Below are 50,161 nucleotides of genomic sequence, written 5' to 3'. Positions count from 1 at the left end.
GTCCTGCGTTGGATTCGAACCAACGGCCCCCTCATTAAAAGTGAGATGCTCTACCGACTGAGCTAGCAAGACATTTGTTTAAAAAAGAATTGAGATTATACAAAAAACATTATTACATGTCAAGAAAAGGATGTTTAAAATTTGTTTTTAGCTAACATAGTTGCATGGTTAGGTTGGTTTGGCATCAATAAGTTTTCAAAATAAAATATATTATAAAGCCCACTTGCAAGATATGCAGACACCAAATAGGTGAATATTGGATTTATTTAATAAAATTTATTTATATTTAAGTATCTTGTCTTTTAGTATTATGTGGACAGCTATTGCTATACGATGGATGATGCGTGATTTGTGGTAAAAATTGTGAATAATATGGATCAACGACATTGATTGCACATATCGCTAAATAAGTTATTTTTGAACTAAAGAGTTGTTTAAAGACAGTATATATTTGAGATGTCTACTTGAATAAATTCTATTTACCTCGTGCAAGTTAAATCAAAATTATAGATAGTACTTGAAAAATATTTTAAACTGTGTTCAATAAATAAAAATCTGTAAGAATATAAATCTAGGATATTTAAGATTAGGATAAACCCCGTTAATAGGGGCTTAATAAGTTAATTAATTATAGTCCATCAAAAGGATTTGAAACTACATCTTTGCGATCTACTATGTAAGGTATAATAGCTGCATGACGAGCTCTTTTGATCGCTTTTTCTACCATTTCTTGATGTCTTTTTGATGTGCCAGTTAAACGCCTTGGCATTATTTTAAATCTCTCTGATAAACAATACTTTAAAAGAGAAGTATCTTTATAATCTATAAAATCAATTTTTGCTTCTGTAAATTTGCAATATTTACGTGAATATTTTCTTTTTTCTGCCATTTTCTATCCTTTAAATTAAAACGGTATTTCGTTGTCGCCATCAAAATTATCGGCGTCAATGTTTATATCAGGGATTTTTTCCTCATAGTACTCTTCTTGTACTTTTTTATTTTGTGGTTGCATTTGCTGTCTTTGTGGTGCTGAATTTTGATATCCACCATTGCCATAGCTATTAGTTGAACCATTATTTCGTTGTTGTGAGTACGAACTATTTTGATTAAATCCACCTTGACTTTGTCCATTAGCTCCGCTATTTCCGCCAAGCATCTCCATATTTTCAACTACGATTGAGTGCTTTGAACGGTTTTGTCCATTGTTGTCGGTCCATTGATCAAATTTTAATCTTCCTTCAATCAGAAGCTTAGAGCCTTTGCTTAAATATTGATTTGCTATCTCAGCTGATTTGCCAAAGAATGATATGTCAATAAAGCATGTCTCTTCACGTTTTTCGCCGTTAGCATTAAATTTTCTAGTAACAGCAATACCGGAATTTCCTATAGCAGATCCACTAGTAGTGTATCTTAGCTCGATATCTCTTGTTAAATTCCCAACTAGTACTACTTTATTGAACATTTTTTATCCTTGATTATTCTTCTGTAAAAGTTTGCTCGTCTACTTTTTCAACTCTTGGCTCACGCGGTGCTCTTGGCTCACGAGGCTCTTTTTTTATAGTTTGTTTGATACCTTTGCAAAGTCTTTCCCAAGCTGCGATTTCGCGTTTATTTTCATATTTAACGCTTAAAAATCTTATTATATCTTCAGTGATCCTTACATTTCTTGTAAGTTCTGCAAGAAGCGCTGGTGGTGCTTTGTAATAGATAACAAAGTATGTTCCACGCTCGTATTTTTTGATGGTATAAGCTAGTTTTCTAGTACCCATCTCAACGACAGTAGCGATCTCGCCACCATTTTTTGTTATAACTTCTTTTACGAAGTCAACTTTAGCTTTAACTTCCTCTTCCGTTAATGTCGGCTTAAGAATAAATAAAAGCTCGTAATGTTTCATTTCTTCTCCTTATGGATATTTAGCTCACTTTGTGAGCAAGGATTTTGCTTTAAGCAAGCGTGGATTTTAGCTTAAAGTTACTTAATATTTGCTGTTGATATGAGGTGTTGCAGATTTAAAATGGTCGATAAGACGAAAATTTCTTTATCCATTTTTGTATTTGTTTTTAGCTCTAGCTCGGCTAAATTTAGCGTTTTAAATATCTCCAAATAGGCATTTAAACTTAGCTTTAAGCTATTTGCTTTTAGTAAATTTGCCACATTTACAGGCGGCTGATAGCCGATCGCTTCGTCTAAATTTAAGCGGCCATTTATCTTGATGTAAGAGTAAATTTTAAATAGCCTAAAAAATGCTTTGTAAAGTGAGTTTAGAAGTAAAATTTCATTAAAATTTGGATCTTCTAAGTAGGTAAAAAAGTCATTTTTTATATCCTTTAGAGCCATAAATTTGTTAAAAAAATCATCAAAATTTATCCCGCCAAGTCCAAAAACCAGCCTTTTGACATCGTCTTGTTCGATGTGAGCGTTTAGGCTCTTTAGCTTTGTTAGCTCGCTTGCTGCAAGGTATAAATTTTCATTATGTGTAAAATAAAGCTCATAAAGTGCATTTTTGGTTATGTTTAGGCCTATTTTAGCTGAGCTTTTAGCTAGTAAATTTATCGCTTCATCTGGAGTTGATGGCTTAAAAAATCTCGCAAAATTTGTCCCAAAAGTCTTTTGTATATCAAAAACTAGTTTCATATCGGATTCATAAAGTTCAAATAAAAAGTAATTATCTTGGCTTTTTGAGCAAAGCGAGATGAGCTCTTTTAGCTCTTTTGCTGGGATTTTTTTGTCGCTTTTTACATAAAGGATATTTTTACCGCCAAAAAGTGACTGCTCGCTTAGATGAGAGCTTGCTTGCGCGTAGTTATACTCATCAAAATAAAGGCTTAATAAATTCGCATCTTCGCTTGAGTAAAAGCTCAAAATTTCTTTGCCAAAGAGCTCGATCTGAAACTCGTCCGCCCCAAAAAGTAAGAAGTAGTTGCTTAAATTTGCATTTGCTAAATTTAGCTCCAAATCTTTTCTATACATCGATCTTTCTTACCACTTTTGCAAAAATTTTAGTGCTTGCAATATCAGCCTCTGTGATCTTTACAACGAGCTTTTGAAGTAAATTTGCGCTGTATCCTGCTATAAAAATCCTAGCTCCAACAAAATGATCATCAAGCTTGGCAACCAAGACATTTTGGTTTTCGCTCACGTAGCAACGCACCTCTTTGCCGATGTTTGCTGCTGCCCAGCGTGCAAATTTTCTATCCATAAAGTCGTAGGCTACTTTGTCGGCTTCTCTTTCAAGCTCGCTTAAATTTGCGCAGGTGCTTTGGATGTTTAAAAGCAAGAAGTTGTAAAGTTTCTCATCTTTTGAAATTTTAGCCTTTAAAAGCCTGTGTAAAATAAGGTCAGAATAGCGTCTAATAGGACTTGTAAAGTGTGTATATCTATCAAATCCAAGCCCAAAGTGGCCTAAATTTTCACTTGAGTATTCAGCCTTTTTTTGAGACTTGATGATGAGCTTATCTATCTCTTCACGGTTGCCCAGTTCATCGGCTTTTAGCTGTATCTTTCTTATTAAATTTGCAAGATCGTTTTCATAAGTAAAGTCAAGCCCCAGAAGCTGCAGGTCCTCAAGCAAGGTATCTATCTTTTTAAAATCAGGCGATGCGTGGTTTCTAAAAACACCTTTTGTAATGAGCTTTGCGGCGGCTTTGTTTGCTAAAAGCATGCAGTCCTCAACAAGTCTATGGGAGTCGGAGTCACTTTCAAATCTAGTTTGTAAAATTTGACCCTCATCGTCAAGGCTCATTCTAAGCTCTTTTGTCCTGAAGTCAAATGCGTGCAAAAGCCTTTTTTTGCGAAGCTTTGTGGTGAGTTTAAAAAGTGGCTTGACCCATGAAATTTCACACTCTCTTTTGCCTTCTAAAATTTCATCGATCTCATCGTAGTTAAAGCGCCTTTTTGAAAGGATAATCGCTTCAAAAAGCTCCTCTTTTTTTACCTCGTTGTTTGCATCAAGTGAAATTTTAAAACAAAATGCAAGGCGTGGCACGTCTGGCTTTAGCGAGCATATATTTTCACTTAGCGCGCGCGGCAACATCGGTACTGAAATGTGCGGAAAGTAGATAGAAAAGCCTCTTTTTTTAGCCTCACTATCAATGGCGCTATATGCAGTCACGTACTCGCTTACATCAGCGATCGCTACGTAAATTTCGCGCTTTTTCTCATCAAAATATATGGCATCGTCAAAGTCTTTGGCATCGACTGGGTCGATCGTGCAAAACTCTAAATTTCTTAGATCAACCCTGTTTGGATACATGCTAGCATCAACTTCATCGCCAAATGCCTTTGCCTCAAGCTCACAAGCCTCGCTAAATTTATCATTTTTATTATAAATGGCAAGCGAAATTTTCTCATCGCTTAGCGGATCTTCTAAATTTCCTAAAACCTCGACTATCTCGTTGTTTAGGTTATTTATCTTTAATAGCGTCCCAAGTGGGAGCATCTTTAGACTTTTTTGTGTCGCCTTTAGGGTTGTGCTTAGTCCGGTTTTTAAATTTACACCTAAGATAGCTACTCCAAAGCGTTTTGTGTAGACCACGCTTGTCTCATTGGCAAGCTTTAGGCTCATTACTATTTTAGCGCTTTGGCGCTTTTTTTTAAGCGGCAAAAGCTTTGCTAACACTATATCGCCAAGGTGTGAATTGTTTAAATTTTTATTTTCAACAATGATGTCTTGCTTGAAGCGTTTATCAAACGGCAAGATAAAGCCAGTTGCGTTTTGGCTGATGTCTAGCTTGCCACAGACGTAGCCATTGTTTAGATAAAATTTATCTTTATGAGAGCTTACGGCACCAAGATTTAAGAGATTTCGTAAAATCTCTTTATCTTCGTTTGAAACTTCTTTTTCCTTGATGCCAACTAGTAGTGAGGTTAGAAATTCTTTCACAAATTATCTTTGACTTTAGCAACAGCCATTAAAAACGTATCATGTCCAAAGCCGTATTCGTCAAGAAGAGGTAGGGTATTTTGTATGCTTATATCATCAAGTTGATTAAAGATATTTACAGCCGTTTTTATCACTTTTAGGGCTTTTGCGTAATCTTTTATATGATCTGGTGCCTCTTCTGGATTGTTTGAATAGAGTATTGAGCTGCTAAGCTCTGTCTCAAGGTTCCATTGTTCAAAAATTTTAGCTGTAACTTCTTCATTTGACATATCTAAAATTTCTGTTTCAAATAGGGCAAGATCGATTGGACTAGATATATTTTTAAGTTTTTCCCTAAATTCGACGTCTTGCTTATTTTCGGCTAATTCATGAGCAAGAACTATCTTGCCAATCTCAAGCATAAATGAAGCTGGAGAGAGAATTTCTAGGCTTTTAGGATTAACTTTAGAATGCCAATTGTACATCAGTGCATTTTGTATTATCGAGATATTTAAAAAATCTTGTGTAGTAATGCCATAAGGCTCTAAATTTATAGAAAAGCTCTTTTTAATCGTACTTGAAAGCGCAAAACCTCGAATAGTAGCCATACCAAAAAGAGAAATAGCTCTTGCGATGGTTGTGATCTCTTGAGAAAACCCATAAAGTGGAGAGTTTGCTGAACGCAAGATATTTGCTGTTAGCATCGGATCCTTTTCGACCACTTTTGTAAGATCACTTATTGAGCTATTTTCGTCCGCATGTAAGCGTTGAATTTGTATAACTGTGTCATCTAATGGTGGAAGTGCTTTGATTTTTTTAAAAACTGATTCATTCATTGAGTTATCTCTTTTTTTGAAATTTCAGCGTATTTTATCAAAATAAATTATCATAAAACTTAAAAAGAGTTTCTGCATATTTCAGCCGAATTTTTGCTGGCTAAAGTTATAATTTTGCCAAATTTTAATAATAGGAGTAACAATGGCTATAAATGTTTATTATGATAAAGACTGCGATTTAAGCCTTATTCAAAGTAAAAAAGTAGCAATCATCGGCTTTGGTTCACAAGGTCATGCACATGCTGAAAATTTAAGAGATAACGGTGTAAGCGTTGTGATTGGCCTTTCAAAAGGTGGCAAAAGCTGGGCAAAGGCTGAAGCAAAAGGCTTTGAGGTAAAAACTGTAAGCGAAGCTACAAAGGGCGCTGATGTGGTTATGATTTTAACTCCAGATGAGCTTCAAGCAGAAATTTATAAAAATGAGATCGAACCAAATTTAAAAGATCACGCTGCTATCGCATTTGGACATGGTTTTAATGTTCATTTTGGACAGATCAAAGCTCCTGCAAACATAGACGTCATCATGATCGCTCCAAAAGCCCCAGGACATACAGTTAGAAGCGAATTCGTAAGAGGTGGTGGCATACCTGATCTTATCGCTGTTGAGCAAAATGCAAGCGGAAAGGCAAAAGAGATCGCTCTAAGCTATGCTTGCGGTATAGGTGGCGGTAGAACCGGCATTATTGAGACAACATTTAAAGATGAAACTGAAACAGATTTGTTTGGTGAGCAAGCTGTACTTTGCGGCGGTCTTTGCGCACTAGTAAATGCTGGCTTTGATACTCTTGTAGAGGCTGGATATGAGCCTGAGATGGCGTATTTTGAATGCTTGCATGAGCTAAAACTAATCGTTGATTTGATGTATCAAGGTGGCATGGCTGATATGCGTTATTCTATCTCAAATACAGCTGAATACGGTGATTACGTAAGCGGTGTAAGAGTGGTTGGCGAAGAGAGCAGAAAAGCCATGAAAGAAGTTTTAAAAGAGATTCAAAATGGTAAATTTGCAAAAGACTTCATCCTAGAGAGAAAAGCAGGATATGTTAGAATGAACGCTGAACGCGGTATAGCTGAGAGAAGTTTGCTAAATCAAACTGGCAAAAAACTTCGTGCGATGATGCCTTGGATAACTAATGGCAAACTTATAGATCAAAATAAAAACTAAGCCTTGAGCGAAAAAAAGACTACAAAGAAGCGACCTACAAAAAAGAGTGTAGGTCGCTCTCACAATAAAACCTATCTTGGTATCGGCATTATCGCGGCTATTTTGATAATAGCACTTAGCGTAGCTCTTAGTATAAAAAATAATGGTGCAGAACAGATAAGTAAAGCAAATGAGCCAAAGATAGAGAAGCAAATTTCTAAAAAAGCTGAGCCAAAGGTTGCCAGTAAAGAGAAAAAACAAGAGTACGAAAAGAGAAAATACCCTCTAAAATTTGATGAAGATGAAAATTTAAGTAAAATTTTTACCGATCCTAAGCATAAAAGTGAGCTTGCTTTAAATTCAAAAGTTGAGCCAAAAGAGCAAAAAAAGATAGCTGAAGTAAAGAGTGAAGCCAAAAAAGAAGAGATAAAAAAAGAGCAAAACGATACTAAAAATTTGCTTGCAAGTTATAAAAATACAGAGCCTAGCGTAATAGAAAATGAACAAAAGATAGAGCCATTTTATAGCTCAAAAATCGAACAAAAAACTGAGTTAAAACCTCAAAATTTTGAAGCAAAAGTCGATCAAAATAAAAGCGCTGAAATAGAAAAAAAAGAGAAATTTAAAAGCGAGAACACAAAAGTCGAGCCAGCTAAAAAAGCTGAAAATTTAACTACCAAAAAGATAGAAAAAACAAAATACGAAGAAAAAAATATAAAAAAAGATAGCTTTGAAGCGGTACCTTTTACGCCAAATACCAGCATACAAGGACGTGCAAAGCTCGTCATCATAATAGACGATGTGGCGACATTTGAACATGCAAGTATGATAAAGTCACTTGGCCTAAAAATCACACCGTCTATTTTTCCAGCGACAAAGACTCATCCAGATACGCCAAATATCGCAAGAACATTTGAGTTTTATATGATACATCTTCCGATGCAAGCAAAGCACTTTGATAGCCCAGAGATAGGCACTCTCACGATCAACGAGAGTTTTGAGAGCATGCACGAAAAGATAAAAAAGATACGCAAAGACTTCCCGCGTGCAAAATATACAAACAACCACACAGGATCACGCTTTACAAGCGATTTTGATGCTATGGATAAGGCATATAGGGCGCTGATACAGCAGGGCTTTGTCTTTGTTGATAGCAAAACTATCGCTCAAACCGCTGTAGCAAGAGCTGCAAAAAAACATAATCAGCCATATATTTCAAGAGATATATTTTTAGACGACGATCCATCGGCTAGTGCTGTTAGGCGTGAGCTTGCGGCTGCTGTAAATTTGGCTAAAAAAAGAGGCTACGCGATCGCAATTGGACATCCAAAGAAAAATACGATTTCGGTTATAAAAGAGAGTAAAAATAATCTTTTAAAAGATGTTGATGTGGTTTATCTAAAAGATATTTTATGAGACTTGATTTTATCCCAGAGCCGTTAAAAAGACTAAAAAATCCACCAAAACAGCTAAATTTTATCGGAGATACTTCGATTTTATCCTTACCAAAGATCGCAGTTGTTGGCTCAAGAAAGGCAAGTGTTTATACAAAAGAGTGTGTTGCAGCACTTTGTACAGCACTAAAAAGTGCAAATATCTGCGTGGTAAGTGGTGGAGCAATCGGCGTTGATATTGCAGCTCATAAAGCTGCTATGCCACGAACGATTGGCATTTTTGCGAGCGGACTTGATACCATCTATCCAAGCCAAAATAAAGTGGCAATAAAAGAAATTTATGAAAAAGCCTTGGCTCTTAGTGAGTATGATGAAGGTGAGCCGCCACTTGCTTATAGATTTTTAGAGCGAAACCGCATAGTTGTGGGGCTTTGTGAAGCTCTAGTCGTCGCGCAAGCTGATCTTAAAAGTGGCTCTATGCAAAGTGCAAGGCTTGCAAACGAGCTTAAAATTCCAGTTTATGTACTGCCACAACGCATAGGTGAAAGCGATGGGACAAATTTTTTGCTTGCAAATAAAAAAGCCGAGCTTATCGATGGCTATCATAAATTTGCTTCACTTTTTGGCAAGATTAAAGAGCAAGAAAAAACTAGTGACGAGATTTTAGAATTTTGTAAAAATGGCGTAAGTCTTGATGAAGTTTTGGCAAAATTTGGCGATATCATCTATGAGTACGAGCTTGAAGGGCTAGTTGAAATTTCAAATCTAAGAGTAAAGAGCTTGCTATGAGAGAGAAATTTATGGCTATTGATGTTGGGTTAAAGCGAATAGGGCTTGCCTTTGGTTTTGGCGAGGTCGTGACGCCGCTTGAGCCAGTGCTTAGAAAAAATAGAAATCAAGCTGCAAGAGATGTGAGCCAAACGGTAAATGAATATGCCCCAGATACGCTGGTAGTGGGTGTGCCAATCGGCGGTAGTAGCGAAGATGAGATGAGAAGACGCATCGAGCATTTTGTCTCACTTCTTGATGTAAAGGCAAATATTGTCTATCAAGATGAGGCCTTTAGCAGCAGCGAAGCTAGTGAAATTTACACCAATACAAAGCGAGATGGTAGGCTAGATAGCATTTCAGCCACTATTATTTTAAAAAGATATCTTGGGATAAATTAAAAAGTAAAAATCGGTCTATTTTTCGAGCGAATTTTTAAAAGCTAGCTGAAAGCTATCTGTGCTAAAGGGTTGCTTTAATACTGTGACATGATTTGGCAGATCGTTAGCTGACTCATCGCTTTTACAAATGGCTACAATACGAAAATTTTTAATATTTTTAAACTCAAGTATATCTTCTAGCATCGCTTCATTTTTTAAAATTTTACTATCGATAAAAATAACAAATGGAGTAAAAATAGAATCTTTTATATGTCTCATTAGATTGCTAATGTCGTTTTTGCCGATAACTTTTAGACCTAAAAAATTTATCTGAGCACTAATGGTGTCAAACAAAGCATCGTCATCGCAAGCAACTAAGATATTTGTATTTGTTTGATTTTTGATATTTATTTGTCTTTGGATGGCTCTATCGCCTGTTAGTGCCGCGCTAAAAGATATTAAAAATTCTCCATCATTGTGAGAGATTATAGATTCGTTTGCTTTTTTTAGATAGTCATTTATCTTGCTGAGATAGTAGTGACTTGGCCTCATTACGCTATGGCTAGATTTTATCTTAATGTCAAAATGTACAGATTTGGGACTATAATTTTTAAGTTGAAAGAGAATGTAAATGTCTGCATATTCGGTAGAGTAAAGGAAAAATTTGCAAATATTTTCAAGTGTTTTTATGAGATTTGTGGCATCAAATTTTAAAAACCTTGGATAACTTGGATCGTAACTAAAAATGATGGAATTTTTAGTGTCTTGCGCATCTTGGTATATGGCGCTAAGAAAAATTTCCATTCTGTTTATGATATCGATAGGTTTATCTTTCATATTATCAACATCCCGTCGCCGTATGAGTAAAATCTATACTTTTCATCAACTGCCGTTTTATAAATCCTCATCGTCTCTTCAAGCCCTATAAAGCTGGTAACTAGCATTATTAGAGTTGATTTTGGTAGGTGAAAATTTGTAAGAAGGTAGTTTTGCCTGATAGGCTTATTATTTAGGTTTAAAAATAGCTTGCAAAAGCCGCTTGCTTGCTTGCTTCTTGCAAATTCTTCAACACATCTAGTAACCGTCGTGCCAACGCCAAGGATTGGTTTATTAGATTTTATAATCTCTTGAGCTTGCTCGCTTAGCTCGTAAAATTCTGAGTGCATTTTGTGGTCATTTATATTTTGGCACTCCACACCTTTAAATGTCCCAGCGCCAACGTGAAGCGTAATGTAGGCTACTTCATGCTTTGCTTTTATCTGCTCTAGCATCTGCTCGCTAAAGTGCAAGCTTGCAGTAGGGGCAGCTACTGCACCGCTATTTTTGGCAAATATGCTTTGATACCAGCTCTCGTCATCCTTTGTATCGGCTCTTTTAATGTATGGTGGAAGCGGGACGTGACCAATCTTTTCAAGCTCACTAAAAAGGTGAACATTATCAAGCAAAATGCCATTTTGCGTAAAATTTACCACTCTTGTGCCATCATCATTTAGCTCAAGCACATTTACTTTTAGATTATCAGGAAAATTTAAAACGCTACCAGCGCTTACTTTGCCTCTTATATAGACGCTAAATTTATTTTCGCCTATGGGCTGATTTAGCATCACTTCGCAAGCCCCACCGCTTTCTTTTTGTCCTAAAATGCGAGCTTTGATAACTTTTGTATTATTAAAAATAACTGCAGCATCATCTGGAATAAGGCTGGAGAGATCTTTAAATTTGTAGTGTTTTATCTCTTTTGTTTTTTTAAAATAGACAAGCAATCTTGCCTCTTCTTTTGGCAAAACTGGCTCTTTTGCGATGAGCTCTTCTGGCAAAAAATAATCATAACTTGAGACGTCGTTTATATTACTCATCGCTTGCTATGTCGCTGCCTTGTTCTTCTTTTTCGTCTTCATCGTCGCTCTTGTTAGCTCTTTTGGCGACGATTATTGAAATTCCATAAAGTCCAATGAGTGGTAGCGCCATTAAGACTTGACTTATCACATCAGGTGGTGTAACGATAGCTGCAAAGATAAAGATAATAACAACAGCGTATCTGAAGTAATCTTTTAGCATCTTGTCATCGACAAGTCCGATCTTTGCTAAGAAAAATGTAATGACTGGTAGCTCAAATGAAATTCCAAAGCCAATTAGTAGTTTTGCAAAAAAGCCAACATACTCGCCAATGCTTGGTAATGCCGTAAAGAGCTGGCCACCAAAATTTACCAAAAATGCAAAGCCAAGTGGGATGACCACGTAGTAACAAAATGCCGCCCCGCACGCAAACATAAATGAAGCTGAGATGACAAATGGGATCACATATTTTTTTTCATTGTCATAAAGTCCAGGGGCGACAAATAGCCAAAACTGCCAAAAAATGATAGGTAGCGCGATCACGACACCAGCAAAAAATGCAACTTTCATCGCAGTAAAAAATGGCTCTTGAATTTGAGTGAATATGATATTTGAGCCAGCTGGCAATACCTGTTTTAGCGGTTCGCTCATCCATGCAAGCAGTGGGTTCCAAAACGTAAAGCAGATGCCAAAACAGACAAAAACGCTTACTATGCTTATAAAAAGTCTCTTTCTAAGTTCGATTAAATGGGGTCTTAGCTCTTCAAACATTACGCCTCTTTTTTATCGTTTAAGATCGCATCTTTAACTAAATTTGTTGGATTTTGTATATTTTCTACCGTTTTTTTGGTGTCGCTTACGACATTTTGTATATCGTTCGTGATGTCATTTGCGCTTTTCTTGATCTCGTCAAGCTCTTCAAAAGTAAGCTTTTTGCGCACATTCTGCGTGCTTTTAGTTATGCTTTCTTTATATTTTTGAGCATCTTCTTTTAGCTCAGCTATCTTCATTTCTTGATCAAATGTTGATTTTGCGTCGTTTATGCCTTTTTTAAACATTTTTAGAAATTTTGCAATCTGAACCATCGCGCTTGGCAGCTTGTCAGGACCTAAAACTAACACTGCAATAATGGCGATAACTAAGATTTCAGAAAAACTCATTCCAAACATTTTTGCCTCTATTAAATTTTATTTAAGCTTTGTATTTTATCTTGACTTTGCTCAAAATTTTATAAATTTAGCCCTCGATAAAGAGTGCAATTTCGTCGCTTAATAAGAAATTTGGATTATAAAATTTACCGTTTTTAAGATCAAGTTTTTTATTTTCCACAAGCAAATTTGCTCTTTTTTTCTGAGCCTCACTTAAGCGTCCAGCCTCCACGCCAACTATGCTTCTAAGCCCTAGAAATATATGCTCTCTTACAAGCTCACTTTGGCTTAAAAATTCTTTTTCTCTGTAAGTTGGTTGCAAGATGTAGGCATCTATGCTATTTTTGGCGTAGTATCTAGTGTCATCCACTAAGCCCACGCTATAAGCGCCCACGCCAAGGTAGTTTTTGCCCTGCCAGTAGCCAAGATTGTGCTTGCAAATTTGCCCGAAATTTGAAATTTCATACTGCCCAAAGCCAGCAAGCCCAATTTGTTCTATCATAAATTTAGCCAAGCTATCGCTATCCTTTTTATAGCTTTTTTTGCCAGCAAATGGGGTGTTTTCTTCAAGTGTGAGCGAGTATGCGCTAAGGTGAGTGATATTAAGATCTTTTAAATTTGCCACTTCAGCTAAAAGGCGTTTTTTAGTATCAAATTTAGTGTCATAGATGAGGTCTAAATTTATGCTCTCAAAGCCAGCTGTCTGGGCATTTTCTACAGCTTTAAAAATTTGCTCCCTACTGTGAATGCGACCAAGAAATTTAAGCTTATCTTCAAAAAAACTTTGAGCACCAAAGCTTATGCGATTTGCCCCTAAATTTTTAACATGCTTTAGCCAGGCTAAATTTGCAGAATTTGGATTTGCTTCAAGTGTGATCTCAGTTGTTGGAGTGCAAAGAGGAGCTAAAATGCTAAAAATTTCATCATAAAGCTTAGCATTTACCGCGCTTGGTGTGCCGCCACCAAAAAAGATAGTAGAAATTTCTTTTACATTTTGGCTTTTTAGCTGAAAATTTAGATCAAGGCAAAGTGCCTTAAAATAGGCGCTAACCTTGTTAAATTCGTCGTCACTTGAGCCAAAAGCACAATAAGGACACTTGCTTTCACAAAATGGCACGTGGATATAAACTTGCAAATTTCTCTCTTTAAAATTTTGGCGATTATAAGAAATTTGGCATTTATAGCAGTTTAAAAGTAGCTTTTTGTCTTTAAGAGTTTGCTTGGCAAAAAGCCAAAATTTATCTTAAAAATTTTTGCAAAATGTGCAGTATTTGCATAACCTACGATATTTGCAGCTTCTTTTATGCTGATATCGTTTTGCTCTAAAAGAGTAAAAGCTAGCTTTAGGCGCTCTTTTGCTAAGAGCTGATAGATCGTATCTTTGAAAAATAGCTTAAAATTTTTCTTTAGCCAAAAGTCATTTGTGCCACAAAGATGAGCTAGCTCCTTGATACTTGGAGGATTTTGCATACGACTTAGCAAGATCATTTTAGCTTTTAAAAGAGTCTTTTCTTCATCTCTACTAAGTGAAATTTCGCTCTCTTTTTGTATTTTACTTTTATAAATAAGCTCTAAAATTTTTGACTCGGTAAAAATTTCCCTGATCGTGCCTTCATATAAATTTGTCGTCTCAAGTTCATTTAAAACGCAAATTTGAGCTAAATCTTTTTTGTATTTCAAAAGCTCAAATTTATCATCAAATCTAAGTCCAGCAAATATCTCAAGCTTATTTGCGTAGCTTTCGTCAAAAAGTAGTGTTTTTGTCTTATAAAATTTATTTTGATACTCAAAGACACCTTTAAAATCGTCATTAACAAGCCCAATGCAAAATTCATCTTTGTTTAAGATATACTCTTTTTTATCAAGCTTAAAGCAAAGATCGTTTTTATCCTCATTAAACATTAAAAATAGGTATTTTTTAGACTTATGACGATCTCTTTTTATCCTGCCATTACATAAAATTTCACTTTTTAGATAGCTGATACCACTGCTTTGCTTGAAAAACTCCACGCTTACTTGTTTTTCCTTTTGAGATATCTTTCTCGTTCCATATTTTTTGTCTAAATTTATCATTTTATCCCTCAAGCGTTAAATTTAATCCCTTTAGCGTTACGTATGATATTGATAACGATTATTTAATTTTAGTAAAATGTGCATTAAATTTTTATAAGGAGTTTTTGTGAAAAGTGCATTAAAATTTTCTATTTGCGCGGCAATTTTTATAAATTTACCGCTTTTTGCAAATGAAGATAAAGCTCTACCAGAAGTTAAAGTAGTGAGTGCGACAGGATTTGAACAAAATATCAAAGACGCACCAGCAACGCTTAGCGTTATAACTAAAGAGGCATTAGAAAAGAAAAATCACAAAGATATCGAGAGCATGACTAAAGATATCCCAAGTCTTTTTGGGACAAGTCCCGCAGCGGCAAATAGACGAGGAATTTCTATACGTGGATTCTCTCCAAGATTTACTAAAATTCTAGTAAATGGCATGCCAGTACCAGGCGATAACGCCTATAAAGGACTTAGAAGTGTTGGAGGCTCATATAGTTTCGTCCCACCAGCAAGTGCGATAAGCCGTATTGAAGTGATACGTGGACCTATGAGCTCGCTTTATGGAAGCGATGCACTAGGCGGAGTTATAAATATCATTACAGATGAGTTTAGTAATGAATTTGGTGCAAATCTTGGCTCAAGCTATAAATTTGCAAGAAATAAAAATATAAGTGGCGAGCTTTACAATAGCCTTTATTTGCACTCTGGACTAATTGATGATGTTTTAAGTGTTTCTGTTTATGGTAAAAATTTAAATAAATCAGAAGATAAAATTTCTTATGGAATCAGAGAGCAAAAGGATAGAAATTTTGGTGCAAAACTATTTTTTAAGCCAAATGAAAATAATGATCTTATACTTGAGCTTGCAAGAAGCGATGTGAAATATAAAAGAACTAAAGGCAAAACACTATCAACTGGTACTAACTCGGTTGCTAGCGAGAGAATAGAGGGAGATATGATAAATTTAAGCCACGAAGCAAGGCTTGATAATATCTTGCTTCAAAGCTATTTATCTTATGGCAAGCTAAAAGAGACAGCTCAACAAAATTTGACGTTAAAGACTCTAAATTTTGATACAAAAGGCTCATATTTTACCGATAATAATGCCTTTACATTAGGACTAAACGCTAAAAAAGAAAAGCTTGACGAAAAGGCTACCACAGCAGATGCGGCAAATGTAAAAAGGTATGATGTTTCGCTTTACGGCGAAGATGATTATCATCTTACAAAAGACTTTATCTTAAGTACTGGTATTCGTTATAACTACGATGAAAACTATGGATCGCACGTTTCACCAAGAATTTATGGCATCTATAGCTTAAACGACTTTTTCGCCTTAAAGGGTGGAGTTAGCACAGGTTATGCAACACCCGATATCAAGCAACGCACACAAGATCTTGCGTTGCCATTTGCTGGAGGACTTGGAGCACAGCTTGGTAGAAGCAGCCTTAAGCCAGAGACAAGCGTAAGTTATGAATTTGGTGGCGTTTATAATAATAATGAAGGTTTTGAAACGTCTTTAACTGGCTTTTACACAAGTTTTAAAGATATGTTAAGCTATAACCCTATCTGCTCAAGAGGCAGCGTTTGCAGACACAAAGGTAAAATTTATCCAAATGGTATTTGGGAGAGTATAAATATCGGCAAGGCTGAAATTTACGGAGTTGAGCTAACAAATGAGTGGCAGGTGACAAATGCTCTTAGACTAAATCAAAGCTATGTTTATACAAAATCAAAACAAAAAGATGGACCAGAAGCTGGTAAAACCTTAAACAACTATCCGCTTCATACATTTAAATTTGGAGCGAACTACGAGCTAAATAGATGGCTAAATTTCTGGTCACAGATAAATTACTATGGTAGAACTAAAAACTCTTTTAACTATGCTAATGATATGAGAGCTTACGTTATCGCAGATCTTGGCATAAACTACAATGTAACTAAAAATTTCAGCCTAAACCTAAGCGTTTATAATCTCTTTAACGAGTTTTTTACGACAAGATCAAACAGATATGATATCTTAATAGCCGATGGGCAAAAGATCGAACTTGGCTTTAATTTAAAGTTTTAAAATGTTTAAAATTTGGCGGAAATTTCACTTAATTTTAGCTCTTATCTTTGCTTTGCCACTTTTGATAATCTCAATTAGTGGAGCGATTATTTCGTATCACGATGAGATAATTGAAGCTTTTAGCAAAGATGAGATAGGCGCGGCAACTAATAAAAGTGCTTTAAAAATAGATGAAATTTTAAAGGTCTTTAGTAAGACTTGGCCAAATTTTAACCTTAGCTATATAAAGATAAAAGGCGAGGCAAATAGAGCTTATGTAGTAAGTGGCACAAGTGAGAATGGCGAGTTTAAGTCATTCTTCGTAGATCCCTATACGGGCGAGATAGTCTCTGAAAATAGTGTGGAAAAATTTATAGGGCTAGCCTTAAATTTACATAAAAATCTAGGACTAGCTCTATTTAAAAATGAAAATTTATCTAAATTCGTAAGTGAAATAGTGGCGATTTCAACGCTTGCACTACTTGTGATTTTAATAACCGGAGTGCTAATACATTTTTGGAGATTTAGAAGCAAATTTATTAGCGCTTTTAAGCTAAATCTAAAGGCAAAGAAATTTGCTTTTTTATATTCGTTGCATGGATTTTTAGGGCTTTATTTGGGATCCATTTTGCTTATTATCTGTGTTAGCGGTCTATACTTTTCTTATGAGAGCTTTGCTAAGGTTATAAATCAAATTTGTAGCGAAGAGAAGGTCTTTAAAAAGCCAAATTTTACTAGCAAAAATGGCTTTAGCCTAAATGATGAGCAAAAGGTAGAAAATCTTCAAAAAGCTTATGAAATTTTTACTTTAAAATTTGGAAATGAGTTTGACGCTTTAAATTTTATACTCAACAAGGACGGCGTAAAATTTATGATCTTTTACTTGCCAAAAGGTGCTAGTGAGAGCGATGGCGTTAGGCTTGCAGTCGATACGGCAAGTGGAGAAATTTTAAAAAACACCATGCCAAAATCTTTTGAAATTTATAAATTTATGCTTGATCTGCACGCTGGATATATATTTGGAGAGGCTGGAAAATTTATCTTTTTTATAGCTTCTTGCGGAGTTGGCATGCTACTTTTTAGCGGTTGTGTGATTTATTACAAACGGCGTAAAAAGTAGTTTTTATTTATCTATCTCTTAACTCTTTTTAGTTATTATCCCAAATAAAATTTTTGGAAAAATCATGCAAAAAAAATATAGACCAAACGTGGCAGCTGTTGTTTTGTCTAGCTTGTATCCATTTAAATGTGAAATTTTAGTCGCAAAAAGAGTGGATATGGACGATATCTGGCAGTTTCCTCAAGGTGGAATAGACGAAGGTGAGAGTCCAAAGCAGGCCTTAAAAAGGGAGCTTAAAGAAGAGATCGGAACTGATAGAATCGATATCTTAGAAGAGTATCCAGAGTGGCTAAGCTACGACTTTCCAGCAAATGCGGCAAAGAAATTTTATCCATTTGATGGACAGACACAAAAATATTTTTTGGTTAGACTTAAAAATGGTGCCAGCATAAATTTAAAGACAGAGCATCCAGAGTTTAGCGAGTATAAATTTGTAGATTTTGGTAGAAGTTTAGAGGGTATAAATCACTTTAAAAAGCCTATTTATGAAAAGGTTTTGAGTTATTTTAAAGAGAAAGGATATTTTTGATGTTGATCGTTCAAAAATTTGGCGGAACTAGCGTAGGAACACTTGAACGCATCGAAGCTGTGGCAAATAGAGTCATTGAGACAAAAAATAGCGGTGCAGACGTAGTTGTGGTAGTTTCTGCGATGAGCGGAGTTACAAATCAATTGGTTGAATATAGTGAGTATTTTTCAAAACATCCAGATGGCGTCGCCACTGATATGCTTTTAAGCTCTGGAGAGCAAGTAACGACCGCACTTTTAACGATCGCACTTAATGCAAAAGGCTATACATGTGTGGGTATGACAGGTGCGATGGCAGGCATAATTACTGATGATATTCATACAAAAGCAAGGATCGAAAGGATAGAGACTGCTAGGCTAAAAGCCGAGCTAAAAGCTGGCAAAATCGTAGTTGTGGCTGGCTTTCAAGGTATAGATGAAAAAGGTAATATCACAACCCTTGGTAGAGGCGGCAGTGATCTTAGCGCAGTTGCATTAGCAGGGGCGCTTGATGCTGATCTATGCGAAATTTTTACCGATGTTGATGGCGTTTATACGACTGATCCAAGGATAGAAAAAAAGGCAAAAAAACTTGAGAAAATAAGCTATGATGAGATGCTTGAGCTAGCTTCTGCTGGAGCAAAGGTACTACAAAATCGCTCAGTCGAGCTAGCAAAAAAACTAAATGTAAAACTCATTACAAGAAGTAGCTTTAATCACAACGAAGGTACATTAATAGCAAAGGAAGATGACAATATGGAAGCAGTTTTAGTAAGCGGAATAGCACTAGATAAAAATCAAGCAAGAGTAACATTAAGAGGCGTAGTTGATAAGCCTGGCATCGCAGCAGAAATTTTTACAGCTTTAGCTCATGAAAACATAAACGTAGATATGATAATCCAAAACGTAGGACATGACGGCACTACAAATTTAGGCTTTACAGTGCCACAAAATGAGCTTGAACTAGCAAAAGAGACTATGCAAAAGCTCTCAGCTGCAAAACATATAGAATTTGATGATGCGATTGTGAAAGTTTCAGTTATTGGCGTCGGCATGAAGAGCCATAGCGGCGTAGCATGTTTGGCATTTGAAACGCTTGCAAAAGAGGGCATAAATATCCAAATGATCTCAACAAGCGAGATAAAAATTTCAATGATCGTTGATCAAAAATATGGTGAGCTAGCAGTTCGCGTACTTCACGATGCTTATAAGCTAGATAAATAATGCAAGATTTTATTCAGTGGACGTTAAAGGCTATTAGGGACGAAGGCCCTTTGATGAGCTGGATGGAGGAAAGGCGTGTCGAATGGACGCCTTTGCTCGCATCTAGGCTTAAATTTTTACTTGAAGGAAGGGCTTTTATAACTATAAGTGATGAAGAGCGAAGATGGTTTGAAATTTATCTTTTAAAAAAGATGAATCATTCAAAAAGCATAAGGCCATTTTTGCCATTTTTTAGCCTAAGATCGCTTTATCCATCGCTTGATGAGATAGAGACAAATGAACAAAAGCAGCTTCTAAAAGATATGCTAAGTCTTGCTTTTCCAAATGGTTACTTGTTTTTTTATATCGGAAAGAGCCTTGATAGATATGCGAATTTAGCCAAAAGTGATGAGGATAGTTATATGTGGCTATTTGACGAGCAGGCACAAAATAGCTTTACTCTTAGCTCGATCGATGAAAATTTAGACGTTAAACTAATAAGCCTTTGCAAAATTTTTGATAAAAGCATCGATGCGGCGCTCTTTGCAAAGGTGATACTCTAAATGCTTAATAAAATCGTCATTACAAGCGATTTTGAAAGTTTAAAAGCCAAGCTTGAAAGCGAGTTTGGCATAAATAATTTAAGATTTTTTATAAGCGATGATTTTTTGCTAGAAAACGCAAAAGAGGTCATTGCAGAAGCTTACATTGCTGAAAAAGATGAAAAAATTTTAGTAATAAATGCTAATTCTTTTAGGACAGAGGCTCAAAATGCACTTTTAAAGATCATTGAAGAGCCTCCAAGAAATATCAAATTTATAATAGCAACGCAGAGTAAAAATTTACTTTTGCCAACGATTAGATCAAGAATGCTCATAGAAAATAATCTCACAAAAAAGCCAAAAATAACCCTTGATCTAAATTTAAAATCACTTAGCCTAAAAGAGCTAACAAGCTTTATCGATCAAAAGATCGTAGACGAACAAGCACAGAAATTTGGCAAAAACGAGCTAAAAGAGCTTGTTGGTATTATCGTGACAAAGGCGGTTGATAGTGGGTATAAATTTAGCGGCGATGAGATGGATTATTTTTTCTCGCTTATCAAGCTTGCGGATCTAAATGCCAAGTCTCATGCCGTGCTAACGCCGCTACTGCTTACTATATTTCAAAAAGGACGACGTTGAAATTTTATAAGATAAATAATAAAAGTGACTTTGATGAAATTTGTAAAGCCATCTCGCCAAGTCCTGCTGGTGCGAAGCTTATGCGTGAAAAGAGCGAGATAAATTTTATTTACATAGATGAGATAAAAACCCCAGCGGCAAATATATTAAAGCAAGATGCATTAAGTGTTGGGGCTGAGCTTGTGACGCATAAAGATACGATTTTGGGCCGTGAGAGTCTAAATAAAGCATTGCTAATGGCTACAAATGCACAGCTTAGGCAGCTAGCTAAAAAAGAGAAGTTGCAAGACTTTGGACTTAAAAATTTAGCAGTCTTTTTAGAGACAAAATTTATAAAGCCAACAAAGCCTCTTATAATGGGTGTTGCAAATATAAACACAGATAGCTTTAATGAGCAAAGTCGCATAAATACTCAAAATGGTATTGCTAAGATTGAGCAGATGATAGATTCAGGAGCTAGCTATATCGATCTTGGTGGCGTTAGCTCAAGGCCAGGGAGCCAGTACTGCGGCCGTGAAGAGGAATTTAGGCGCATAAAAGATATCGTGGAGGAAATTTACAAGCTAAATTTACATGAAAAGGCAAAATTTAGTCTTGATAGCTTTGATCCATATTGTCTTGAATTTGCTCTAAATCACGGCTTTAAAATGATAAATGACATCACGGCAAATGTCTCACTTGCCACGCTTGCGGCGCGATACGACGCTGAGTTTTGCATGATGCACATGCAAGGTGATCCTGCAACTATGCAGGTAGCACCAAAATATAATGACCTAATCGGCGAGATAGCAGACTTTTTTGAGCAAAAGATAGCCCTAGTAAAGGAGCTTGGCGCCAAAAAGCTAGTGCTTGACGTTGGCATCGGCTTTGGCAAGACGGCTGAACAAAATTTATTGCTTATTAAACATTTGGAGCATTTTTTAAAATTTGACTGCCCACTACTAGTTGGTGCTAGCCGCAAATCAGTCATAAATCACTACTACCCAAGCGAGGTCAAAGAGCGCTTACCAGGCTCGCTTTACCTACACTTAAAGGCCTTCGAAAACGGCGCGCAGATCATTAGGACGCACGATGTGGCCGAGCACAAGCAGCTTTTTGATATGCACGAGGCAATGAGTCAAGCCACGCTTTGGTAGGACGAGGCTAAATTTTGATAAAAGAGGCCGGATGAGAAATTTACTTCCGCCACCTTGGATCAAATTTCCAAGTATGGATCCATTTTCCATCGGCTGGAGGATGAGCGCTGGCGAGGATTATAAGTTTAAATTTAATAACTGGCTAAAAGCACTCAGCCAAGATGAGCGTAGCGAGTACAGGCGCCTTTTTGCTGAGCCCGCGATCTGGCGTGGGTACTGGGATGAGAGGCTTGGAAGCGACGAAAGTGCGCTTTTTATCAACGATGAATTTGTTATCGACCTTTGGGATCGCGAGCCAAGATATGATCTAGCGTGGCTAAAAAAGCGCTACAACGCTGGAAAATCGGATAAATTTCTTCTATTTTGGGGTCATCAAAAGAGTGCAGACATAAGTGCAAGCTGCCTTAGTCAGTGGTACGCCTCTAGCTTTTGGCAAGATGAAACTAGATACCTTTGCGCTGAGCAATATATGATGGCTAAAAAGGCTGAGTGTTTTCGCGATAAAGAGGCTTTGGAGCAAATTTTATCCGCCAAAGATCCAGTGCAAATGAAGGCGCTTGGCAGGCAGGTGCGTGGCTTTGACGCTAAGATCTGGGACGAGGTCAAATTTAACGTCGTGCTAAATGCGAGCTATTTAAAATTTAGCCAAAATGCCCCTTTGCGAGACTTTTTGCTATCAACTGGGAGTAGAGTTTTAGTTGAGGCAAGCCCAGTTGATAAAATTTGGGGCATAGGCTTTGGCGCAAGCGATGAAAATGCGCAAAATCCTATGAAGTGGTGTGGGCAAAATTTGCTTGGCTTTGCGCTGATGAGGGCTAGAGACGAGATAGCAAAGGTCTATAAAAACGTCCATTTGTGCGATAAAAATGAGCTAAATTTGGATCATTTATAAAGTATGTTTAAGATAAAATGCAGTGTAAATTTGGAGAAAAAATGACAAAACAAGAGTATGAAAAAGCGGTAGATACGCTAAATGCGTGGGCTAAGGCCTACTACGACGAGGACGAGCCACTTGCAAGCGACGAGGAGTATGATGCGCTATATCACGCGGTTTTGGCCTTCGAGCAGGCAAATCCTAGTGAAATTTCGCTATTTTCGCCGACTAAGCGAGTGGGCGGAGGCGTAAAAGAGGGCTTTAGCAAGGCAAGCCACATAAAGCGCATGTGGAGCATGGAGGATATCTTTAGTCTTGACGAGCTTGATGCGTGGCTAAAGCGTGGCGAGAAAGAGAATTTGATCTTTGTTGCTGAGCCAAAATTTGACGGAGCAAGCCTAAATTTACTCTATGAAAATGGTGTTTTAGTTAGGGCGATAACCAGAGGCGACGGCGTTACAGGCGAGGACGTGACGCAAAATGCAAGGACTATTAGCTCGGTGCCAAAGAGCATTAGCTACAAAGGGCTCATTGAAATCCGGGGCGAGGTCGTCATAAGAAAAGATGACTTTGAGCTACTAAATATAGAGCGCGCAAAAGAGGGCGAGGCGCTACTTTCAAACCCTAGAAATGCAGCTGCGGGAAGTCTTAGGCAGCTTGATAGCGCAGTGACCGCTAAAAGAAAGCTACTTTTCATACCTTGGGGCGTTGGCGAGCAGAGCCTTGGGCTAAAAGATCACAGCGAGGTGATGAAATTTGTGCGTGATCTTGGCTTTGAGAGAGATGATTTTTTCAAAATTTTAAAAAAAGATGAGCTTGAGACTGCCTATAACGAGCTACTAGCCAGCCGCGAGGCAAAGAGCGTGATGATGGATGGCATGGTGATACGTGTAAATGACCTTGCGCGCTGTGAGCAGCTAGGATATACGGTCAAATTTCCAAAATTTATGGTGGCGTTTAAATTTCCAGCCATTGAGAAGGTCACAAGGCTAAGAGATGTCGCACTTCAAGTTGGCAGAAGCGGCGTGGTGACGCCTGTTGGCGTGCTTGATGAGGTAAATATAGATGGTGCTAATGTAAAATCCGCCACCCTTCACAACTTTGATGAGATCGAGCGCCTTGGCGTCATGAAAAACGACTACATCGGTATCATCCGCTCAGGAGATGTGATACCAAAGATCACAAAGGTTTTTAAAGATAGACGAGATGGCAGCGAGCAAGCGATTGAGAGGCCTAAATTTTGCCCAGTTTGTGGCTCGCACCTGCTTGATGAAGGGGTCTTTGTAAAGTGCCAAAATTTAAGCTGCAGGGCAAGAGTGGTGGGCTCGATAATCCACTACGCATCAAAAAAATGCCTAAATATCGATGGCCTTGGCGATGCGATCGTAAATTTGCTATTTGACAAGGGGTTGATTGCTTGTATTAAGGACATTTACAGCCTTAAATTTGATGATCTCATGGCGCTTGAGGGCTTTAAAGAGAAAAAGGTAAATAACCTTTTAAATGCGATCGAAGCTAGCAAAGGTGCGGAGCTATCGCGCTTTATCACAGGCCTTGGCTGCGAGCACATCGGCGAAGTGGCGGCAAAGAAGCTTGCGAGTAGCTTTGGACTGGGCTGGCTTGATGCTAGCTTTGATGAGCTTGTCTCGCTTGAGGGCTTTGGCGCGGAGATGGCAAATAGTTTAACCGACTTTGCTGAGGTAAATAGGGACGAAATTTTAGCTCTTAGCCAGATCGTGCAGCCAAGCGTGACGCAGACGCAGAGCATCTCAAATGCGCTAAGTGGCAAGACGGTCGTTATAACTGGCACGCTAAGTCGCCCAAGAGATGAGATAAAGGCGGAGCTTGAGAGTTTTGGTGCAAAGGTTTCTGGCTCAGTTTCTAAAAAAACGGACTTCGTCTTAGCTGGCGAGGAGGCTGGCAGCAAGCTAGATAAAGCAAATGAGCTAGGTGTGCTGGTGATCGACGAGAGCGAATATGAGAGGCTAAAACTTGAGGCTTGATAACTACGTCGCAAGCGTTTTAAATATAAGTAGAAACAAGGCGAGCGAGCTGATAAAGGGCGGCAAGGTGCTAGCAAACGGCGAAATTTGCACCAAGGTTTCAAGCGAGGTTGGCGAGGCTAAAATTTCGCTGCTTGAAGAAATTTATGTTGGGCGAGGAGCTTTGAAGCTAAAGAGCTTTTTGGAGACGGTGAAATTTGATCTAACTGGCAAAAATGCGCTTGATATAGGCAGCTCAACTGGTGGCTTTATGCAAATTTTGCTTGAGCGTTGCGTAAAAAGCGTGACTGGTGTGGATGTGGGCACTGATCAGCTAGACGCTAGCCTAAGAAGCGATGAGCGAGTAAAAATTTATGAAAAAACTGACGTCAGGGAGTTTGCTAAAACGCACAAAAATGAATTTAACCTCATAACCTGCGACGTGAGCTTTATCTCTTTGGCTGAAATTTTACCAGCTATTTGCGAGCTTGCAAGCGAGAATTCGCTCATTATCACGCTTTTTAAGCCACAATTTGAAGTGGGTGTTGGCGTAAAACGAAATAAAAAAGGCGTCGTCACTGATATGAAAGCTATAAATTTAGCGATGAAGAGGTTTGAAGTGATGGCTAATGGCTTAGAATTTAAAATGATAGCTTGCAAAGAGTGCGAAGTAAAAGGGAAAGAGGGAAATGCCGAATTTTTCTACGCTTTTAACAAAAGATAATATCACTGCCGTTGCGATCGGGCATTTTGACGGCGTGCATAGAGGACACAAACAGCTTTTAAAGCAGCTAGGCGAGTTTGGCGGACTTGTCGTGATCGATAAGAATAAAGCCAACATCACACCAAAGCTAAAGCGAGCCGAGTACTCAAACTATCCTTGCTTTTTGTACGATTTTGAGAGTATAAAAGGGCTTAGTGGTGAGGAATTTATCGCGATGCTAAAACATGATTTTAAAAATTTAAAAAAGATCGTTGTTGGGTTTGATTTTAGATTTGGCAGAAATAGAGCGTGGGATAAGCACGATTTGAAAAGAATTTTTGATGGTGAGGTGGTCGTCGTTGATGAGGTTTGTTATGACGGCATGGGCGTGCATAGCTCATCCATTAGGGAGCTGATACGCCAAGGCAATATCGAAGAGGCAAACAGGCTAATAGGCAGGGAGTACTCGGTCGAGGGCAACGTGATAAAAGGGCAGGGCATCGGTGCAAAGGAGCTAGTTGCAACGCTAAATTTGGATGTAAAAAACTATTTATTGCCTAAAGACGGCGTGTACGCCACAAGAACGAGAATGGGCTCATATACCTATGGCTCGGTCACTTTTATAGGAAATAGACTTAGTACGGATGGAAATTTTAGCGTCGAGACACACATCTTAGACGAGGTCGCGCCAAAAGTAGCGAAGCATGTCGCAGTTTGTTTTATAAAACGCTTGCGAGATAATAAAAAATTTGACACACTTGAAGAGCTAAAAGAACAGATCAAATGCGATATAAACGCAGCTAGAGCTTGTGTTGGCGTGTGCGATCTTTTTGGCAACGAGACAATGAGATACTTTGACGGATACGGAGCTGGTATATGAGAGATGAAATTTTTAAAGAGCCTATAAGCAAGCAGTTTGAGTTTGATGACTTTGTGGCGAGCGTTTTTGATGATATGATCTCGCGCTCGGTGCCGTTTTACGATGTGAGCTCAAATCTAAACGCAAAGCTACTTGCTAAAATTTTGCCAAAAGATGCAAGTGTATGCGACCTTGGCTGCTCTACGGCAAATAGCCTGCTTTTGCTAAACAACCTTAGAAACGACCTCGTGCTAAGCGGCGTGGATAACTCTGAGGCGATGCTAACAAATGCCAAAAATAAGGCAAAAGCTTATGGAGCAAAGATAAAATTTTTGCTTGATGATATTTTAAAGTGTGAGTTAGTGGGCTTTGACGCAGTTTTAGCAAACTATACTTTGCAGTTTATCAGACCGCCAAAAAGGGCTGATCTAGTGCAAAAAATTTATAACGGACTAAATGAAAATGGAGTTTTTTTGTTTAGTGAAAAGATCATCTTTGAAGATAAAAAGCTTACTAAAAGTGTCATAGAAATTTACGAGGACTACAAGCAAGCACAAGGCTACTCACGCTACGAGATCGCTCAAAAAAGAGAGGCACTTGAAAATGTGCTGGTGCCATACACTGAAGAAGAAAATAGAAGCTTAGCCCTAAATGCTGGCTTTAAGCGAGTCGAGAGCATATTTAAGTGGGGAAATTTTATGAGTTTTTTGGCGTTTAAATAAATTTTTTATTTAAAAAGTGGCTATTTTTATTTTTATTATATAAGGAGTGCTTTATGAGTAAGCAGTTGGATAGCATTGAAGAAATCATAAAAGAAGCGAGTGAAAATTTTGGTAAAGAATTTTTAGAACACTATCTGTCTAGTAGCTTTGGCTCTATGAGTAAAAGTGAAATCGAAATTCTTATATTTCATCTGCTTTTTAGTGATTTTAAAGGGTTGTCAAATTATAAAATATCAAATTTATTAAAAATAAGTGAAACAAAGGTAAAGAGTTTAACCTTAAATGCACATTTAAGATACTCAAAACAAAGTGGTGATGAGATAGTTAGAGAAACGCTTGCGGATATTGCTAAAAAATTTAGCACAATCTACGATGAGCAAAATGGTGAAGTTAAAATTCATATACAAAGTAGTGTTCAAAAGCGTGAAATGATAAATGCAATAAATAATCTTGGCTCATTTGCTGATTATGGTTTAAATAATGAAATTCTAAAAATTAGGATAAATACTTTATTTTCTTTATTTGAAAAATTTTTAGATAAAGAGAAATTTAAAGAGACCGTTCAGACTTATCTAGAAGATAAAAAACTAAATGAAAAACAGTTTTTTGATGCACTTAATAATCGCCAGAAGCTTATAGAAGTAATTAAAAAATCCAATATAAAAATAAGTGATATTTTTGGGCTTATAGTATCGAAACTTTTATAAGTTATATAAAATTCAATTTAAAATAAATTTAGCGGGAGTTACCCGCTAAATTTACTCATTTATCGCTGCATTTCCGTGGTGGTGGAAGTCATCGTAGATGATCTTTGAAGTTTGGAATTTTATGCGTTTTAGCTCGCGAACTCGTAAAAATTCTTCTTCATCGATCTTTTTGATCTGAATAGCTGCTTTAAATGTCGGAGTCTTACTGATGTAGTCCCAACCGCTGCTTGTTAGCTCATTGCAAGAGCTCTCCCAGTAGTGGAAAGTCATCTGGATGATGCCATCAGGCACGATATCTGTTACTTCAGCTTTTACGACGATGTAGCCGTATCTACTCCATGCTTTGATGAAGTCGCCTTGTTTTAAGCCATATCTTGCTGCAAGTGCCGGATTCATCTCGGCGATAGGTCCGATGCTATCTCCGCCTTCTTCAATCGCTCGTGAGCGTCTTGTCATAGTGCCAACGGTGTATTGATAGACCTTTCTAGTGGTTAGAAGCTGTATCGGATACTCATCATCAGTCTTTTCATCGACTGAGCCAGCCATGATAGGATACTCAGGCGACATATTCATCTTCTTAGCAAACTCAAGTTTTGCACTCTCGATCTTATTGGCTTTATCCACAAAGAGGCATGGCACAAAACGACCTTTGCCATCAGGTGTAAAGAATTTCTTATCAAGATAGAGGCTCTGACCGCCCATATCATCTTCGTTTGGACATGGCCAGTGAAGTCCGTGATATTTTTTGATACGATAATAACTCATACCGCCATATCGTCTTGGGTCGCATTTTCTAACTTCTTCCCAAATTTCTTCTGGTGAGTTGAAGTTAAAGCCCTCAGTTGCTCCTAAACGGCGTGCGATCTCGCAAACGATCCACCAGTCTTGTCTAGCATCTCCTGGAGGTGTGATGACTGCTTCGTTGTGCTGTACGCGGCGCTCTGCGTTTGTATAAAGTCCTTCTTTCTCGCTACTTGCAACGCCTGGAAGTATGACGTCAGCTTTTAGTGAAGTCTCGGTTAAGAATAGATCTTGCACGACGTAGAAATCAACATGAGCGATACCTTTTAAGAAGTGGTTTGTATTTGGCTCAGAGATGACTGGATTTTCGCCGATAGTCCAGAAAAAATGCACTTTGCCATCAAGTATCGCATCAGGTACTTCGGTTTTGTGAACGCCTATTTTTGAGTTCAAAAATCCAGGTTCTAGGTGCCACATTTTTTCAAACCAAGCTCTTTGCTCTGGATCAGTTACTGAGCCAAGATTTGGGAAAATATTTGGTAAAACACCCATATCGCAGCATCCTTGAACATTCTCTTGGCCTCTTAGTGGTAAGTCTCCTGTGCCAAGCTCGCAGATGTTGCCAGTAATCAAGAATAAATTTGATACATCGCAAACTCCGCCAACGCCGTGGTTAAAGTGAGTTACGCCCATACCGTGAGTGATGACAGCTGGCTTTGTGGTAGCGTACATTCTAGCAGCTGCTCTAATATCCTCTGGATTTAGCCTTGTGTATTTAGCCACGACCTCTGGAGCATAGTCTTTTACGGCTTCTTTGACGTACTCGATGCCTATTGTGTGATCTCTTACAAATTCTTCATTTACAAGGCCTTCTTCGATGATAGTATAAAGAAGTGCGTTGATAACTGGGATATTGTGCTCTGGCTCAAGCTGTAAGTGAATGTCGGCTCTGCTTGCAAACTCAGTCTTGATAGGGTCAATGACGATTAATTTCGCACCACGGTTTAGCGCTCTTTGGATGTGCATAGCTGCGATTGGGTGACCATTTTCTGGGTTTGAGCCTATCATTAATATACAGTTACTATAAGTGCCAATCTCTGTAAAGCTATTTGTGGCAGCTCCGTTTCCGATTGTTTTAGCAAGTCCTGCTACTGTCGGAGCGTGTCAAATTCTAGCACAGTGATCGACGTTGTTTGTGCCAATTACTGCACGCATTAGTTTTTGAGCAACGTAGTTGTCCTCAAGTGTACAACGTGCTGAGAAATTTCCAGCTAATGCGTCTGGGCCATATTTTGCTTTGGTTTCTTTCATTTTCTCTACGACAAGATCAAGCGCCTCGTCCCAGCTGGCTTCCTCAAAATCACCATCCTTTGAAAATACGCCATTTTTCTTTCTAATTAGTGGTTTTGTGAGTCTATCTGGACTTGCAACGTAATCCCAGCCATAAAAGCCTTTTAAGCATAAATTTCCTTGATTGACTGGATTGTCTTCGACACCAGTGGCGGCACGAACGACATTGTTTTCCACATGCAAGGTTACTTGACAGCCTGTCCCGCAATAAGGACAGATGACTTTGCCTTCTTTCATCATTTTCTCCTTTACTATGCAATATTTGCATATTTCTATATGGGTAATATTACTAGCCAAATTCTTAATCTTTAATAAAAATTCTTTATCTATAAAAATAAATTTTTAACTTAAGTTAAAATTAATTTAATTCTATTAAAGTCAATTATTTAGGGATTTTAAAATTTATTTAAAATTGATAAATTTATTATAAAAGAAATAAAGATATAGAGATTTAGCTTTTTATATAAAATGAAGAAATTAATTTTAATTTTACCTTATTTAAAAAGATTAGTCGTATTGTGAGTAGATAAATTAATACTAAAGATGGAAAATTTTAAAATAGACTATAAATTTTGAACAAAAGAAATGCATAAATGAAATATTAGTAAGGAGAGCAGATCGCTCTCCGATGGATTATTTATCTCTTAAGCCAAGCTCAGAGATTAGTTTTGAATATGTAGTGTAGTCTTTGTTTTTAAGATACTTTAAAAGTCTTTTTCTTTGACCAACTAGTTTCAAAAGACCTAAGCGTGATGAAAAGTCTTTTTTGAAAATTTTAAGGTGTTCTGTAAGTTCAGTTATTCTAGCTGTTAAAAGAGCTATTTGAACCTCTGGAGAGCCTGTATCTCCCTCTTTTCTAGCGAATTTCGCAACTATTTGAGCTTTTTTAGCCGAATCCAAAGCCATAATGACCTCCTGATTGGTGAATTTTGGAAGAGCGATTATAGCATTTAAAACATAAAGTTAGATAAAACTACGCTTTTTAAAAATTAATGAAAAATGCAGTAAAAATTTAATAAAATTAGGGCTATTTAAAGACTTAAGGAAGATAAATGCTTTTTACAAAGGCAAGCGAATACGCTCTACTTTCACTTATTTTAATATCTCAAAAATCATCTCCAGTTGATGTTGATACGATCTCAAATGAACTTAAAATTTCAAAAAGCTTTTTAGCTAAAATTTTACAAAATCTTGCAAAAGATGGAATTTTAAAGTCGTTTAAAGGGGCAAATGGCGGTTTCGCGCTAAATAACGAACCTGAAAATTTAAGCATAAAAAAGATAATAGAGTGCGCTGAAAAACGTGAACTTAACGTCTTTGAGTGCTCATCTTCTGCGGATGGCTGCCCGTCAAATAAAGCCTCAAGCTGTCAAATTTGGTCGATGTTTAGCGGCCTTCAAAGCAAGATCGACGAGATGCTTGATGCGATAAAACTAAGTGATATCGTTAAGAAGTAAAGTTGGCAAAGCAAAAAAATAATATCTTAACTCTTGTTGCGCCGTTTCTTGCGCCAATTGTTAAGTTTAAAAGTCTTAGCATCGTTGGTATCATTGTTGCCATCCTTGCTATCATTATCGTACCGCTTCCGAGCGCGGTACTTGACTTTTTTCTGGCACTTTCTATTTCTATTTCTGTGCTTATAATCTTAATTTCGATTTATGTGCCAAAACCAACCGATCTTAGTACATTTCCGACACTGATCCTTATCGTTACGCTTTTTCGCCTCTCGCTAAATATCGCAACCACGCGTATGATCTTAAGCGAAGGTCACAATGGCCCAGAAGCGGTCAGTGAGATCATCTCAAGCTTTGGAAATTTCGTCGTTGGTGGCAACTTTGTCATCGGCACCATCGTCTTTTGTATCTTGGTTCTCATAAATTTTATGGTCGTAACAAAGGGCTCAACCCGTGTGAGTGAGGTGCAAGCACGTTTTACACTTGATGCGATGCCAGGTAAGCAAATGGCGATAGATGCGGACTTAAACGCAGGTTTGATTGATGAAAAGACAGCGCGCGAAAGACGTCAAGCCATCATCGGTGAGGCAAATTTCTACGGCGCGATGGATGGTTCGTCTAAATTTATAAAAGGTGACGCCGTCGCTGGCATCATCATAACTATCATCAACATTATCGGCGGCTTTGCTATCGGCTCGTTTCAGCACGGCCTTGATATGGCGACATCGGCTCAGTACTATACGATCCTAACTATCGGTGATGGCCTTGTGAGCCAGATCCCAGGACTTATCACTTCAACAGCAACTGCCATCATCATCACAAGGGCTAGCAAGGATGATGAGGACTTTGCAGAAGGTACGTTAAATCAGCTATTAGGGGATTATAAAACCTTACTGATAGTGGGCTTCATACTATTTATGTTTGCCCTTGTTCCTGGCCTACCAACTCTATCTCTTGGCTTTATTGCAGTGCTATTTTTGGGACTTGGCTACATCATCAAACAGACCAAAGATGGCGGTCTAAATTTAAGCCTTGCGTCAAAAGACAAAACAGCTTCTAAAAAAGCTGGAGCCGCTACGCAAGGTGGAGCAGGGGCAGCTGCTAGTGGTGCCACTACTAAGGTGCCAAAGAAGAGCGACGAAGAGATCGCAAGAGAAGAAGAGACTAAGATAAACGACATCTTAAAGCTTGAAATTTTAGAGCTCGACCTAGGATATGGTCTGCTAAAGCTAGCTGATGTGGATCTCATTGAGAGGATTCGTGCTATGAGGCGAAATATTGCTTCAAGTCTTGGCTTTTTGATGCCAAAGATAAGGATCCGCGACAACCTTCAATTACCGCCAAACGAATACCGCTTTAAGCTAAAAGGCATCGTGATCGGTCAGGGTGAAATTTATGCTGATAAATTTCTAGCGATGGATAGTGGCTTAGTGAGCGAGGATATTGAAGGAATTCCGACAAAAGAGCCAGCTTTTGGGCTAGACGCACTCTGGATCGATGCAAGCGTCAAAGAGGACGCCATACTTAGCGGCTACACGATAGTTGATCCTGCAAGCGTCATCTCAACGCACATGAGTGAGCTTATCAAGCAAAACGCAGCCGAGCTTCTAACTCGCCAAGAGACGCAAAATTTATTAGACAAACTAAAGATCGACTATCCAGTTGTGGTCGAGGATACGCTAAGGATTGCGCCTATAAATTTGATCCAAAAGGTTTTAAAAGCGCTGCTTAAAGACAATATCCCGATCAAAGATCTGCTTAGTATACTTGAATCAATTAGCGACATAGCCGAGGTTAGTAAAAACCTAGATATGATCATCGAGCACGTACGTGCAGCACTCTCACGTGTCATCACCTCGCTTTACGTCGATGAGAAAGGTCAGCTAAATTTTTACATTTTAGATAGTGCTGCGCAGCAAAAGCTTATGGATGCGGTGCAGTATAAAGACGGCGCGTATCACCTGATGATAAATGTGGCTCAAACTTCATCGATCGTTCAGGCTCTAAGGCATGAAAAAGAGAAACGGCCGATGAGTCAGCACGGCGAAATGGTGCTTTGTGTGGAGCCAAGTCTAAGAAAATTTATAGCAAATATCTGCGCAAATTTTGCCATCGACATCGTGGTGCTAAGTTTTGCTGAGATCTCGGCAAATACGCCATTTGAAACGGTTGGCGTCATAGAAATAGAAAATTTATAAAGGAAAACTATGAAAATCTATCACCTCTCACACACCGATCTTGACGGATACGGCGCGCAATACATAACAAATTTTTACTTCAAAGATGTGAAATTTCTAAACTCAAACTACGGCAGAGAGATAGATGATAAATTTGCTCAAATTCTATCTGAGATAGATGTCTCGAATGACGATAAAAACATCATCTTGATCACTGATCTAAATTTAAGCCTAGCTCAGTGTGAGAGCTTTGAGGAGATGATAGATGGTAAAAATATTAAGTTATTTTTGCTAGATCATCACCAAAGTGGTGCCGAGTGCGCGAGCGCTTACTCATGGTATTTTTTGGATAGTTCAAGGTGCGCTACAAAGATTACTTACGACTTTTTTGCAGGCATTTTTGGTAAAAACAAAGAGCTTGGAATTTTTAGTGACGTCGTAAATGCCGTGGATATCTGGCTAAAAGATGATAAAAATTTCGAGATGGGCAAGGTCTGCTTGGGACTTGTGGCAAATGCTAAAGAGATAAATAAGGTGATGTTTGAATCTGAAAACAACCTTTATATGGATCATCTATTAAAAGAAGCTAGCAAATTTTTTAACGAAAAAAACGACTATATCGGGCTTGATATGCAGGTACATGCTATTAAAAAGTCATTTTTCAAAGAGGATAAAGACGATACGCTAAGCAATCTAATCTCAAACTACGTCGTAAAAAAACTTAGTGAAAATAAAGAGAAATTTAGCATCACTTATAAAGATCATAAAGGAATTTTAACCTACAATATCGGCAACGTTTCAGTTATTGGCAACGACTTTTTGGTGGCAAATCCTGAATTTGACTTCTTTATCGACGTGACAAATAAAAAAACGCTAAGTTTTCGCGCAAATGGCAAGCTTGACGTTAGTGCCATGGCAAAACACCTAGTTGGCGGCGGCGGACACGTGAACGCAAGTGGCGGATTATTTGCAAATTTTAAAGATGGCTTTAGCTTTGATCCGATCAAAGCACAGATAGTAGATCTAATAACTAAAAAAACACAGGAGGAAATATGAAAGAAGAAGAGGTAAGCGTAGAAGAACTTAGCTATGAGCTTAGTATGGTGCTTGAGGCGATGTTCTACTATGCTGGAGTAAAAAAAGACAAACTTGAAGAGGCGGCAAATCTTTATGTTGAGTGCATCGATGATGCGTTAGAAAATTCAGACGCTAGCGGTAGCGACGAGGTCATAGAGATAGTTGAATATATGAAAAAACATCATTCAAAATTATTTAAATAAGGAAAGAAAATGAAGAAAATTTTAGTTTTAGTGGCAGCAGTTTTTGCGTTAAATGCTATGGCAAATGACAATTTAGACAAAGCAAACGAGCTTTATGCAAAGAAAAATTTTAATGAAGCTTATCTTTATTTTAATAAGGCTTGCGGAGAGGGAGAGAAAAAAGCTTGCACGATGAATGCGATCATGCTATTTAACGGCGATGGCGTGGCAAAAGATAGAGTTCAGGCTGAAAAAATTTTTACAAAAATGTGTGATGAAAATGAGGGCATGGCGTGCGAAAAACTAGGCGAAATGATCGCTTATGGCCTTGTAAAAGATAAAGACGCAAACGAAGCAAAGAACGAAGAAAAAGCAAAGGCTTTATTTAAGAAAGCTTGTGATAACGGCTACCAACCAGCTTGTGACTTCGTAGCAAAATAAATTTAAGAGGCTTAAAATGGGCTACAAACATAAAGATTTGATAGGAACTAGAGAGCTTAGCAAGGAAGAAATTTTATATTTTCTAGAGGCGGCAAAAGAGTTTAAGGAGCTAAATTTAAGCCAAGTGAAAAAAAATGACTACCTTCGTGGAAAGACCACGATCAACGCATTTTATGAAAACTCGACAAGAACTAGAACATCCTTTGAGATCGCAGCAAAGAGACTTGGAGCTGATACGATAAATTTCAGCTCATCAAGCTCAAGCGTGACAAAGGGCGAGAGCCTAAATGATACGATGAATAACATGGCTGCTATGAGAACTGACATCATCGTGCTTCGTCATCCAAGCTCTGGAGCGGCAAAATTTGCAGCTGATAGAACAGAGGCTAGCGTCGTAAACGCAGGAGACGGCACAAATGAGCACCCAAGCCAAGCTCTGCTTGATCTTTTCACACTAAGAGAGCATGGCAAAATTTTAGATAAAAATCTAAACGTGGCTATCATCGGCGACATCGCTAGAAGCCGTGTGGCAAGGTCTGACATCTGGGCGATGAAGAAATTTGGCATAAATTTAAAGCTATTTGCGCCAAGGATGATGATGCCAAAAGATGCTGAGGTTTTTGAATCTCAAATTTGCAAAAATATGGAGGAGGCTTGCGAGGGCAGTGATGTCATCATCATGCTTCGCATCCAGCTAGAGCGTGGCGGTGCGGACGTAGCATTTCCAAGCTCGAGGGAGTACTCGAAATTCTTTGGACTAAATAAAAATAGGATAAAGCTAGCCAAACCTGATGCAATCGTACTGCATCCAGGACCGATAAATAGGGGCGTGGAATTAAACTCAGACGTGGCTGATGGTACACACTCAGTCATACTAAATCAAGTTGAAAACGGCGTTGCTATAAGAATGGCGATACTAAATACGCTTGCAAGAAATAGGGGCTAACGATGAAAATAGCAATAATTAACGGCACTATCGTAAATAGCGACGAGAAATTTAAGGCAAATATCCTAATAGAAAACGGCAAAATAGCCAAAATCGGAAGTGAGAAATTTGAGGCCGATAAGGTCATCGACGCTACAAATAAGCTTGTAATGCCAGGACTTATCGACATGCACGTACACTTTCGCGATCCTGGTCAAGAGTATAAAGACGACATCATCTCAGGCTCGCAGGCAGCGGTGGCTGGAGGAGTGACAACCTGCCTTTGCATGGCTAACACAAACCCAGTAAATGACAACGCCTCGATCACAAGAGCGATGATAGAAAAGGCAAGAAACTGCGGGCTGATCGATCTTTTGCCAATTGCAGCCATTAGCAAAGGGCTTGGTGGCAATGAGATCGTCGAAATGGGCGATCTTATAGAGGCTGGCGCAGTCGCATTTAGTGACGATGGCTTACCAGTGACTAGCTCAAGCGTGATGAGAGCAGCACTTGAGTATTCAAGCATGTTTAATAGCTTTTGCATAAGCCACTCAGAGGACTGCTCGCTTTGCAGGCAGGGCGTCATGCATGAGGGCAAGGTCTCAGCCATACTTGGACTTCGCGGTATGGCGAGAGAGAAAGAGGAGATCGCAGTGAGCCGTGATATGCTGCTTGCAAAGCTCACCAAAGCGCACATCCACATCGCTCACGTAAGCTCAGAGTACTCGCTAAAGATCATCGAAATGGGCAAAAAAGAGGGCATAAATATCACGTGTGAAGCCACACCTCACCACTTTAGCTTTAGCGACGATGAAATTTTGAAAAATGCCTACGATACAAATTTTAAAATGTCACCGCCGCTTCGTGAGATAAGCGACGTAAAAGCTGTAAGAGAGGCGCTAAAAAGCGGTCTTATAGACGTTATCGCCACCGATCATGCCCCACACCACACGGACGAAAAGATAGTGGAATTTGACAAGGCGCCATTTGGTATCATCGGACTTCAAACCCTTGTGCCACTTACTCTAAAACTCGTAAATGAGGGTGTTATAAGCTTAGAGCGCATGGTGGAGCTAACATCGACAAATTCGGCTAAAATGCTAAATTTAAAAAATAAAGGCAGGCTTGCTGAAGGCATGCTAGCTGACATCGCTGTGATAGACCCTGAGATCGAGTATATTTATGATGAGAAGATAAACCGATCAAAATCGGTAAATTCTCCACTCTTTGGCAAAAAGCTAAAAGGCGCAGCGACTACTACTATAAAAAGTGGCAAGATCGTTTATGAGTTTGGAAAATAATATAAATTTGCTCTCGTTTGCGGGTAAATTTGACTTAGTTGCCTTAAGGTATAAAATTTGCTAGAAATTTCTAGCAAATTTTAGTTTTTTATGAGTTATATTTTTTAACGATACCGCGAACTACTTTTTCTATAAAAAGCGCAGAGGCTACTTCGCAGTGCTCTCTTGTAGAGTGAGGTGAGTAGATGTTTGGTCCAATAGAACATGCACTAAGACCTGCTTTTTTCTCCAAAAGCACTCCACACTCAAGTCCAGCATGCACAGCTGTTATCCTTGCATTTGGCTTATAAATTTTAAGCTCTTCTAAGATATCGTTTGCAAATTTATCATTTATAGGCTTCCAAGCTGGGTTTCTATCTTTTGAAATGACGTTAAAACCAACCGCTTTTGCAAGCTCTGAAATTTCAAATTCCATCCTGTTTAGCCCGTCTTTGCTCATAGATCTAGCGAAAAACTCCACTTCAAGTGTGCCATCATCTTTGATCTTTGCAAGTGAGAGATTGACACTATCTTGTGGTATGCCTAGCTCGCAGTTATAGGCTCTTACGCCTTGTGAAAATGAGTTAATTAAAGCTAAAATTTTCTCGCCATTTTCTAAAATTTCATCGCCAGTACCAAGCTTTTTCACGCTTAAATTCTCACACTCGCTCTTTAGCTCTTTATCGCTTAGAACCAGTGCAGTTGCGCCGCTTGGGATAGAGTTGCTTCGCTCGCCACCTTCAAATTTGACAAGCTTACAGCCATTTTTAGTCACAAATGCCGCCAAAATCTTGATCGCATTTGGGATATTTTTATGTATCTCGTTGCCAGAGTGTCCGCCAGGAAGCCCACTTACTTTTACTTCATAAAGCGTGCTCTCTTTTGTTTTTTTGCTATTAAGCGAGATAGTGGCAAATAAATTTACACCACCAGCGCAGCCGATAGTGACTCTATCGTCCTCTTCACTATCTAAATTTAAAAGCTTATCGGCTTTGAGATCGCCACTAAAGTCAGTGGCTCCGATCATGCCGACTTCTTCGTTGTTTGTAAAGAGGCACTCTATGTCGTCAAATTCGCTTATCATCTGCATCATGATAGCCACGCCGATGCCGTTATCGGCACCTAAAGATGAGTTTTTAGCTCTCATGTAGCCATCATCGCCGTAAACTATCTCGATCTTTGGAGCATCGCCCATGCAGACCATATCGTAGTGACTTTGCAAGCAAATTTTTGGCTTGCCTTTAAACGCATGAATGTTGCCAAAGCTATCGACCACAACTTCACAGCCCTTATCTTTTGCATAGCTAGCTAGAAAATCACGCATCTTATCGGTCTCATAACTGCAGTGCGGTATCGTAGTAAGTGTCTCAAATTTCTTTAAAATTTCACTCTTTGACATATTGCCTCCATAAATTTATTTTATCTCGCCCTTATAGCCAGTCGCATCGACTGCTTTTAAAAGCTCTTTTTCATCGACCTTATCATCTGCTATAACGACAGCTTTTCGCTCTTTTAGCGATACATCTGCCTTTTTTACGCCCTCAACGCTAAGAGCAGCCTTTCTTACTATCGCCGTGCAAAGCGGGCAGTGCATGCTAGGTACTGAAATTTCTATCTTTTTATCAGCGTAGCTTGCAGCCACTAAAAGGGCTAAAACTAAAATTTTACGCATAAATTTCTCCTAAAAGCTCTGGGTATGTAAGGAGTAAAAGCAAAATTACTCCAAAAAGTATATATATAAGTATCCATTTTTTCTTTTTATAGCTTAGGTTGCAGCTTTTTGGCTTGTAAAATAATGCAATGCCAGAGATCACAAAGCAAATGACCGCCACGACGCTTAAAGGGACGCGGTACTCGTATAAATTTTGTGTCCAAGATAGAAATGAAAAAGATGTGCCAAAAAGCAAGAAAAGAAGTGCCGGCAAGCAGCACAAGGTAGCGCCAATAGCACTACCTATGGATGTTAGTATCAGCCAAAAGGCTCTCATTTTAGCTCTGTTGAGACGTAGTCGTAGCTAAATTCTTTTGGCGAATAGTAGTTTTGTGTGTTGCCATCAACCTCAGCGTATGGATAGCCAAAGTTGTTTAGTGGAGTTTGCTCTGGGGTTGGCTTTAAGATAAAGTCACGGCCGTAGTTAAAGCCTATCCAGCACATTTCCCAGTTGCCAAAACAATACTCTCTCACAGCTACGATCTTAGCGTCATCATTTGTTAGCTTCTCGCCCAGTCTTACCTTTGTGACATCCGCTGGATCAACTGGTATCCAACCATAGCCTTTTAAGTAAAACTCAGCCCTACAGTGCTGTCCGCCTGAAATTTTAGCTACGCCGTCTTTTGCGCTACCCATTTGATCTGAAAATCTAGACTGACCAACCCTGATACCAAAAATTTCTCTTGCTGGAATGCCAATTGATCTGCAAAGTCCAACAAAAACCGAGTTTATGTCGGTGCATTTGCCAACTAGTTTTCCACTTTCTAGTATTGCTCTAACGTCGCCTGTGCCACATCCTAGGATGCTGTTATCACGCTGCATAGTGTTTGCAACCCACGTATAGATCGCTTTTGCGCGCTCTAAATCGCCTTTAGTATCGCCGATAATCTCTAGCGCTTTTGCTCTTACGACGCCGTCAGTTGGGATGTGTGAAGTTGGTTTTAAAAACTCCAAAACAGCAGGATCTACCTTCTCGTTTGGATCGTAATTTACCTTGCTAAAGTCAGTGTTACGCTCTGTTGTTTGAATTTTAAACTGCACATTTAAGATAGGTCTTGGCTCATTTTCTTCAAAATCAGCATACATTGTAGGTATTAGCGTATCTGAAATATAAACATTTTTAGCGGTTGTGTTTATGACATAGTCTTGTGTTAGGTGTTGATAGGTTGTATTTAGTGGAAGTGGTAACCAAATTTTTGAGCTCTTGCCTTTTTCAAGCAGCTGGTGTTTAAAATTTACATCAAAATTTCTGATTACTGGGCTTGCTGGCTCATCGCTAGCTAAACTAACATTTGGAAGCAGACTAGCTGCACCTAAAAGACCGCCGAATTTAAAAAAATCTCTTCTTTGCATGAGATGCCTTTTGTTTAATATTAGCCAAACTTGGCTCTAAAACTGCCTGCTATTCTAGCATAAAAATTTTATTTATGATAAAATCCGCCACATGAAAAAGATTATATTTTTAGGCTTTATAGCGTTATTTTGCAACGGTTGTCTTTACATGAATGAGCGTGGAGTTTCGACTCAATATTATAATGACTGTAAAGAGTATTATGACGCGACTGGCACCTACCAAAAAGAGTGTCCACACAACATCGTCGACTGGAAATAGCGTGGATCTTAGTAAATTTAATGAGCAGCAAAAGCAAATTTATAATAGGATAGAAAATTTAGCAAATTTTGACTGCGAACTCGAGTTAAAAGATAGTGTAAATGTGAAATTTAAGAATTTACATCAAGCTAGAAAAGATGAAATTTATGATCTTGCCCTTAGCCTAAAGCCTTGGCGAAAAGGGCCATTTTTGCTTGATGATATATATATAGATAGCGAGTGGCAAAGTTTTATTAAATTTAATATCCTAGCTTCCCACCTAAATTTAGCTGGCAAAAGCGTGGCTGATGTGGGTTGCAACAATGGATATTATATGTTTAAGATGCTTGAATACGCCCCAAAAAGCATAACTGGCTTTGATCCTAGCGTGCATACATATTTGCAGTTTGCTTTTTTAAATAAATTTATCCGCTCAAATATCGCTTACGAGCTTCTTGGGGTAGAGAGCTTGCCAGAGTTTGAAGTAAAATTTGACACCATTTTTTGCCTTGGCGTGATATATCACAGAAGCGATCCCATAAAGATGCTAAAAGAGCTAAAAATGGCTTTGAATCCTGGAGGCGAGCTATTTTTAGATACGATGTATATAGATATGGATGGTGATTTTGCGCTGAGCCCAAAAGATAGATACTCAAAAATTCCAAATATCTATTTTGTGCCGACGCTCTCGGCACTTCAAAACTGGTGCGAGAGAGCTAAATTTAGGGATTTTACCCTGCTTGAAACAAAGGCGACTGATCTAAATGAGCAGCGAAAAACGCAGTGGATAGATGGAGAGAGTCTTGGAAATTTCTTAGACCCAGATGACAGCACAAAGACTATCGAGGGCTACCCAGCGCCAAAAAGAGCATATGTTAGAGTTAAAATTTAAGGATAAAAATGGCAGAAGAAAATATCTATGATACAAAAGATGAATCGCAAATAATCTTACCAGAAGATGAAAATCCATTAAGAAATGAGATCAAAACCGCTCCACTTACAAAGCTAAATTTTAGTGGAACGGCATTTTTACTTGAAAAAAATCACGCAAAGACTAGATTTTTTACTACAGATGATATGGTGTGCGATACTGAGGGGCTTATTCATAGTGGATTTATTTTTATGGGCGCAAATCATGCCGCTCTTTTAGCCATTAATGAAGAATTTTGCGTTAGTATCGGAGCTAGGATAAATTTCTTTGGACCGCTAAAGCTTGGTGATGTAGTGGAATTTGACGCTCAAGCAAGATTTGAAGAGAGCAGAAAAAGGGAAGTAAAAGTGCTTGGATATGTTAAAGATATAAAAATTTTTGAAGGAATATTTCAACTTGTTACACTTGAAGAGCATATCTTCTTGGCTCAACAAAAAAATATCCAAAAAGAAGCTGCTATAAGGCAAAAAAAAGAGCGAGAAGAAGCTAAGGCTAATAGCTAAAAGTAAGTAAAAATTTTTGATTTTTAATCCCAAATAAAACAAAATTTTAAAAAGACAATCTTTATCTCATTATCCTATTTTGGTAAATAATTGGTAACATTTTTTAAATTTTTAAGAAAAATTAAGCAATAAAATTAATTTTCTATGATAATATCCTTTCAAAACTTTTTATCAAAAGGAGATTTAGATGAAACTTACAAAAGTTAGCTTAGCTGCTTTGGTTGCTTTAGGTGCATTTTCAAGCGTTGCAAGTGCAACTCCACTTGAAGAAGCTATAAAAAATGTAGATCTTTCAGGATTTGCAAGATATCGTTATACAAATGATAACCGTGATAGAAAAGCTGATACAAAAGCTGGCACAAATGATACTGCTGGGCATGCGTTTAGAATGCAAACATCATTTAAAGCTGCAATTGATGATAACTTCTTTGGCGTTTTAACACTAAGATATGCTGCTACAGATGGTTCTGGTGACAACAATGAAAAAAGAGACGCCAATGGAGGAATAATTGATGGTACAGATAAAACAAATACAACAAATTCTTTTGGTGTATATGAGATGTATCTAGGATACAAAGTATCTAACACTACTATTACAGCTGGTAAACAACTTATCAAAACTTTCTATGATGATGGTGATATAGCAGCTACTGGTCTAAAAGCGGTAAGTACAGATGTATCTGGTCTTACTTTAACAGCTGCTGCTTATGATGCCATAGAAAACAATAGTGATGAAGTAGATGGACCTTTCCTAAAAGAAGTAACGGATGGTACAAAATTCCATGACGCTCCTGCTAATCTTTATTATTTAGGTGCAGTTGGTAGCTACGACCCAGTATCATTTAAAGTAGCTATTGCAAATCTACAAGAAATAGCAACACTTTATGGTGCTGAAGCAGCATTTAGCTTTAATGTAACTGACGATATAAACCTAAACCTAAAAGGTCAATATGTTTATAGTGATTCAGATCACAAAAAAGTAACTGATGCTGACTTTTGGGCTGTTCAAGCTGGAACAAAACTATTTGGTGCTAAATTTAATGCTGGTTATTTAGAATTTGACGCTAAAAATAGAGATAGAGATACTAGAAATAGCGGTAAAATCGCATTTACATCAATCGATGCAAATGGTCAGCTAATCAACCCAGCTAAAATATTAAATGGTGTAATGAGTGGTGGCAAACAATACTACAATAATATCAAAGGTGACAACGATTACTGGTTTGTTAATGCTGGATATGATATAGATAAATTTGGTCTTGGTGCTGGTTATACTCAAGGTAAAGGTACAAGCTATGCTCTTAATAAAGAGAGAGCAAAAAGAAATGAGTGGTATGCACAAGCTAGCTACAAATATAGCAAAAAACTTAATTTCCTAACTTGGTATGCAGCTGCTAAAGATAAAAAAGATAGCGAAAGCTTTAAACAAAATCGTATAAGATTTGAAGCAAAATATAGCTTCTAAAACATTATATCCGAGCGAGTTTTCGCTCGGACCTCTTTAAAATTTAAAATAGACCCCATACAAAATTTTTCTATCTTTTTTGATTGACTCTTAGTTTTATAAAAAAATATAAATTTTAATAGTGGTTAAGCGTATTTTAGAAGTTTGAAACTTGAAATTAATACCACCGAAATTTTTAGCTATTTTTTACTATATCTATCCAATAATCAATATTGTTTTGCTCGGCCTTTAGCGTACCGCCTTCTCCGTGTCCTGGATAAAGTGTGAAGTTACCTTTTAAATTTTTACACTTTTCTAGGCTTTTTAACATTTCATTTTTATCTGAAAAAGGAAAATCCCAGCGTCCTATGCTTCCTCTAAATAAAAAATCTCCACTAAACATCATGTCATCTATCTCTATCATCGAGCAACCTGGTGTATGTCCTGGAAAATGATGAAATTTGATGCAAAAATCATCAATGTTAAAATTTTCATCATTATCAACTAAAACATCCGGAGTAAAAGTACTTTTCATATAACCAAAAATATCACTCTCACACATGAAAGCATCAAATTTGTTAATATAAACTGGAATTTCTAGCTCATTTTTTAGTTCGCTCACGTCAAAGATATGGTCAAAATGCCCGTGAGTACAAAGGATGGTTTTTAAATTTTTAGCATTTTGCAAAACCCATTCTTTTGCCCCGTCTCCTGGATCTATCACTAAAGATGAGTCATGTTTTGTAACGATGTAACAATTAGTGCCAAAATCTCCAAAACTTTTGTGCATTACTCTCATTTTTTACCTTAAATTTATTATTTCTTAAAATTTTACATCTTTTTACTTAAACTTAAAGAAAAATTTTAAATTTAATGAGTATAATTTTTGCAAAAGGAAGCAAATCTAGGCAAAGGAAGAATGAAGGAGTATCAAAAGATTGAAGAAACTTTAGTTTTTAGCTTAAAAGATAAAACTAAAGATAAAAATTTGTTGTTGGGTGTTAGTGGAGGTATTGATTCTGCTGTGGTAGCGACTTTGTGTGCAAGAGCAAAACCAAATGAAACTCATGCACTCATCATGCCAACAGCATCATCAAACAGACAAAATATGGACGATGCCTTAAATTTATGCGAAAAATTAAACATAAAATATAAGGTTTTATCCATAGAGGGTATTTTAAATGCCTTTTACGAAACGATAGATGTAAATTTAAGCAATTTAAGAAAAGGGAATTTAGCAGCTAGAGTTAGAATGAGCTTGCTTTATGATTATTCATCTAGTATAAACGCTCTAGTTATCGGAACAAGCAACAAAAGTGAGCTTATGCTTGGATACGGTACGATATTTGGGGATTTAGCATGTGCAATAAATCCTATCGGAGAGCTTTACAAAAGTGAAATTTTTGAATTTGCAAAACATCTTGGGGTTGATAAAAATTTTATCAACAAAGCACCTTCGGCTGATTTGTGGGATGGACAAAGTGACGAAGGCGACATAGGTTACAGTTATGCTGTTATCGATGAGATTTTAGAAAATTTAGAAAATAACAAGGAGCAAGTCATCAAAAAGTTTGGATTAAAAGCAGTATCGGATATAGAAAATAGAGTTGTTTCAAACAGGTTTAAACGACAAATGCCGTTGATAGTGAAAATTTAAAGGATTAAAGATGAGAGAGATTCCGTTTTATAGACCAACTATCACTGAGCGTGAAAGTGAGCTTATTGAGGAGGCTTTGCACTCTGAAAATACTACTAATATCGTTGCTAGATTTGAAGAGAAGTTAAAAGAGTATTTTGGTGCAAAATTTGTAGTTACCACAAATAATATCGCGGCCGCACATCACTTGGCACTAAGCGCGCTTGACACTAAACGCGGAGATAAGGTCATTTGCTCCATAAATGCTTTTCCTAGCATTGCACAAGCTGTTAGACATTTTGATGCTGAACCTATTTTTGTGGATGTTGATGAAGAAGATTTTAATATCTGCCCAGATGCCCTTGAGAAAGTGCTAAAAGAGCAAAATCATAAAAAATTAAAATGTGCTTTTATCTCTCATATCGCAGGTCAAAGTGCTAGGATGGATGAGATAACGGCGGTTTGTGAGAAATACGGTGTAAAAATTTTAGATGATGCAAATCGCGGTATGGGACTAACATACAATGGTAAAAAAGTTGGCTCAGACTCCTTTTTGTCATGCTTTCAAACACATTCGCGTGTACAAAATCCTATATCAACGGTTGGATTTTTTACGACAAATGATGAGGAAATTTATAAAAGAGCAAAACTACTTCGTAACTATGCTCTTGTAAATGGCATTGATAAATTTGGTAGCTTGAGTTATATTTATGATGTCGTAGATATTGGCTTAAAGTATGATATAAACTCGATAAATGCAGCATTTTCTATTGCACAACTAGAAAGAACAGATAAGCTCATACAAAGAAGACAAGAGATCGCAAGAATTTATGATAAAGAGCTTGGCGAGTGCCACAATATAACAATCCCTGTCAAAAAACGCGAGCACATTTATACTCAGTATATTATTAAGATAAATAAAAATCGTGACGGCTTTGCTAGAGAGCTTTTGGAACACGGCATTCATACATCATTGCACTACATACCGATACATTTACTAAGTTATTACAAAAACAAATACTCACTTAAAGTAAATGATTTTCCAAATGCTTTAAAAAATTATCAGCAAGTGTTGTCACTGCCTATTTATCATAGTTTGAGTGACGAAGAGGTGCAATATATCTGCAACAAAGTAAAAGAAATTTCTAAAAATCGTGTTTAGGAAATTGAATATTTTTTTGCATTCTTGGGCGAATGACTACTTCTTTCGCCCAAATTTCTTCCAAATTTTACTAGCATTTTTACTTTTGCCATTAAGTTTTATCTATTTTCTTATTGTTATTTTTAAGAAATTTACTGCTAGAAAAATAGACTTTGGCATAAAGATAATAAGCATGGGAAATTTGACACTTGGAGGAAGTGGTAAGACCCCGCTTTGCGTGGCAATTGCTAAGAATTTCGAGGGCGCTTTTATTATTCTTAGAGGCTACAAAAGAAAGAGCAAAGGCATGCAAGTTGTCGCTCGAAATGGCGAAATTTTGCTTGACGTAGCAGCAAGCGGCGATGAAGCAATGATATACGCTACAAGCCTTAAAAACGCAAATGTAATAGTAAGCGAAGATAGAAAAGTAGCTATAGATTACGCTAAAACTCACGGCGCAAAGTATATCTTACTGGATGATGGATTTTCTAAATTTGACATAGCCAAATTTGACATTCTAGTACGCCCAAATCCAGAGCCAAAGCTAAAATTTTGCCTGCCAAGTGGAGCTTACAGATATCCATTTAGCTTTTATAAATTTGCTGATTTTGTGGCGATTGAAGGGCAAACTCATTTTAGAAAGAGTGAAATTTTAAATAAAAGCGAAAAAATGGTACTAGTAACCGCCATAGCAAACCCAGAGCGCCTCAAGCCATTTTTTGATGAGTGCATAGCTCGCGTCTTTTTTCCTGACCATTATGATTTTTCAAAAGATGAACTAAGTGAAATTTTGCAAAGTTACGGTGCCACCTCGCTTTTGATGACGCAAAAGGACTATGTAAAGGCAAAAGATTTTGGTTTGCCAGTATCGCTTATCACGCTTGAAGTTACGCTAAGCGAGGATTTTAAAAAGGTTTTGGCGCAGCAAATTTAAGCCCATTTTGTTATAATGAGCCACTTTTTAAAAGGAAAATTTAGATCAAAATGAGAATTTTAATCACCTCAGTCGCAAAGAAAAAAGAGGCAAAAAAACTAAGCAAAAAGCTCGTGAAAAAGGGCCTTACTGCTTGTGTGAGTAGCTTTAGCGCAAAAAGCGTATATATCTGGCAAGAGAAGCTTTTTGGTGAAAAAGAGCAAATTTTACTCATAAAAACAGACGAGAAATTTAAAAAAGTAGCTAAATTTATAAGAAAGCACCACAGCTACGAAACCCCAGAAATTTTGGCACTTAAGCCAAAAGAGGTATTTGAAAAATACGAAAAATGGATAAAAAAATCAACCAAAAAAGGCAAAAAATGAGACTAACACCAACTAGAAGCATGAAAGATGAAAAGGTAAAAAATGTAAATTTAAGCACAGCCATGCTTAGTCCAAGCTCCGCTCACGGCGGACTTTATGCGCCCAAAAAGTTACCAAAGATCACAAAGGCAAAGTGGCAAGAGCTTTCAAGCCTAAGCTACGAGAAGCTTGCATTTCACATCATCTCGCTATTTAAATTTGACGTGCCAGAGGCGTTTTTCAAAAAGGCGGTTAAGAGATACGCGAGTTTTGACGATCCAAAGCACCCAGTCATTTTTAAAAAAATAGATAAAAATTTATACGTAAACGAGCTATATCACGGCCCAACTAGGGCATTTAAGGATATGGCACTTCAGCCCTTTGGATCGCTGCTTAGCCAACTAGCAAATGAAAGAGGCGAAAGATACCTTATCATGTGCGCAACTAGCGGTGACACGGGTCCTGCGACACTTCAGACTTTTGCAAATGACGAGAATATCAAGGTCGTTTGCCTCTATCCAGATGGCGGCACGAGCGAGGTTCAAAAGCTTCAGATGCAGACTATGCAGGGTGAAAATTTAAAGGTTTTTGGCATAAAAGGCGACTTTGACGACGCCCAAAGAGCGCTAAAAACGCTGCTTGCAAATGATAAATTTAAGGCCGAGCTTAAGAAAAAGCGCCTTAAACTAAGCGCGGCGAACTCGGTAAATTTTGGCAGAATCCTCTTTCAGATCATCTACCACGCCTACGCCTACGCAAATTTACTAAAACAAAAGGCATTTAAGGCAAACGAGAGCTTTGACATCATCGTGCCAAGTGGAAATTTTGGCAATGCACTTGGGGCGTATTACGCTAAAAAAATGGGCGCAAAGATCGGCAAGATCAAGATCGCTTCAAACGCAAATAACATCTTGACGCAGTTTTTCACAACCGGCGTTTACGACTTAAGAGACAAAAAGCTGGTTAAGACGATAAGCCCAGCTATGGACATTTTGATCAGTTCAAACGTCGAGCGCTTGCTGTTTGATAAATTTGGAAGCGTTAGAGCTAATGAACTCATGCAAAGCCTAGCAAAAAACAAATTTTATAAGCTTAGCAAGCAAGAGCTTGAAGCGCTACAAGAGGACTTTGAGGCTAGCTGGTGCGACGACAAAGAGTGCGAGGCATACATCGCAAAGCTCGCAAAGAGCGGCTACGCGATCGATCCGCATACGGCTACTTGCTTTAAGATGGTGGATGCTAGCCGCATAAATGTCATCACATCGACCGCGCACTGGGTGAAATTTACGCCAAGCATGATCAAAGCGTGCCAGATCAAAGATACAAAAGATGAAAAAGATGCGCTGGCAAAGACCGCTAAAATCTTAAATGATAGCGTGCCAAGCTCGATAAACTCGCTATTTAGCGCGAAAATTTTGCATAAAAACATCATAAAAGAGGACGAGATCGAGAAGTGCGTTCTAGAATGGATCGAGCGATGATAATCATCCCAGCCCGCCTTGCTTCAACAAGGTTTAGCAACAAAATTTTAAAAGAGATAAACGGCGTGCCGATGTTTGTGGCGACGGCTCTTAGAGTAAGCGGCGTGGATGATGTGGCGGTTGCGGTGGATGAGCCAAGCGTGCTTGATATCGCCAAGGCTCACGGCATAAAAGCGGTGCTAACTAGCAAAGATCATCAAAGTGGCACTGACAGGATAAACGAAGCGGCGCAAATTTTGGGGCTAAGCGAGAGCGAGATCATCATAAATGTTCAGGCTGATGAGCCATTTATCGAGCCTGAAAATATCGCTAAATTTAGGGCATTTTGCGAGCAAAATAGGCAAAATGCCTTTATGTTTTCTTGCTACAAAAAGATGGACGATGAGTTTGCGGATGATAAAAATTTAGTCAAAGTGGTGACCGATTTTGAGGGCTATGCGCTTTATTTTTCAAGATCGAGGATACCATTTAACAGAAGCGAGTGCAAAAGCTATAAGGCGCACCTTGGCATTTACGGATACAGCGTAAAAAGCTTAAAAGAGTTTTGTGCTCTTATGCCTTCAAGCCTTGAAAATACCGAAAAGCTCGAGCAGCTACGCGCCCTAGAAAATGGCAAAAAGATAGCAATGCTAGAGGTTGAGAGCCAAAGTATCGGCATCGATAGCGAAGAGGACTACCAAAGAGCGCTAGCTAAATTTGGTAAAAAATAATTCGGCAAATTCTCTTTAAATAAAGTCGATATTTAAGGAGAATTTATCTAAATTATTAATCTTTAAATGCAGCAAAAAATATTTTTTCTACTCAAATAATATAAAACTAATTTTTCTTGATTTTTATTTTTTTAATTCTGTCTTTAACTACGTAAAATTTTAAAATCGCACTCGAGTAAAAGTCTTTATAGAAACCTAAAAATTTAGGCTCTTTCTTAGTGCAGATAGCTGCAAACACGCTTTCAAGGTCTATTCTCTCTTTTTGTGTCAAATTTTCCATCTATTTTCCTAATAACTTCCTCATCTTATTGATAACAAATAATATTTCATCGTCGTCAAGCTCACAAAGAAGTTTGCAAACTGCAGCAGCAGCTTGTGGCTTTGAGTTGCCAAGCCTCCAATCTTGATATGTTCTCATTGGTACACCAAGCTCTTCTGCCATTTTTGCTTGTGAAATTTTCTTACCGATATTTTTTGCCTCAACTGCATTGTGAAGCAAATTAAATATATCACTTGTTTCAATCATTAAAGTATTATACGGATTATTTTATTAAATATACATAAAATAATATATAAATAATAGTAATACGTATAAATAAATTAAAATATATTATATATTATACTATAAAACATTATAT

The 50,161-nt window shown here is 37.8% G+C and carries 55 protein-coding genes; 34 read left to right on the top strand and 21 right to left on the bottom strand.

Annotated features, from left to right (window positions below):
- Positions 1-628: 628 nt before the first annotated feature.
- The 6 genes from rpsR to CVS95_RS09205 form a co-directional block, all read right to left on the bottom strand.
- Positions 629-889 (bottom strand): 30S ribosomal protein S18, encoded by a 261-nt coding sequence (rpsR, locus tag CVS95_RS09230; RefSeq protein ID WP_021091467.1) that lies wholly within the window; start codon positions 887-889, stop codon positions 629-631.
- A 15-nt stretch (positions 890-904) separates the two neighbouring features.
- Positions 905-1,462: a single-stranded DNA-binding protein gene (locus CVS95_RS09225; protein WP_107696407.1), complete on the bottom strand. Its 558-nt coding sequence runs from the start codon at positions 1,460-1,462 to the stop codon at positions 905-907.
- A 13-nt stretch (positions 1,463-1,475) separates the two neighbouring features.
- Positions 1,476-1,895, bottom strand: coding sequence for a 30S ribosomal protein S6 (rpsF, locus tag CVS95_RS09220; RefSeq protein WP_021091458.1), 420 nt, complete (start codon positions 1,893-1,895; stop codon positions 1,476-1,478).
- 77 nt (positions 1,896-1,972) lie between these two features.
- Entirely contained in the window at positions 1,973-2,971 is a 999-nt protein-coding gene (gene holA / locus CVS95_RS09215; RefSeq protein ID WP_107696406.1) for a DNA polymerase III subunit delta, read from the bottom strand.
- The gene (locus CVS95_RS09210; protein ID WP_107696405.1) at positions 2,964-4,883 is read right to left on the bottom strand and encodes an RNB domain-containing ribonuclease; all 1,920 of its coding nucleotides are present in this window, start codon (positions 4,881-4,883) and stop codon (positions 2,964-2,966) included. Before CVS95_RS09210 ends, holA begins: the two co-directional genes overlap by 8 nt.
- Positions 4,880-5,698: an HDOD domain-containing protein gene (locus tag CVS95_RS09205; protein WP_021091523.1), complete on the bottom strand. Its 819-nt coding sequence runs from the start codon at positions 5,696-5,698 to the stop codon at positions 4,880-4,882. The genes CVS95_RS09210 and CVS95_RS09205 overlap by 4 nt, the downstream gene beginning before the upstream one ends.
- 142 nt (positions 5,699-5,840) lie before the next feature.
- Between CVS95_RS09205 and ilvC the strand changes: the two genes are divergently transcribed.
- Genes ilvC through ruvX form a run of 4 tightly spaced genes read left to right on the top strand, consistent with a single transcriptional unit; the run spans position 5,841 to position 9,405 of the window.
- Positions 5,841-6,863, top strand: a complete 1,023-nt coding sequence (gene ilvC, locus CVS95_RS09200) for a ketol-acid reductoisomerase (RefSeq protein WP_054196937.1) — start codon at positions 5,841-5,843, stop codon at positions 6,861-6,863.
- 3 nt (positions 6,864-6,866) lie between these two features.
- Complete coding sequence (locus CVS95_RS09195) at positions 6,867-8,258, top strand: divergent polysaccharide deacetylase family protein (RefSeq protein WP_107696404.1); 1,392 nt, start codon at positions 6,867-6,869, stop codon at positions 8,256-8,258.
- Positions 8,255-9,025, top strand: a complete 771-nt coding sequence (locus tag CVS95_RS09190; protein ID WP_107696403.1) for a DNA-processing protein DprA — start codon at positions 8,255-8,257, stop codon at positions 9,023-9,025. Before CVS95_RS09195 ends, CVS95_RS09190 begins: the two co-directional genes overlap by 4 nt.
- Positions 9,022-9,405: a Holliday junction resolvase RuvX gene (gene ruvX / locus CVS95_RS09185; protein WP_107696402.1), complete on the top strand. Its 384-nt coding sequence runs from the start codon at positions 9,022-9,024 to the stop codon at positions 9,403-9,405. Before CVS95_RS09190 ends, ruvX begins: the two co-directional genes overlap by 4 nt.
- Positions 9,406-9,420: 15 nt before the next feature.
- On the opposite strand, the gene CVS95_RS09180 is transcribed toward ruvX, so the two are convergent.
- The 6 genes from CVS95_RS09180 to CVS95_RS09150 form a co-directional block, all read right to left on the bottom strand.
- Entirely contained in the window at positions 9,421-10,221 is an 801-nt protein-coding gene (locus CVS95_RS09180; protein WP_107696401.1) for a hypothetical protein, read from the bottom strand.
- The gene (gene queA, locus CVS95_RS09175; protein WP_107696400.1) at positions 10,218-11,240 is read right to left on the bottom strand and encodes a tRNA preQ1(34) S-adenosylmethionine ribosyltransferase-isomerase QueA; all 1,023 of its coding nucleotides are present in this window, start codon (positions 11,238-11,240) and stop codon (positions 10,218-10,220) included. The genes CVS95_RS09180 and queA overlap by 4 nt, the downstream gene beginning before the upstream one ends.
- On the bottom strand, positions 11,233-11,991 hold the full coding sequence (tatC, locus tag CVS95_RS09170) for a twin-arginine translocase subunit TatC (RefSeq protein WP_103600384.1): 759 nt from the start codon (positions 11,989-11,991) through the stop codon (positions 11,233-11,235). Before tatC ends, queA begins: the two co-directional genes overlap by 8 nt.
- Positions 11,991-12,389, bottom strand: coding sequence for a Sec-independent protein translocase protein TatB (gene tatB, locus CVS95_RS09165; RefSeq protein WP_085658241.1), 399 nt, complete (start codon positions 12,387-12,389; stop codon positions 11,991-11,993). Before tatB ends, tatC begins: the two co-directional genes overlap by 1 nt.
- Before the next feature lie 67 nt (positions 12,390-12,456).
- On the bottom strand, positions 12,457-13,503 hold the full coding sequence (gene hemW, locus CVS95_RS09155; RefSeq protein ID WP_107696399.1) for a radical SAM family heme chaperone HemW: 1,047 nt from the start codon (positions 13,501-13,503) through the stop codon (positions 12,457-12,459).
- A gap of 53 nt (positions 13,504-13,556) precedes the next feature.
- A complete protein-coding gene (locus tag CVS95_RS09150) occupies positions 13,557-14,441 on the bottom strand; it encodes a helix-turn-helix domain-containing protein (protein ID WP_107696398.1) in 885 nt (294 codons plus the stop codon).
- A 106-nt stretch (positions 14,442-14,547) separates the two neighbouring features.
- Between CVS95_RS09150 and CVS95_RS09145 the strand changes: the two genes are divergently transcribed.
- The 13 genes from CVS95_RS09145 to CVS95_RS09085 all read left to right on the top strand — a co-directional run bounded on the left by CVS95_RS09145 (position 14,548) and on the right by CVS95_RS09085 (position 27,470).
- Positions 14,548-16,494, top strand: coding sequence for a TonB-dependent receptor domain-containing protein (locus tag CVS95_RS09145; protein WP_107696397.1), 1,947 nt, complete (start codon positions 14,548-14,550; stop codon positions 16,492-16,494).
- A gap of 1 nt (position 16,495) precedes the next feature.
- The gene (locus tag CVS95_RS09140; protein WP_107696396.1) at positions 16,496-17,593 is read left to right on the top strand and encodes a PepSY-associated TM helix domain-containing protein; all 1,098 of its coding nucleotides are present in this window, start codon (positions 16,496-16,498) and stop codon (positions 17,591-17,593) included.
- 64 nt (positions 17,594-17,657) lie between these two features.
- On the top strand, positions 17,658-18,122 hold the full coding sequence (locus tag CVS95_RS09135) for an RNA pyrophosphohydrolase (protein WP_107696395.1): 465 nt from the start codon (positions 17,658-17,660) through the stop codon (positions 18,120-18,122).
- Complete coding sequence (locus CVS95_RS09130; protein ID WP_107696394.1) at positions 18,122-19,324, top strand: aspartate kinase; 1,203 nt, start codon at positions 18,122-18,124, stop codon at positions 19,322-19,324. Before CVS95_RS09135 ends, CVS95_RS09130 begins: the two co-directional genes overlap by 1 nt.
- Positions 19,324-19,866, top strand: a complete 543-nt coding sequence (locus tag CVS95_RS09125; RefSeq protein ID WP_107696393.1) for a HobA family DNA replication regulator — start codon at positions 19,324-19,326, stop codon at positions 19,864-19,866. The genes CVS95_RS09130 and CVS95_RS09125 overlap by 1 nt, the downstream gene beginning before the upstream one ends.
- Positions 19,867-20,487 carry a DNA polymerase III subunit delta' gene (locus CVS95_RS09120; RefSeq protein ID WP_107696392.1) on the top strand — a complete coding sequence of 207 codons (621 nt, stop codon included), beginning with the start codon at positions 19,867-19,869 and terminating at the stop codon, positions 20,485-20,487.
- Positions 20,484-21,623: a dihydropteroate synthase gene (gene folP / locus CVS95_RS09115; protein WP_107696391.1), complete on the top strand. Its 1,140-nt coding sequence runs from the start codon at positions 20,484-20,486 to the stop codon at positions 21,621-21,623. Before CVS95_RS09120 ends, folP begins: the two co-directional genes overlap by 4 nt.
- A gap of 31 nt (positions 21,624-21,654) precedes the next feature.
- Complete coding sequence (locus CVS95_RS09110; protein WP_107696390.1) at positions 21,655-22,515, top strand: NADAR family protein; 861 nt, start codon at positions 21,655-21,657, stop codon at positions 22,513-22,515.
- Positions 22,516-22,556: 41 nt separating this feature from the next.
- Positions 22,557-24,500 carry an NAD-dependent DNA ligase LigA gene (gene ligA, locus CVS95_RS09105; protein WP_107696389.1) on the top strand — a complete coding sequence of 648 codons (1,944 nt, stop codon included), beginning with the start codon at positions 22,557-22,559 and terminating at the stop codon, positions 24,498-24,500.
- Complete coding sequence (locus CVS95_RS09100) at positions 24,490-25,203, top strand: TlyA family RNA methyltransferase (RefSeq protein WP_107696388.1); 714 nt, start codon at positions 24,490-24,492, stop codon at positions 25,201-25,203. Before ligA ends, CVS95_RS09100 begins: the two co-directional genes overlap by 11 nt.
- Positions 25,169-26,062 carry a bifunctional riboflavin kinase/FAD synthetase gene (locus tag CVS95_RS09095; protein ID WP_107696387.1) on the top strand — a complete coding sequence of 298 codons (894 nt, stop codon included), beginning with the start codon at positions 25,169-25,171 and terminating at the stop codon, positions 26,060-26,062. The genes CVS95_RS09100 and CVS95_RS09095 overlap by 35 nt, the downstream gene beginning before the upstream one ends.
- Positions 26,059-26,763 (top strand): carboxy-S-adenosyl-L-methionine synthase CmoA, encoded by a 705-nt coding sequence (cmoA, locus tag CVS95_RS09090; protein ID WP_107696386.1) that lies wholly within the window; start codon positions 26,059-26,061, stop codon positions 26,761-26,763. The genes CVS95_RS09095 and cmoA overlap by 4 nt, the downstream gene beginning before the upstream one ends.
- Before the next feature lie 53 nt (positions 26,764-26,816).
- The gene (locus CVS95_RS09085; protein WP_107696385.1) at positions 26,817-27,470 is read left to right on the top strand and encodes a PTS sugar transporter subunit IIBC; all 654 of its coding nucleotides are present in this window, start codon (positions 26,817-26,819) and stop codon (positions 27,468-27,470) included.
- Positions 27,471-27,521: 51 nt separating this feature from the next.
- On the opposite strand, the gene CVS95_RS10020 is transcribed toward CVS95_RS09085, so the two are convergent.
- Together CVS95_RS10020 and rpsO are read right to left on the bottom strand one after the other, a co-directional pair.
- Positions 27,522-29,801: a molybdopterin oxidoreductase family protein gene (locus CVS95_RS10020; RefSeq protein ID WP_413784129.1), complete on the bottom strand. Its 2,280-nt coding sequence runs from the start codon at positions 29,799-29,801 to the stop codon at positions 27,522-27,524.
- 393 nt (positions 29,802-30,194) lie between these two features.
- Entirely contained in the window at positions 30,195-30,467 is a 273-nt protein-coding gene (rpsO, locus tag CVS95_RS09070) for a 30S ribosomal protein S15 (RefSeq protein ID WP_004317763.1), read from the bottom strand.
- A gap of 146 nt (positions 30,468-30,613) precedes the next feature.
- Here rpsO and CVS95_RS09065 point away from each other — a divergent pair, with 146 nt between their 5' ends.
- The 7 genes from CVS95_RS09065 to CVS95_RS09035 are packed head-to-tail and all read left to right on the top strand — an operon-like array spanning position 30,614 to position 37,118.
- Positions 30,614-31,018, top strand: a complete 405-nt coding sequence (locus CVS95_RS09065; protein ID WP_054196916.1) for an RrF2 family transcriptional regulator — start codon at positions 30,614-30,616, stop codon at positions 31,016-31,018.
- 2 nt (positions 31,019-31,020) lie between these two features.
- Complete coding sequence (flhA, locus tag CVS95_RS09060) at positions 31,021-33,213, top strand: flagellar biosynthesis protein FlhA (protein ID WP_107696383.1); 2,193 nt, start codon at positions 31,021-31,023, stop codon at positions 33,211-33,213.
- Between the two features lie 9 nt (positions 33,214-33,222).
- Complete coding sequence (locus CVS95_RS09055; RefSeq protein ID WP_107696382.1) at positions 33,223-34,248, top strand: DHH family phosphoesterase; 1,026 nt, start codon at positions 33,223-33,225, stop codon at positions 34,246-34,248.
- Positions 34,245-34,472: a hypothetical protein gene (locus tag CVS95_RS09050; protein WP_021089755.1), complete on the top strand. Its 228-nt coding sequence runs from the start codon at positions 34,245-34,247 to the stop codon at positions 34,470-34,472. The genes CVS95_RS09055 and CVS95_RS09050 overlap by 4 nt, the downstream gene beginning before the upstream one ends.
- A 9-nt stretch (positions 34,473-34,481) precedes the next feature.
- Positions 34,482-34,892, top strand: a complete 411-nt coding sequence (locus CVS95_RS09045) for a tetratricopeptide repeat protein (protein ID WP_107696381.1) — start codon at positions 34,482-34,484, stop codon at positions 34,890-34,892.
- Positions 34,893-34,908: 16 nt separating this feature from the next.
- Positions 34,909-35,838 (top strand): aspartate carbamoyltransferase catalytic subunit, encoded by a 930-nt coding sequence (locus tag CVS95_RS09040; RefSeq protein WP_107696380.1) that lies wholly within the window; start codon positions 34,909-34,911, stop codon positions 35,836-35,838.
- 2 nt (positions 35,839-35,840) lie between these two features.
- Positions 35,841-37,118, top strand: coding sequence for a dihydroorotase (locus CVS95_RS09035; RefSeq protein ID WP_107696379.1), 1,278 nt, complete (start codon positions 35,841-35,843; stop codon positions 37,116-37,118).
- A gap of 88 nt (positions 37,119-37,206) precedes the next feature.
- Here CVS95_RS09035 and CVS95_RS09030 read toward each other — a convergent pair whose 3' ends face one another.
- Genes CVS95_RS09030 through CVS95_RS09015 form a run of 4 tightly spaced genes read right to left on the bottom strand, consistent with a single transcriptional unit; the run spans position 37,207 to position 40,161 of the window.
- The gene (locus CVS95_RS09030) at positions 37,207-38,496 is read right to left on the bottom strand and encodes a M28 family peptidase (RefSeq protein WP_107696378.1); all 1,290 of its coding nucleotides are present in this window, start codon (positions 38,494-38,496) and stop codon (positions 37,207-37,209) included.
- Between the two features lie 15 nt (positions 38,497-38,511).
- Positions 38,512-38,769, bottom strand: coding sequence for a heavy-metal-associated domain-containing protein (locus CVS95_RS09025; RefSeq protein ID WP_009294141.1), 258 nt, complete (start codon positions 38,767-38,769; stop codon positions 38,512-38,514).
- Positions 38,762-39,085: a hypothetical protein gene (locus tag CVS95_RS09020; RefSeq protein WP_021090140.1), complete on the bottom strand. Its 324-nt coding sequence runs from the start codon at positions 39,083-39,085 to the stop codon at positions 38,762-38,764. The genes CVS95_RS09025 and CVS95_RS09020 overlap by 8 nt, the downstream gene beginning before the upstream one ends.
- Positions 39,082-40,161 (bottom strand): transglutaminase-like domain-containing protein, encoded by a 1,080-nt coding sequence (locus tag CVS95_RS09015; protein ID WP_107696377.1) that lies wholly within the window; start codon positions 40,159-40,161, stop codon positions 39,082-39,084. Before CVS95_RS09015 ends, CVS95_RS09020 begins: the two co-directional genes overlap by 4 nt.
- Positions 40,162-40,252: 91 nt before the next feature.
- Here CVS95_RS09015 and CVS95_RS09685 point away from each other — a divergent pair, with 91 nt between their 5' ends.
- From CVS95_RS09685 to CVS95_RS09000, 4 genes are all read left to right on the top strand, one after another.
- Complete coding sequence (locus CVS95_RS09685; RefSeq protein WP_002942642.1) at positions 40,253-40,420, top strand: hypothetical protein; 168 nt, start codon at positions 40,253-40,255, stop codon at positions 40,418-40,420.
- Position 40,421: 1 nt separating this feature from the next.
- Positions 40,422-41,291: a tRNA 5-methoxyuridine(34)/uridine 5-oxyacetic acid(34) synthase CmoB gene (gene cmoB, locus CVS95_RS09010; protein ID WP_234400056.1), complete on the top strand. Its 870-nt coding sequence runs from the start codon at positions 40,422-40,424 to the stop codon at positions 41,289-41,291.
- A gap of 8 nt (positions 41,292-41,299) precedes the next feature.
- On the top strand, positions 41,300-41,833 hold the full coding sequence (locus tag CVS95_RS09005; protein ID WP_107696375.1) for a thioesterase: 534 nt from the start codon (positions 41,300-41,302) through the stop codon (positions 41,831-41,833).
- A gap of 187 nt (positions 41,834-42,020) precedes the next feature.
- Complete coding sequence (locus CVS95_RS09000; RefSeq protein WP_107696374.1) at positions 42,021-43,298, top strand: major outer membrane protein; 1,278 nt, start codon at positions 42,021-42,023, stop codon at positions 43,296-43,298.
- 175 nt (positions 43,299-43,473) lie between these two features.
- Here the strand turns inward: CVS95_RS09000 and CVS95_RS08995 are convergent, their stop codons facing one another.
- A complete protein-coding gene (locus CVS95_RS08995; RefSeq protein WP_107696373.1) occupies positions 43,474-44,076 on the bottom strand; it encodes an MBL fold metallo-hydrolase in 603 nt (200 codons plus the stop codon).
- 120 nt (positions 44,077-44,196) lie between these two features.
- On the opposite strand from CVS95_RS08995, the gene CVS95_RS08990 reads away from it, so the two are divergent.
- The 6 genes from CVS95_RS08990 to kdsB are packed head-to-tail and all read left to right on the top strand — an operon-like array spanning position 44,197 to position 49,523.
- Positions 44,197-44,934: an NAD+ synthase gene (locus tag CVS95_RS08990; protein WP_103580590.1), complete on the top strand. Its 738-nt coding sequence runs from the start codon at positions 44,197-44,199 to the stop codon at positions 44,932-44,934.
- Between the two features lie 10 nt (positions 44,935-44,944).
- Positions 44,945-46,075 (top strand): DegT/DnrJ/EryC1/StrS family aminotransferase, encoded by a 1,131-nt coding sequence (locus tag CVS95_RS08985; protein ID WP_107696372.1) that lies wholly within the window; start codon positions 44,945-44,947, stop codon positions 46,073-46,075.
- Positions 46,068-46,988: a tetraacyldisaccharide 4'-kinase gene (locus CVS95_RS08980; RefSeq protein ID WP_107696371.1), complete on the top strand. Its 921-nt coding sequence runs from the start codon at positions 46,068-46,070 to the stop codon at positions 46,986-46,988. The genes CVS95_RS08985 and CVS95_RS08980 overlap by 8 nt, the downstream gene beginning before the upstream one ends.
- A 50-nt stretch (positions 46,989-47,038) precedes the next feature.
- Positions 47,039-47,353, top strand: coding sequence for a divalent cation tolerance protein CutA (gene cutA / locus CVS95_RS10015; RefSeq protein ID WP_107696370.1), 315 nt, complete (start codon positions 47,039-47,041; stop codon positions 47,351-47,353).
- Positions 47,350-48,813 carry a threonine synthase gene (gene thrC / locus CVS95_RS08970; RefSeq protein ID WP_107696369.1) on the top strand — a complete coding sequence of 488 codons (1,464 nt, stop codon included), beginning with the start codon at positions 47,350-47,352 and terminating at the stop codon, positions 48,811-48,813. The genes cutA and thrC overlap by 4 nt, the downstream gene beginning before the upstream one ends.
- Positions 48,810-49,523: a 3-deoxy-manno-octulosonate cytidylyltransferase gene (kdsB, locus tag CVS95_RS08965; protein WP_107696368.1), complete on the top strand. Its 714-nt coding sequence runs from the start codon at positions 48,810-48,812 to the stop codon at positions 49,521-49,523. The genes thrC and kdsB overlap by 4 nt, the downstream gene beginning before the upstream one ends.
- A gap of 106 nt (positions 49,524-49,629) precedes the next feature.
- On the opposite strand, the gene CVS95_RS09680 is transcribed toward kdsB, so the two are convergent.
- Both CVS95_RS09680 and CVS95_RS08960 read right to left on the bottom strand, forming a co-directional pair.
- A complete protein-coding gene (locus tag CVS95_RS09680) occupies positions 49,630-49,803 on the bottom strand; it encodes a hypothetical protein (protein WP_021091517.1) in 174 nt (57 codons plus the stop codon).
- Positions 49,804-50,049, bottom strand: a complete 246-nt coding sequence (locus CVS95_RS08960) for a DNA-binding protein (protein WP_072594609.1) — start codon at positions 50,047-50,049, stop codon at positions 49,804-49,806.
- Between the last annotated feature and the right edge of the window lie 112 nt (positions 50,050-50,161).

The sequence above is a fragment of the Campylobacter concisus genome (genome assembly GCF_003048905.1).
In the GTDB taxonomy this organism is placed as follows: domain Bacteria; phylum Campylobacterota; class Campylobacteria; order Campylobacterales; family Campylobacteraceae; genus Campylobacter_A; species Campylobacter_A concisus_V.
The sequence above is the reverse complement of the archived record's forward strand: the minus strand, read 5'-3'. Positions and strand labels throughout refer to the sequence as shown.

Coding starts and splice junctions, on each gene's coding strand:
- CVS95_RS09685 (WP_002942642.1), top strand. CDS start 40,253: ATGAAAAAGATTATATTTTTAGGCTTTATAGCGTTATTTTGCAACGGT.
- CVS95_RS09055 (WP_107696382.1), top strand. CDS start 33,223: ATGAAAATCTATCACCTCTCACACACCGATCTTGACGGATACGGCGCG.
- CVS95_RS09150 (WP_107696398.1), bottom strand. CDS start 14,441: ATGATAAATTTAGACAAAAAATATGGAACGAGAAAGATATCTCAAAAG.
- CVS95_RS09205 (WP_021091523.1), bottom strand. CDS start 5,698: ATGAATGAATCAGTTTTTAAAAAAATCAAAGCACTTCCACCATTAGAT.
- CVS95_RS09025 (WP_009294141.1), bottom strand. CDS start 38,769: ATGCGTAAAATTTTAGTTTTAGCCCTTTTAGTGGCTGCAAGCTACGCT.
- CVS95_RS09000 (WP_107696374.1), top strand. CDS start 42,021: ATGAAACTTACAAAAGTTAGCTTAGCTGCTTTGGTTGCTTTAGGTGCA.
- CVS95_RS09120 (WP_107696392.1), top strand. CDS start 19,867: ATGCTTAATAAAATCGTCATTACAAGCGATTTTGAAAGTTTAAAAGCC.
- CVS95_RS09110 (WP_107696390.1), top strand. CDS start 21,655: ATGAGAAATTTACTTCCGCCACCTTGGATCAAATTTCCAAGTATGGAT.
- tatB (WP_085658241.1), bottom strand. CDS start 12,389: ATGTTTGGAATGAGTTTTTCTGAAATCTTAGTTATCGCCATTATTGCA.
- holA (WP_107696406.1), bottom strand. CDS start 2,971: ATGTATAGAAAAGATTTGGAGCTAAATTTAGCAAATGCAAATTTAAGC.
- CVS95_RS09040 (WP_107696380.1), top strand. CDS start 34,909: ATGGGCTACAAACATAAAGATTTGATAGGAACTAGAGAGCTTAGCAAG.
- tatC (WP_103600384.1), bottom strand. CDS start 11,991: ATGTTTGAAGAGCTAAGACCCCATTTAATCGAACTTAGAAAGAGACTT.
- rpsR (WP_021091467.1), bottom strand. CDS start 889: ATGGCAGAAAAAAGAAAATATTCACGTAAATATTGCAAATTTACAGAA.
- rpsO (WP_004317763.1), bottom strand. CDS start 30,467: ATGGCTTTGGATTCGGCTAAAAAAGCTCAAATAGTTGCGAAATTCGCT.
- rpsF (WP_021091458.1), bottom strand. CDS start 1,895: ATGAAACATTACGAGCTTTTATTTATTCTTAAGCCGACATTAACGGAA.
- CVS95_RS09225 (WP_107696407.1), bottom strand. CDS start 1,462: ATGTTCAATAAAGTAGTACTAGTTGGGAATTTAACAAGAGATATCGAG.
- CVS95_RS09680 (WP_021091517.1), bottom strand. CDS start 49,803: ATGGAAAATTTGACACAAAAAGAGAGAATAGACCTTGAAAGCGTGTTT.
- kdsB (WP_107696368.1), top strand. CDS start 48,810: ATGATAATCATCCCAGCCCGCCTTGCTTCAACAAGGTTTAGCAACAAA.
- CVS95_RS09095 (WP_107696387.1), top strand. CDS start 25,169: ATGCCGAATTTTTCTACGCTTTTAACAAAAGATAATATCACTGCCGTT.
- CVS95_RS09140 (WP_107696396.1), top strand. CDS start 16,496: ATGTTTAAAATTTGGCGGAAATTTCACTTAATTTTAGCTCTTATCTTT.
- cutA (WP_107696370.1), top strand. CDS start 47,039: ATGAGAATTTTAATCACCTCAGTCGCAAAGAAAAAAGAGGCAAAAAAA.
- CVS95_RS08995 (WP_107696373.1), bottom strand. CDS start 44,076: ATGAGAGTAATGCACAAAAGTTTTGGAGATTTTGGCACTAATTGTTAC.
- CVS95_RS08990 (WP_103580590.1), top strand. CDS start 44,197: ATGAAGGAGTATCAAAAGATTGAAGAAACTTTAGTTTTTAGCTTAAAA.
- CVS95_RS09125 (WP_107696393.1), top strand. CDS start 19,324: ATGCAAGATTTTATTCAGTGGACGTTAAAGGCTATTAGGGACGAAGGC.
- CVS95_RS09020 (WP_021090140.1), bottom strand. CDS start 39,085: ATGAGAGCCTTTTGGCTGATACTAACATCCATAGGTAGTGCTATTGGC.
- CVS95_RS09050 (WP_021089755.1), top strand. CDS start 34,245: ATGAAAGAAGAAGAGGTAAGCGTAGAAGAACTTAGCTATGAGCTTAGT.
- CVS95_RS09030 (WP_107696378.1), bottom strand. CDS start 38,496: ATGTCAAAGAGTGAAATTTTAAAGAAATTTGAGACACTTACTACGATA.
- CVS95_RS09180 (WP_107696401.1), bottom strand. CDS start 10,221: ATGAAAGATAAACCTATCGATATCATAAACAGAATGGAAATTTTTCTT.
- cmoA (WP_107696386.1), top strand. CDS start 26,059: ATGAGAGATGAAATTTTTAAAGAGCCTATAAGCAAGCAGTTTGAGTTT.
- thrC (WP_107696369.1), top strand. CDS start 47,350: ATGAGACTAACACCAACTAGAAGCATGAAAGATGAAAAGGTAAAAAAT.
- queA (WP_107696400.1), bottom strand. CDS start 11,240: ATGAGTAATATAAACGACGTCTCAAGTTATGATTATTTTTTGCCAGAA.
- ruvX (WP_107696402.1), top strand. CDS start 9,022: ATGAGAGAGAAATTTATGGCTATTGATGTTGGGTTAAAGCGAATAGGG.
- ligA (WP_107696389.1), top strand. CDS start 22,557: ATGACAAAACAAGAGTATGAAAAAGCGGTAGATACGCTAAATGCGTGG.
- CVS95_RS09135 (WP_107696395.1), top strand. CDS start 17,658: ATGCAAAAAAAATATAGACCAAACGTGGCAGCTGTTGTTTTGTCTAGC.
- CVS95_RS09035 (WP_107696379.1), top strand. CDS start 35,841: ATGAAAATAGCAATAATTAACGGCACTATCGTAAATAGCGACGAGAAA.
- CVS95_RS09065 (WP_054196916.1), top strand. CDS start 30,614: ATGCTTTTTACAAAGGCAAGCGAATACGCTCTACTTTCACTTATTTTA.
- CVS95_RS09130 (WP_107696394.1), top strand. CDS start 18,122: ATGTTGATCGTTCAAAAATTTGGCGGAACTAGCGTAGGAACACTTGAA.
- CVS95_RS09085 (WP_107696385.1), top strand. CDS start 26,817: ATGAGTAAGCAGTTGGATAGCATTGAAGAAATCATAAAAGAAGCGAGT.
- CVS95_RS09015 (WP_107696377.1), bottom strand. CDS start 40,161: ATGCAAAGAAGAGATTTTTTTAAATTCGGCGGTCTTTTAGGTGCAGCT.
- CVS95_RS09045 (WP_107696381.1), top strand. CDS start 34,482: ATGAAGAAAATTTTAGTTTTAGTGGCAGCAGTTTTTGCGTTAAATGCT.
- CVS95_RS09190 (WP_107696403.1), top strand. CDS start 8,255: ATGAGACTTGATTTTATCCCAGAGCCGTTAAAAAGACTAAAAAATCCA.
- CVS95_RS08960 (WP_072594609.1), bottom strand. CDS start 50,049: ATGATTGAAACAAGTGATATATTTAATTTGCTTCACAATGCAGTTGAG.
- CVS95_RS09005 (WP_107696375.1), top strand. CDS start 41,300: ATGGCAGAAGAAAATATCTATGATACAAAAGATGAATCGCAAATAATC.
- ilvC (WP_054196937.1), top strand. CDS start 5,841: ATGGCTATAAATGTTTATTATGATAAAGACTGCGATTTAAGCCTTATT.
- CVS95_RS08985 (WP_107696372.1), top strand. CDS start 44,945: ATGAGAGAGATTCCGTTTTATAGACCAACTATCACTGAGCGTGAAAGT.